The following is a 57,671-nucleotide window of genomic DNA, read 5'->3' on the forward strand; positions in this document are numbered from 1 at the left end:
TTGTTTTTATCATAATCTTTCAGAAGTTTAGAGTAACAACTCAATACCAGCCTTTGATTTTGAAATGGGGAATCATAGGCGCTTTGATCTTTAGAGCGATTATGATTTTTATAGGCGCGGAGCTAATCTCTCAGTTCCACTGGATTTTATATTTGTTCGGAATTCTTCTTTTATATACGGCCGTAAAAATGTTCGCACACCAAGAAGAGGAAGATTTCAATCCTGAGTCTTCTTTCGTAATTAAGTTCGCGAAAAAAATCCTTCCTCTCAGTCAGGTGTATCATCCCGAAAAATTTGTAGTTTTAGAACACGGAAAATATCTTTTTACTTCCACTTTTGTAACTCTGTTAGTCGTGGAGTTTAGTGATATTCTATTTGCGCTTGATTCTATTCCCGCAATTTTTTCAATCACTACGGACGCGTTTATCGTTTATACATCAAATATATTTGCAATTTTAGGACTTCGTTCTTTATTCTTCATGCTTTCGGGTGTGATGGAACTGTTTATTTTTCTTAAAAAGGGAGTTTCGATTCTTCTTGCCTTTGTAGGAATCAAATTGCTTCTTCCACTTGTTTCTCCCTATATTTTTGGATACGAAATCCACATTCCAATTTTGATTTCTTTAGGAGTCATCTTGGGAACTCTTACGCTTTCGATTCTTGCTTCGATTCCTCATTACCTCAAAATTAAAAAGGAGAATTAAAAACGGGTTTTTGACTTTACACCAAAGTATTACAAAGTTCCCTAGAAGGGAACCTCAACCAAATCCTCTCAAAAATTAGAGAACAATAAACATGGCCGATCAAAAGCTATTTACCGACTTCCCTCCCGTCGATCGGGAAGCCTGGATTGCACTCATCCAAAAAGATCTCAAAGGTGCAGACTTTGAGAAAAAGTTAGTCTGGGAAACTGCAGAAGGATTTAAAATCCAACCCGTATATACTAAAGAAGACATTGGCGACAAACAGTGGCTGACCTCTAATCTTCCAGGCACCTTTCCCTTTGCGCGCTCTACTCGCAAACTCGTTTCCGACTGGAGTATTCGTCAAGACTTGGATTCTACTTCAATTTCCAAAGCCAATCAATTGGCAAAAGAAGCGGCGTCTAACGGAGTCACTGCGATCGGATTTATCATCGAAAATAAAACCTCTTCACAGAAAGGGATTCCAGTACATTCTTCCAAGGACTTAGAAACATTGATCCAAGGGCTTCCTTTCGATCAGGTGACATTACACTTTATAGCAGAAGAACGTTCCCCGGAAATTTTTTCTTGGCTTCCCAAAGATAAGGTGCTTGTAGGCGGACTTGGATATGATCCATTTCGAATCCTACTCAGACACGGTAGATCCGGAAAACATTCGATTCCAGCTTTGAAAGAAATTTTAGAGATATTCGCATCTTCTTGGTCGCATTACAGAGGTTTGTCGGTTTATTCTTCCACGTTCCGAGATGCAGGCTCCACGATCTCCGAAGAACTTGCGTTTACGTTATCCGCAGCTACGGAATATGTACAACAACTTAAAACGGCGGGAATGGACGTAGATACGATTGCGTCTCAACTAATGTTTGAATTTTCCATCGGCCCGGATTATTTTTTAGAAATCGCGAAGTTTCGATCTGCAAGAATTCTCTGGGCAGAAATTTTGAAAGAATTTTCTCCCCAAAAAGAATCTTCTCTACACGCTTTTTTAAGCGCTCAAACTTGTAGATACAATTACAGCGCCTATGATCCAAATGTAAATATGCTTCGCGCCACCACAGAGGCAATGTCGGCTGCAATCGGAGGTTGTGAGGTAATCAACGTTTCTCCTTATGACTCTATCCTAAAAACTTCCGATTCTTTTTCTTTAAGAATTGCTAGGAACATTCAACTTCTGATGAAACACGAATCTTATATAGATAAGGTGGTTGATCCTGCTGCGGGTTCGTATTATTTAGAATCTATCACCGATTCGATTACTAAAAAAGCTTGGGAGATTTTCTGCGAGATAGAATCTGTTGGAGGATTTTTAGAAGCCGTTCAAAAAGGAATCATTCAAAAAAGGATTATAGAATCTAGAAAGAAGAAAGAAGAAAATCTAGCGAACGCCAAGGAGATTCTTCTCGGAACCAATCGGTATCCGAACGCAGAAGATCGAATTTCCGAACTCAATCAAAATAAAACGTTAGGTGAAATCGATAGCGTCTCAGGAGAAATCACTTGTGAAAGAATTTCCGACTTCAGAGCCGGAACCGACATCGAAGAGATCCGTTTAAAAACCGAAACCTTTGCGAAGAAGTCCGACAAAATTCCGACCGTTCTTCTTCTTCCGATGGGAGATCTCAAAATGAAAAAAGCGAGAGCCATTTTCTCTCAAAATTTTCTGGCCTGCGCCGGTTATAAAGTAGTAGATCCGGGAAGTTATGCGACACCTCAAGAAGTACTACAAGGCCTAAAAGAAACGACCGCGGATGTCGTAGTTTTTTGCACGAGCGACGAGGAAGTTTCCGGTTTTGTAGATTCTACTTTTGGAATATTAAAAAAACAAAATCCGAATTTGCTCGGGATCGTAGCGGGAAATCCTACGGAGCAGATCGATGACCTTAAATCCAAGGGAATCGAATTCTTTATCCATGTCAAATCCCAACATTTAGAAACTCTGAAGTCTATTCAGAAAAGGCTGGGTATCCAATGAAACGTCCTAGTTTTAATCTTAAACGTTATACGTCACAGAAAATTTCCAAATCCGATTGGGAGAAATCGGCGCTCGGTGATTTGGGCTTCGGCTCCATCGAACAAACTTTTTGGCTCACTCCTGAAAAAATTCCAGTTAAACCGGTTTATACCGCGGAAGACATCGCAAAAATGGAACACCTAGACTTTGCGGCGGGAATTCCTCCCTATTTGCGCGGACCGTATTCCACGATGTATGTCCAACAACCTTGGACCATCCGTCAATACGCCGGTTTTTCCACCGCAGAAGAATCGAACGCATTCTATCGTAGAAACTTAGCCGCGGGACAAAAAGGTCTTTCTGTCGCGTTCGATTTAGCAACTCACAGAGGGTACGACTCCGACCACGAACGCGTGTTAGGCGACGTGGGCAAAGCAGGAGTTGCAATCGATTCCATTCTAGACATGAAAATTCTTTTCGATCAGATCCCTTTGGATCAGATGTCCGTCTCGATGACGATGAACGGAGCCGTGATTCCTATATTAGCATTTTATATTGTAGCCGCGGAAGAACAAGGAGTCAGCGCCGACAAACTTTCTGGCACGATCCAAAACGATATTCTGAAAGAATTTATGGTGCGGAATACCTACATATATCCGCCCGCTCCTTCGATGAAGATCATCGCGGATATTTTCAAATATACTTCGGACTTTATGCCTAAGTTCAACTCCATCTCTATCTCAGGCTATCACATGCAGGAAGCAGGAGCGACCGCTGACATAGAACTCGCCTACACTCTCGCAGACGGTCTCGAATATCTACGAACCGGAATTAAGGCGGGAATGGACGTAGATACGTTTGCGCCTCGTTTATCTTTTTTCTGGGCGATCGGTATGAATCACTTTATGGAAATTGCAAAGATGCGCGCTGGACGTCTTCTTTGGGCCAAACTAGTAAAACAGTTCAATCCGAAAAACTTGAAGTCTCTTGCGCTCAGAACACATTGCCAAACTTCAGGTTGGAGTTTAACCGAACAAGACCCTTTCAACAACGTTGCTAGAACTTGTATCGAGGCGCTGGCCGCCGCTTTAGGACACACTCAATCCTTACATACAAACGCCCTCGACGAAGCGATCGCACTTCCTACTGATTTCTCCGCAAGAATTGCAAGAAATACTCAGATCTTTTTACAGGAAGAAACGAATATACATCGTGTTGTAGATCCTTGGGGAGGTTCGTATTACGTAGAGTCTTTGACTCATTCACTGGCTCATCGTGCTTGGGAACTAATCGAAGAGGTAGAAAAGTTAGGCGGAATCGCAAAAGCAATCGAAACCGGAATTCCTAAAATGAGAATCGAAGAAGCCGCCGCGCGCAAACAAGCCAAGATCGATTCTGGAAAAGACGTGATCGTAGGAGTCAATCGGTACAAAGCGGTCGAAGAAAAACCTTTGGATATATTAGATATTGATAATACTGCGGTTCGCGAATCCCAGATTCGTAGACTTCAGGAGTTAAAGAAAAATCGGAACAATTCAGACGTAACCTCCGCACTCGACGCGATCACAAAATGCGCCGAAGGAGGAGAAGGAAATCTACTCGCTCTTGCGGTGGACGCCGCACGCAAACGAGCCACGTTAGGTGAAATCTCATACGCAATGGAAAAAGTATTTGGAAGATACCAAGCCACAATCCGTTCTATTTCGGGAGTGTATTCCTCCGAAATAGAAGACGATCCCGATTTCAAAAGAACCAAAGAACTTTCGGACAAGTTTGCGACTCTCGAAGGACGTCGTCCTAGAATTATGATCGCCAAAATGGGACAAGATGGACACGACCGAGGTGCTAAGGTAATTTCCACAAGTTTTGCGGACATGGGATTTGATGTAGATATAGGTCCTCTCTTTCAGACTCCGGGTGAAGCGGCAAAACAAGCCGTAGAAAACGACGTACATATTTTAGGAGTTTCTAGTTTAGCCGCGGGACACAAAACGCTCGTGCCTCAAGTAATTGCGGAACTAAAAAAATTAGGAAGAGAAGACATCATGGTCATTGCCGGTGGAGTGATTCCACAACAAGATTATGATATTCTTTATAAGGCGGGAGTCACTGGAATTTTTGGACCTGGAACTAAAATTTCTAAGGCGGCCGCGGATATTATAGAACTTCTCATTCGAGATTTAGAAAACTTGAAAGTAAACTCTTAAAGGAAGGAATCGTCTTTGAATTCTGAAGAACAATCGGGCGGAGGAATCCGATCTACTGGAATTCAAAGAAAATCTCTACCTACCCCAGAAGAATTTATAAAAGGAATTCTTTCCGGGGATAGAGTAATGCTCAGCCGTGCAATTACACTCATAGAAAGTTCCCGGCCCGACCACAAAGAACTTGCAGAAAAGATTATAGATGCTTGCCTTCCTCATTCCGGTAAATCGATCCGAATCGGAATCACCGGAATTCCGGGAGTGGGTAAAAGTACATTCATTGAATCCTTCGGAACGTATTTGATCTCTCAAGGCAAAAAACTCGCCGTGTTGACGATAGATCCTTCCAGTCAGATTTCGGGAGGAAGTATTTTAGGCGATAAAACCAGAATGTCCGAACTTTCCAAAAACGAATCCGCATTTATTCGTCCTTCCCCCGCCGGTGATTCGTTAGGTGGAGTTGCTAGAAAAACAAGAGAAACTATTTATCTCTGTGAAGCAGCTGGATTTGATATGATCTTAGTAGAAACCGTCGGTGTGGGTCAATCGGAAACTGCTGTACATTCTATGGTGGATTTATTCTTGTTACTTCTCATTGCGGGTGCAGGAGATGAACTACAAGGAATCAAACGAGGAATCATGGAAATGGCGGATCTATTTGCTATTACAAAAGCGGACGGGGACAATAAGGTAAGAGCAGAACGAACTAAAATTGAAACCCAATCCGCGATTCATTTTTTCCCAAAACAGGAAAGCGGCTGGATTCCTAAAGTAGTCGCTTGTTCTTCTCTTTCGGGAGAAGGAATCGGAGAAATCTGGAATCAAATATTAGAATACAATAAAGTTTTAAAATTAAATGGCCATTTCGAAACCAGAAGGACCAATCAGTCTAAATATTGGTTAGAAGGAACCGTTTCCGAACATCTTATGGTAGATTTTTATACTAAAATGAAAGATCTTTATTTAGACATGGAATCCAAAGTAAGTAAACACAAAATCAGTTCTTTTCAAGCCGCCGAAAAACTGATCCAAGAATATAGAAAGAGAATTCGGTGACGGCTTTTCGTATCGAATGATTGAAAAATGAATTTTAGACTATTATGAAATTCTTTACCAGAATCGGAGTTTTTCTTCTACAACTTTTTATACTGTTTTTAGGAAATTGTAACACAGTTGCGGAGATTCCGATCGATCTCAATGCTCCCGATTCGGATTCGGAAGGTTATTTGTATTCGTACAACGCGGATAAGTCCCCTATCCCGATTATCGAATTCAATCTTTGGGAATACTTTCCTTTTGAAGCCAAAAAAGCAGGCATACTGAATCAAATCGTGATAGTGAAAGTTCAAATCGACGAGGAAGGAAATTTGCGAAGTGCAAAAATCGCCTCCGAAAGAATCGGTTTCGGATTCGACGAGGCAGCTTTAAAAATAGTCGAAAAGGCGCGTTGGAAGCCGGGGATCTTAAACGGAAAACCCGTTAAGACCCATCACCGAGTTCCAATCCATTTTAAGTTTGAGTAAAATAGAGTCTTTATTTGATCAAATAGAGATTGCAAAAGTTCCGTATAAATACGCCAAATCTAAATCAGTTTCCTGTTTTTTTATATTTTATTTTTCTCGATTTGGAACTTTTTTTCTATGAGATTGTCATTCCTTTCTGAAAATAGTTATCGTGAAAATTTTTCAAATTCTATTTATATTTTTTGTTTCTTTAATATCATTCCATTGTACGACATCCTCTGCCGGAATTGCAACGAGTAATATTCCCATAGCGGATCGTAAATACAAAGTGATTGGTCCCGTGGAAGGACATAAAACTTGGAACACGTTTGACATAGCTATTGTGGGACTTCCACTTTCCGAACCACCAATCGATAAATTAGTCACTTCTATGTTAACCGAAAAAGAAGCGGACGCCTTGATTAATATCCGTTATTGGACAGACAAATACATACTTTTATTCATTACAGTCAATAGACTACATATCAATGCGGAAGCAATCAAATTCGAAGATCAGCCCAATGATCAGAGCAGTAAAAAAAGAAAATAATAAAGTGACATTGCTCCTCTCTCAAAAAGTGGAACCTTTTATTATAAAATCTGCAAGTTATTTATATCGAGAAATCAGATTGTTAAAAACACTACAATTATTTGTAAAATCTGCTTTCGTCTTGACTTTAGACAGAAGGCCCGGTAAATTTTGTTTATTATAAAATTATGTTTCTTGCAAGTAATGTTTTTATGGAAACTGCCACAGAAATGTCTTCTTTTAGATCCTTTGAATTTATGGGTAAGACAATGATTAAATCCTTAATCGTGATTAAGCATCACTCCTTACATTACTATTCTATTTTGTTTTGGGTTTTAGTGATTTTATCTTTTTCTGTTTTCGGCAATTGTATGGGAGCCACCTTATTTGAGCCAGGCGGAAGGGTCCGTGCACCTGCTCTTTACGACTCTGCTACGATTATTCGAACTTCTGGATACGATATTTTAGAAGAATCAGAAGGAGAGTCTTCCACATTTTTCATTTTAGGAATCATCCCGATCACAAACCCGATTAGCATCGATTATGCACTGAGTCAAGCGGTTCAAAAAGTTCCAGGCGGAAGAAGTATAGTGAACATAAAGGTTTGGCACGAGACTCACGTTATGTTTCCTTTAGGAACCGTTTCGGTTTTGAAAGTCAAAGGAAACGTGATCGGAAATAAAGAAGAATCCGAAAAACTCAAATTAGAAGAACAACTTAAAAAAGAAACCACCTCTCAAATACAGGAAGAAAAACAAAATTCCACTCCTCCGCCTGAAGGTGGGATTTCGGTAGGCGGTGGAAAACAACGCCCTTCTGATTCAGGCGGAATTTCCGTAGGCGGAAAAAAGAAAGATTAGTATGTTAGAATATTCTTTAAAATTTATATTCGATTTCGAAAAAAAATTAGGATACCGTAATCCTATCTTTATAATAAGGAGTTTCTCATGTAAAAGGAAATGTTTTCTTTGGGAATTCGTTTTTATACTGATCTTATCCGTTTGTTCTCAAAATTGTGTAAGACCAGAAGTGGTTTCTGCAAGTGATTCCCAAAGCCAGATTTATGCCGCGGCCAATTATTTGAGCAATAAATGTGGAAACCCGATTCCTGCTCCAATGCCACTTGTTGTAGAAGACGTAGAACAGAGAAACTTGGATTTATGTACAATCGCGATCACTAGATCAGAATGTCCTTTTATTTCGTATCCTTTTGCTTGTGTACTGATTTATGTAAAAGAACCTATTGGCGAAATACCATGGTATTTAGATTTCCAAGAAGTATTCGTAAAAACTAAAATACAATAAGGCAAACGATGAAAAACATTAGAAATATATTGATTATTTTTTTCATCCAGCCGACAAAAAAGTTTATAAAAAGTAAAACGTTCAACTTTCTTCAATTGTCTCCTTCTGGCCGAAACAAACAATCTTTAACGTTGTTGAAACGAATTTCTTTTTTATTTTTTATTTTTCTTACAACTCCGATTTTCGCCGAAGTTTCTTTTCGTGCGCGCGTTTTTTCCCGTAGTAAAAGTTTAGGTGATGCAAACGTTTCGGTACGAATTTCCGAAACTAAAAAATTTTATCAGACCGATTCGGAAGGTTATTTCCAAGGTGTGGTTCCCTCTTCCGGTACATACACATTTCGTATTTTAAGAGATGTTGGATTTCAGGAAATTCGTCAAGAGATAGGAGAAAGCGAAGGACTTATAATTCTTTATACGGATGAATCCGTAAAATCCAGCGAAAGTATAGCCAAAGGTACAATTAACGTAACCGGAGAAAAAGAAAAACAACTCATGTCTCGTACAAAATTACGTTTTGAAGAAATTAAACGTATGCCCGGCACGTTTGGTGAACCACTTCGTTCGATCGAAACCATTCCGGGAGTCGTTCCGGTTGCCGCGTTCGGTGGTGGTGCAAATAATTATTCTTTCCGTGGAGCCGATCCAAATACAAATCTTTATCTCTACGACGATCTGCCAATATTATATCCGTTCCACTTTGACGGATTAACTGCTACGATCAATGGAAACCTAATCAAGTCGATGGATGTTTATACCGGAGTTCTTCCAGCGAATTTTAACAATGCACTCGGAGGTGTTATCGAAATTGAATCCCCTGATAAGGTGGAACGTTCCAGTGGAAATTTTTTGACTTCACTTTGGGCCGCGTCCGCAAATTATCAAACCACCTTTGCCAACGGAAAGGGTTACATTCTAGGTGCGGTAAAAGTCGGTTATATCGACAAGACGTTTGAAACGTTAGGAACTCTTGCGGGAGGTAGTCTTCTTCCGGAAGGAATACGCCTTCCGCGTTATACAGACTCTCAAGTAAAGATGGTTTATAACTTTAACGATGAACACCAGATTTCTTTTCACTCTTTAACTGCAAAAGACGATTTTGCTTTGGATCCTCCCGCAAAACGACAGAACGATCCAACAAAAGATGAATTGGCGGGATTTGCTGGAGGAAATTTGTCCGCAGGTCAAGGGTATCGTACCCAAGCTTTTCGTTATACTTGGAGGCCTTCCGAAAAATTCAATAATCGCATTACACTGATTAGTTATGATCCGTTTGTAGATTTTAATGTTTCTTTTGGTTCTATCAAGGCGAAACAAAGAGGTAGCGGAGCGTATAATGGAGTCCGACAAGACGCATTTTGGGAACCTAACAAACATTTTACGTTAGAATTCGGCTCCGAACTTCGTTTTTTAAATTACAAAACTACCGGGAGTACGATTCAACAAACTGATCCAAATAATCCAGATCCAAATCCTTACGATACTACGAGTCCTGATTTTAAAACCGTTCCAGATACCAACCGAGTACAAAGTAAATACTACAACGCTTATACTACGATGAAAATCAAATTCGGTGGACTGCTAATCGAACCAGGAGCCAGATATGATTATATTCCTTATATCAAAAACGGCGCCATCGGTCCAAAAGCACAAATATCTTATAAGTTCGAACAAGGTGTACTCAAAGGAACTACTGTTTTCGGAGGTGCTGGAAATCATTTTAACTTTCCGTTAGACACTCGATTTTCAGAACAAAGCGGAAACCCCCACTTAAAATTTCAAAAGGCATTTAAATACGGGGGTGGGATCGATCACCAAGTCACTTCCGAATGGCAAATTAAAGGTGAAGTTTTTAAACAGGAATTTTCCAACTTGATCGTTACCGATCCTTATATCACGGAGACGATTGGCACCAATCCGGATCAGTACGGCAGGATCACTCAACCTTATATTCTAAACAAACCTCTCAGCTATTCCAATAATGGAACCGGACATTCTAGAGGTTACGAACTGGTAATTCGCAAAACTGCCGCTCCCGGAAAAAGGGATTGGTTCGGTTGGATCTCTTATACTTGGTCTCAAACATTCAGAAATCCTAATATTTATAAACCTGACGCTATCATGACGCAAGTCGCTACTGGTCCCGAACAAAGATTAGTCGCTCAAACCTTTCCTAATTCCAAAGAAACTTTATATGATTACGATCGTACTCATATCATCAATTTGATTTTCGGTTGGAGATTCAGTCAGGATTGGCAATTTGGAGCGAGATGGTCTTATATGACTTCCACACCAATTACTCCGATTGTAGGAGACGACGGTGGAAAATTCAGCAACCCTGCAAACAATCAAACGATTTGGATACCGGTTTCGGGCAACAATCCTTATCTTTCAGAATACACCAATTCAAAACGTTTGAAAGATTACCACAGATTTGATATTCGGATCGACAAATTTTTAAATTACGAATGGGGTTATGTAAATACGTTTCTGGAAATCATCAACGTATATATGAGAGAAAACGTTTCCGGTGAAAATTTTGACGTTACACGTCCTTATTCTGCGACCAACCCAAAACCGAATCCTACATTTGGGACTCTTACCTTACCGGGAGGAGCGATTATTCCTTTCTTTAATATGGGAATCGAGGTGAAATTTTAATGAAAAAAAATCCATTCGAAACCGTAAAAAGGCGAATTCAAAATTTTGCATTTGTTTTGATTTCTTTACACCTCATTTTAAATTGTAACCTTCCCAACGAAGACGATGGTTTCAACCGGAACAACGAAAAGAGAGTGATACTTCAATATTTACTTTTACCTCCTACTGATCCAGTTCGATCCTGCATAGACGCCTTACAGTCCGCACAGATTTGTTTGAATCAAGCCACTGATCTACCCACTCCACTTTCCGAAGAAATGATCGTAAGTTTATTCAGCGGAGAAGATACTTCGTTAGAAACGTATCAAAGTTATTGTGATAGTTTAATTCATTCCCCCACGTTTGCAAAATATACGAGTAGAGCGCAAGCCTGTGTAATGGATTGTAATCGTTCTTATTGGACAAATAAAAATTCTGCGGGAACCTGTGGAGAAGATGGAGGTTCTCAAATTATGGGATTATCAACGGGAACGTTTGGGTGTACAAAAACATGTACAAGCGTTTCGGGACCTTAAATGAAATAAAATGATCGGAAAACTGAGTGACTTTGATGTCACTTTTAGAAAATAAAGAATATTAGAGGATTTTAGTTTATGACAATGTTTTTGGTTGAATACGGCGAGACTTTCATTTTTGTAATTATGCTCGTTGCAAGTATCGTTGCTCTCGCGGTAGGAACTGAAAGAATTTTAATTTTTCGCAGAAATCTGAAAAATACGGAAGCAATTCTTCCAGTTTTAACTTCTGAAATTAGAAAAGGTGATTTTTCTGCGATAAAGTCAATTGCTTCCGAAAATCGCGGAAATATATATGCAAAATTCTCCCAATTTTCAGCGGAACATTACGAGATTGGTCACGAAGCTCTTTCAGAACTACAAGAAGGAAAAATCATCGGAGAAAGAGTAGAACTAGAAAATCATCTTCCGATTTTAAATACGTTAGGAAACAACGCCCCTTTTATTGGTCTTTTAGGTACGGTTTTAGGTGTGATTAAAGCGTTTTATGGTTTAGGAACCTTAGGAAGTACTGGGGCTGAATTCGTAATGAGAAGCATTTCAACCGCCCTTTTAGCAACTGCTGCCGGTTTAGGCGTGGCCATCCCGGTTGTAATGGCAAATAATTATTTCACTCGTAAACTCAAAGTAATTCAGGCAAATTTAGAAATTCTTTCCAAAGAGTTTCTTGCTAGTCTTTCTCGTAAAAAGTAAACTAAGAAGTATTATAAAAATTTAATTTTATTACAAAGTTCAAACTTAGCCCTATGAGAGATAAAAACTGATAAGGAGAACACAAATATGGCAGGTTCTGCTCCCTCCGGCGACGGAGAAGAAATAGGCAATATCAACATAACTCCGATGGTGGACGTGATTTTAGTTCTTCTGGTAATCTTTATGGTGACAGCGAACTTCTTAAAAAAAGAATCCATCAATATCAACCTTCCTAAGGTTGCAGCTGCAGACCCTAACGTAGCTCAATCGGTTCAAGTAGCTTTGACCAAGGACGGAAAAATTCTTTTAGAAGGATCGGACATATCCATAGAAAGGCTGAAGGCACATCTCGAAAGGGATTCTAAAATCAAACCCAATATGCGTCTAACGCTTTCCGCCGATTCTTCTCTTCCCTATGGACAAATTGCAGAAACGATGGGAGTGATCCGCAAAGCTGGGGTCACTAAAATCGCCCTTTCAGTAAAACGTTAAGCGAAACAGATGAGATTACAAATGGTTGCAAACGTTCCCGAAATCAAACAGAGAATTTTAAAATTCGGACTCTTTCGTTTTTGTCTGATTGTTTCTTTTATTTTACATTCTTTGACGATTGGAACTTATTTCATTGCTACCTATCTTCCGGAAGAGGAAATTTCTTCTGAAGATTTAGATACAAACGTAGAAGTTGACCTAGAAGAAATTCCTCCCGAATTGATAGGCGGAACGTCTTCTCCGGCCCCCGTTGAAAAACAGGAATGGGTGGAAGGTTCGAATCAAAACGCAGAAGATCCGATCGATGAAGATCTCAATCCAAACGCTCTTTCCGGAAACGGTACGGATAAAGACGGATATTTATTTTCCTATAACGGAGATAAAACTCCTACTCCAATTATCGACTTTGATCTGAGAGATTTTTTTCCGGCTCAAGCAAAATCCGCAGGAATCGTTTCCAAACAAGTTGTAGTAGTAGTTCAAATCGATGAACACGGAAATTTACAAGGAGCTAAAATCGCGTCGGGTAAGGCCGGGTTCGGTTTTGATGAAGCGGCGCTTAAAATCGTAAAACTTGCTCGTTGGAGTCCAGGATACTTACAAGGAAGGCCTACAAAAATGTCTCACCGAGTTCCGATCTCTTTCAATCTAGAAGATTAATTTTAAAAAAACCTAATATAACGGAGCAGGTCGTAAGAAAACCGGGGCGAATCCGGTTTGCCATACAGACAACCGGACCGGGTTCTTTTATAAAATGAACTACTTTGGATTTTATAGAAGTCCACATTTTCTTTTACAATGATTTTTGTAGTTTCGAAAAATTTTACTCTATTCGACTTTCAAAAAGATTAAAGTAAGATACGGAATCGTTTGACTAAAGTCCTTTTCCAATACAGATTGTTTTAAAAGCGATCTACCGATGAAATTCGAAAAGAACAAAATTTATGACGGAATTTTTCTTTCGGACGTTCACTACCTTCTCAACAAAAAAATAAAATCCCACAAACACAAAGAACTTTTTCAATTTTTAGACCATTTGAATCAAAGGAACGTCCGTTTTAAGAACATCTATCTCGTGGGAGACATTATAGAAAATTGGTTCTTTAGCGCTTCTCGTAAACTCAAAAGAAGCAAAAAAAAATTCAATAAACTTTTCGACAGGTTGGACACCTTATCCACGTTTGGCGGGAATAAAATTTACGTAGTAGGAAATCATGATTCCACTTCGTATTTAATGAATCTGCCTTCTAAAATCGAAAAATATCTTAAAGAAAGAAACTGGAACATATGTGAAAAAACAGAAAATGATCTACTGATAGCCGTTCACGGACACCAGGGACAGTACAACCGTTTCACATGGATCGGTTCTATTTTTCTATTACGTTTTCTGCATACAATTGCATTACTCGTCCCAAACATTTTCCGTTTTTCGGAAGCTTTCTATCAAAAACATCTGAATAGACAGGATCCGAGCACAACGGAAGAAATTCTAGGATACTACAAACGACTTTCAAAAATCACACATCAAGGAAATCGTGTTTTAATTTCCGGACATACTCATGACTTCCTTTGTATCCCTCATTTAAGAATCATCAATACGGGCGACTGGGTAAAAAGTAATAGTTTTATCATACAGGACGGTTCACGTTTTATAGGAGCCAAAATGAATAAACGGGGAGAATTTTCTAAAGAGTTCGTCTACAAACACGAATCAGAATCTTCTCCTCAGTAAAAATATTTCTTGCGAAACACTTTCTAAAGGTGCAGAATTACCGGATGCAAAATTCTATGATCTTGCAATTTGTTTCCGAACATCCTTGGTATTCCTTGTTTTATACAATTGGAACTTATCTTTTTTTTGCGCTTCTACACGACATCTTTCAAAGAAGACATACAATCAAACATAACTTTCCTCTTGTGGGTAGAATCAGATATATATTCGAAACGATCGGCCCCGAGCTCAGACAATATTGGGTTGCAAACGATAAGGAAGAAATGCCTTTCAACCGAGCGGAACGTTCCTGGGTTTATGCGACCGCAAAAAAACAGAATAATAACTTCGGTTTCGGAACGACGGAACTTTTATACGAAGCGGGTTACCCTATTATCAAACACAGCGCGTTTCCTTTTCCAGAATCGAAAGTAAAACATCTTAAAAACGATACTTCGATGATTCCTTGTCTTAAAGTGATTGGTGAATTTCATAACCGTAAAAAACCATTTCGCCCTCCTTCCGTCGTAAACATTTCCGCTATGTCTTATGGATCTCTCGGAAAAAACGCTGTCTCTGCTCTTAACAAAGGGGCAATGATGGCTCATTGTTATCAAAACACGGGAGAAGGTGGAATCAGCCCCTATCACAAGTTAGGCGGAGACATCGTTTGGCAAATCGGAACCGGATATTTTGGAGCGAGAGACGAAAAAGGAAATTTTTCTTTAGAAATATTCGGTCAGAAAATTCAAGAAAATCCTCAAATAAGGATGATAGAAATCAAACTTTCCCAAGGCGCCAAACCGGGTAAAGGCGGAATTCTTCCTGGCAAAAAAGTCACAAAACAAATCGCGAGTATTCGAGGAGTTCCCATAGGAAAAGACTGTGTTTCGCCTAACGCACATTCTGAGTTCGGAAACGTAAACGAACTGATCGACTTTATAGAAAGACTTCATCTTGCAAGCGGCCTTCCGATCGGGATCAAAAGCGCCATCGGTGAAATTCATTTCTGGAACGAACTCGCCGAAAGGATGAAACAAACTAACAAAGGTCCCGACTTTATCACTATAGACGGGGGGGAAGGTGGAACCGGAGCGGCTCCTCTCGCTTTTGCGGATCACGTTTCCCTTCCTTTTAAGGTGGGTTTTGCAAGAGTCTATCAGATCTTTCAAAAGGAAAAACTTTCGGAAAGAATGGCATGGATCGGAAGCGGTAAATTAGGATTTCCTGATAGAGCGATCGTAGCCTTTGCAATGGGTTGTGATTTGATCAACGTCGCAAGGGAAGCGATGATGTCCATCGGTTGTATTCAAGCACAACGTTGTCATACGGATCATTGTCCGGCAGGAGTGGCGACTCAGAATCGTTGGTTACAAGCCGGTCTAGATATTGAACTCAAAGCGGAGCGAAATGCGAATTATATCAAAGGACTCAGAAAAGAGGTACTTTCAGTCACACACGCAGCAGGATACGAACATCCACTTCAATTTAGAGGGAGTGATATTGAAATTAGTGCGGGACTCAATATTTTTAAAACCTTAGAAACGATTTTAGGTTATGAAAGAGATTACGTTCATTTTACGAAAATGTTGGACTATACGGATCATACTTATTTGGAAGAATACATGCAAGGCACCTCCAAACAAGAACATCCTAAAACTGAATGAGTTTACGCATTTTAAAAATTAAATTATCAATCGAGACATACTTATTGAAAAATTCCATAGCAATAAATTGCATACAGGAAACATAATACACCAATTGTTTTTAGATTCAATTTAGAACGCGATCCAAAACGCACATTTTTCAAGTGTTCCGACAAGAATGAGGCTTTTTATTTGCAAAAAGTATGTTTTTCTGATAGAGAAAAATCTTTCAAATTTTCCCACCTGCCGCGACGACCCATAGGGAGTCGTGGCATTTAATTTCTTGATTACAAACTAAAACACAACGCTTTCCTCAAACTCAATGCATCGCTCCCTGAATGCCGATCCTTAGAGGGCATTCGCTTTAGTTTTCTGGGTCACTCTGGAAACTCAGCGTCTCACTCCCTGAACTCAGCAAAACGCTTTTTACGAAAGCGTTTTAGATCGTTCGAAGAACTCATTTCAAAAATGTTTTAAAAAAGACCTCATGATTATTTAAAACTTAAGATACAAATCTAAACTCAATTTAGGAGTTTGAATTTCTTTTCCTCTTGCCACATTAATTTATAGAAAAAAACCTGTGTGAAACGTACAGATCCATGTCCAAGTTTTCCTTTTCTTTTACAAATACAATCGAAGAAGCCATAGACGTTTTGATAAAACCTGCTTTCTATTTTAAAAATCTTTCTAAAACTCCCGAAGAATCTCTAATTTCCTTATATCTTCGTTGTTTAGTATATATGGGATTTTTGTACATAGTTGCCGTCTTGGGAATGACATTATTTGCTCCGAAAGAATTTCTAAATCCTCCTTTAACTTTGTTATTTTTAGAAATGCCCGCGGCATATTTAATCTCTAGTATTATCGTTTTTCCTACTTTAGGTTTTATTTATATGTTTTTTTCTTGGGTCTGCGGAGGAAATACCGACTGGAAAAAAAACTTTAAGGCCAGCACCGCAATCTTTAGCACATTCTGGGCTGCATTATTTTTTCAAAGTTTCGGGGGATATGTTCACTTTTATCTTGGGCTTGGAATTGGAATTGTTTTTACCGCATATATTCCTTTTTTATTTTATTTGGCGCTTACTTGTTATCTACAAGCGCCGGTCAAAAGAACCGCGGCAATCCTTTCGGGGTTTGTGCTTGTTCTATTGTATCTTCAATATTCTAAAATGGATTTATACATAAAAGATCACAAGGTTAGAGAAAGTATCAATCTACATAAACCGATTATAAAAGAAGAAGAATTTCAAATAGAACCCGCAGTGGAAGAAATCATTCGAAAAGCAACGGAAAAAGCAAAAAATGCAAAGGAATGACAGTCATGGCGAGAATTCAATTAGAACTTCCAAATCAATTCATCTGGTCCGTAGATCTAGACGTAAGAATTTACGACGTCAACTTTGCCGATCATCTTGCCCATGATAGAGTGATTTCTTTACTTCACGAAGCAAGGGCTAGATTTTTTCTAGAACATAATTACAACGAACTCAATGTAGAAGGACTAGGGATTATCATGACAGACATTGCAGTCGTTTATAAAGCCGAAGCATTCTTTCGAGATAAAGTTCGAATAGAAATTACCGCTGGAGACTTCAATCCAAAAGGTTGTGACATTTTCTATAGAATGACTCACGCGGACGGCCCTGCCAACGGCAAAGTGATCTGTGAAGCTAAGACCGGAATTGTATTTATGGATTATACAACTCGAAAGTTAGCCGCTCTTCCAAATGGATTTAGAAAAATCTTTCCCTAAGGAAATAGAACTAAAAATATTTCCACCATAACGACTCTAGTAACTTATAATTTAAACGTTAAGAAAGTATCTTGTTATTAAAACGATCGTTTGCCCCGTCTATAAGTAAGAGAGTGATCGTATTTTTACATTTTATGCCGGGAGCTTTTGGGGAATCTCCTATACATCAAAAGTCCTCGGAAAAAACTGGCTTATTAGCTATACTTGAGGGTTTTTCTATGAAACGCACCGAACTGGAAAGAAGAGAAAGAGATCTCCGCAAAGCAGAAAAAAAGGTTCAGCTTCAAGAAAAGAGGTTAGCCTCCGGCAAAGGAAATAGTGTTGGAGTTTATATCGACGAACTTTCGGCACTTTTTCGTTATGACGCTATGGAAATCTTCAATACGGGGGACGATATCGCAGTTTTAGAACTTTTAGAAGATATTCAAGCAAATCTTCCTGCAAAACAATGGGAAAACGTACTTCGAAAAGCCATCAAAAAAACCGGAGTTCAAGAAAAAGAAAAAGCGTATAATGAACTTAAAGAATTAATGAACGAAGAAACAGAGGAAGAAATCGAGGTTTAATCTCGATTTCTTCTCTTACAAATTACTTTACTCGCTTGTAATTTCATAAAATCGACATATTATATTTTTTACAGCCGTAACTTCTATTTAAAACCATCCGAATGAGTCTAAAAACAAAATAAAAAACTTTAATTTTTAAAACGACTTCATTTTTCTACTTTTCACTTCGATCATTTTCGCTTACTCTACAAACTTATTTAAAAAATCGAACCTCAAACGACAGCGATAATGAATCTACCACCTCTGCATGAAAACATGGGACTCGTCTGGTCCACTCTCGCTTTTTATTCCGGTTTCTCTTTTATAGTTTTTGGAATCAACTCACTAATAGCGTATAAAAATCGAAGGATTCAAGGAAGTAAGGAATTTCTACTCGTCGTTACCGGACTTGCCTTGTATTCATTTGGAAGCTTTTTTGAAATCATTTCGAGAAATGAAAAATGGATTCTTTTTTGGGACGATTTTCAATTTATCGGAAGAGACGTCACCATAATCGGTATCTCTTTTTTAATTCTTAGACTTACTTTTGTCTACCGGCTTTATATGGTTTTCTTTATTCTACTATTTCCGATTTCGAACGAACTAGTCATATGGTCCGGATATAAATCAGAACTAATACGTACAAACATTCAGTTTCTTGCAAATACTTCCTGGAAAGTTCTTACATACGATTTCGGTCCTTGGATGAAATTTTCAGTTTCTTATTATCTTTTAATTCAAACGATCATCATAACAATTCTAATTTGGAAATTTTTAACTTTTAACGGTTTTAAAAGAGCACAAATGTTTATGCTTTTAATCGGAATCTTATTTCCATTTTTAGGAGGACTAATGACCGTCACGGGTCTTTTTCCGTTTATCAATCCTAATTTGGACGTATTCCCAATTACCGGTTGTATAACCTCTCTCGTTTGGGCATACGGAATTTTTTATTTTAAGATGATGGATTTGATTCCTGTCGCAAGGGATAAAGTTTTTAACCTTATCCAAGACGGAATTTTAATATTAGATAAAAATAATTTGATTTTAGATTACAACGAAGCGTCCGTCGCGTTATTTTTAAACCGACTTAATTTTACAGGTGTCACTCTAAAAGAAATTTATCCTGAGTTGGATCAACTGATCGAAAAATATAAACTAAAGGAAATAAATTTCATTCCAGATCTTAGGCTTTTTATGAACGGAGAACTTAGATATTACGAGGTGATTCTTAAAAATTTCTCCAATCGGCCTAAACCGAGCGATTTTTGGATACTCACTCTAAGAAATATCACAGAACGTAAGTTAGGTGAGGTAAGAGCGATCGAAGAAAAAAACTTCTTGAATATGATTTTAGATTCCACTCGAGTCCTTTTTTTGGCGCTCGATAAAGAAGGAAGAATTCTCAGGTTCAATAAAGCGTGTGAAAACGCATTCGGCTATCATTTTAAAGAAGTTCACGGACATACTTTTTGGGAAATTTTTGTTGAACCTAGAAAGAGAGAGTTCGTTAAGAAAAAATATCTCAAAATGATTCGAGGCAATTTTATTCCTAAAGCCCAAGAGCAATGGATTGGTAAATTCAAAGAACGTAAAGTGATTTTATGGGAAAACAGGGAGATTAAAGACGATCATTTTAATACGAACTATATCATATCCGCAGGTGCAGATCTAACCGACGTCTATAACGCGGAAAATGAAATTGCAAATCTAAAATCCGCAAACGAAGAAATCACTAAAAAGAATCAGATGATTGAAGATCAAAAAAAAGAATTGGAAAAAATTATCGAAACTCTTAAAAAAACCCAAGCACAACTCGTTCAAACCGCAAAACTCGCCGATCTAGGTCAACTCGTGTCTGGAATCGCGCACGAAATCAATAATCCGTTAGGTGCAATCCAAGCCTCAAATCAAAACATTCAGTATTATACCAAATCTTTTCGAGAGAAATCCAAAGACTATTTTCAACTTTTAAGAAGACTTTCTGAAAAAATTAGAAGCCAAATCATAGATATTATAGAAATCGCGGGTCAACATTCCGATTTGATTTTAGGTATTGAAAGAAGAAAACGAATCAAGGAAATTAGAACAAATCTGGAAAATCTTGGATTCGTTTCCACCCCCAATGAACTCTGCGAAGCCGCGTTTGAATGTGGTCTCTATGGAAAAGAAAAAGAATATATAGATCTTCTAAAACATAAAGAAGCCGTTCCTATTTTAGAACTGATCACTAATCTTTTAGGACCGGAAAGAAACTCCCAAACGATTCAAACCGCAGTAGAAAGATCTTCTAAAATTTTATACGCCTTAAAAAGTTTTGCACATTTTGACAATGACAGCGTATTAGAAGATTCTAATTTACGCGAAAATATAGAAACCGTTTTAACACTCTATCAAAATTTATTCCGTCACGGTGTTGAACTTTCCGTAGAATTTGAAGACTTACCTCCAGTCCCTATTTATCGAGACGATCTTTTACATCTTTGGACAAATTTAATCATGAACGCTGTACAGGCAATGACCTATTCCGGTAAACTAAAAATCCGAGGATATAAAGAAGACAACTTTGCCGTTATATTAGTAGAAGATTCAGGCCCGGGCATCCCTGAACCGATCCGGGACAAAATTTTTAATCCTTTTTTTACCACAAAACCCCCAGGTGAAGGAAGCGGCCTCGGTTTGGATATTTGCCTCAAAGTAGTGGAGAAACACAATGGCACCATCTCATTCGATTCCATTCCTGGCAGAACCGTATTTAAAGTAGGAATTCCATTAAAACATAACAATATATAAATATTATAAAATTCCCTTACGAGGCAGCAGCCTAATTTCGTCCGGATATACCACATCTGGCAAAATAGATAGAGTTGCAAGCCACTTTCCAAAGTCGTCCACTGGAATCATATCGTCCTGGTCAAATCCTTCCCTACCCTTCCATATATCCGTATAAACCGCTCCGGGATAAACCGTAATGACTCGAATCCCCTTGGATTTTAATTCTTCTCGAAGGGCCTTTGCAAAACCTGCAATTGCGTGACGGCTGGCACAGTACGCGGTCGAGTTTGGAAAACCCTGGTAACCCGCAGTAGAAGAAAGATAACATAAAAAAGAGCCCGATCTTAAAAGTGGAAGAATTTCTTTTGTAAGTAAAAATAGCGAATTTAAGTTGAGAACAAAATGTGCATTCCACTCTTCTAATGTGATTTGTTCCACGGTTTTAAAAAGCCCATTCCCAAAAGTAAAATAAACTCCTCCTAAGTAAGATACTCGCTTTTTTAAAGTTTCTACAAATTCAAGAACCTCAGATTGTCTGGAAAGATTACATTGAAAATTCTTTCCGGATTGAAACCTTTCATTCGTTTTCCAAGCCACTCCGGTTCTAGAAACTCCAATCGCTGCCTGATTTAGTAAATTTAGATTTTCTAATACAGATCTTCCAATTCCCGAACCTGCACCAGCTACGAGAATGAGTTCATTTTCTTGTTCAGAAGACAAAAAAATCCTCCACCTAATAAAAAGTAGCTGGATACACCGGGAATTCGACGGAAGATATTTCTTGACGATCTTGTTCTATTACATCATTGCTAACAGAAAGTTTTTTCGGCTCTACCGAATACGAAAAACTTTTCCAAGAAATCATATATTTGAGAATAAAGTCTGTCGCTTCTAGATTTCGATTCGCCTGAACGGTATCTTTGCCCCAAACGGTAATCCCGTGTTTTTCGATGATACAAAACGGGACGTGTGGTTTGTATTCCTTCAGATATTTTTCCAAACAATCGGAAATATCTTGTACATTCGGAAAATTATATATTATAGGAACATAAACCTTTGGATTTTCCTCCCAAATTCCGTATGCTTTTAGAATTTCGATCGCCGGGAGTTCGAATAAAACAATCGGTTCGTTTTTCGAAGTATTTGCACAGATTAGATTTGATTCAAGAGTATGAACGTGTAAACCACAACCGATCCCGTCTAACGCTCGATATATGGCCCTATGAATCGAGGTTTCCGCACTGGGTTTTAATCCTTTGGTTGCCTTAGAATTTTTGGAATCTACCGGTTTGCCCGATTCTAAATCTACATAAAGAAAATTACGTTTGTTGAGAAGATTTTTATCCAGTCCGCTTCCGCTGACCCAGAACCCGGATTCTTCCGGAACTCGAATGGATAAATTTCCAGCGGTCCCAGGCATCCATCCGTTTTTATGGTAGTAAACTCCCAATACAGAGAGCCTTTCTAATTGTTTTTTGACGGACATATCAGTCCAAAGAATTGGTTTCTTCCACGTAGTTTGGCACCCAGCCACTCATATCTTGAAAGTAACGAACCGCCTTGATTCTCTTTTTATCGTCTAGATAAAACCAATGATTTGTATTTCTTGGAACGGAAATAAAATCGTCCTTGTATACGTGAACTAAAAACTTCTCACCCCTAAATGCAAAACCAAAAACTCCCGATCCATCCACGATGTATCTAACTTCTTCGTCAGTGTGATAGTGGACTCTATCGAACTTTGCAAGCATTTCATTCAACCCGGAAACGTTCGGATGTAATACGATCAAGTCTCTGGATTGATAACCTTCTTTCTCTTTTAGAGTTTCAAATCGATCATCCAGTTTTTTTAATAATTCTTCCTTTTCCGTATCTACTAAAACTTCCTTATCTGTCAGACTTGACGCGTTAGCCGGAACTTTCCAATGATCGTAGTCGATCCCTCTTTCTTTGAGAAAGGATTTTACTTCGTTTGTTTCCTGAATCGGCGCCAGACCATTTTGTCTTACTATCGTTGCCATAATAGATAATTCTCCGCGAACGTTTATTTGCTGACTCTTTCTACGTAGGTGAGATCCCGCAGGTCAATTTTGATAACGTCCCCTTGTTTTACGAAAATAGGAACATTGATTTCTCCACCGGTTTCTACGGTAACCCTTTTTTGAGCCGTACCGGAAGTATCTCCTTTCAGACCTTCTTCTGCATAAGTTACTTCTAAAATGGAGAAGTTTGGTGGAATCACTCCGATCGGCTTTCCTTCGTAGAATGTAACTTCCATAGGTGTTTCTTCCTTTAAGAAAGGAAGAATATCTTCTACGTATTCTTTAGACACCGGCATTTGTTCGAAGTCGTTAGAGTCCATGAAGATAATATCATTCCCTTCGGTGTAGCAGATCGTCATATTTCTTTTTTCCAACTCGACGCTTTCTAATTTTTCTGCAGCTTTAAAAGTGCGTTCGATAGAACTATTTCTGGTGAGGTTCTTGAGTTTTGTTCTGATAAAAGCAGATCCTTTTCCAGGATTTACGAACTCGGTTTTAACTACCGAATAGAGATCCCCTTCTACTTTGAGAACCATACCTTTTTTTACTTCTGTGATACCAAGAGTCATGGAGTTTCCTAAGAATAATTTACCTCCTTCTATTTCTTTAGAAACGAACCCATTGTCAAGAAAAAGAAGCCGTCGAGTGACCATAGAAATGAAACGCTTTAGTTCTTCGAACGATCCTCCATGGATGACAAAACCCTTTAAGTCTTCTGGATTTATCAAGCCCAAAGTATTATATTCCGAGCCGTCTTATGTTCAAGAATACATAACCTATCTATTTTTGAATTCACATTATTGAAGTGTAAACTATATTGGATGGGTACTTTTTTATATAGTTATCGATGATTGAATTCGTCGATTGATTGATAAAAACGGAAAGCACCATTCCATTAAAACTTACTTCTGCAAAATGTTGCCAGAATGGATCCAAAACCGAACTCATAGATTCTAATGTATGAATTTGTAATAATTCACACTCGAATTGTAATGGACTTTTTTCCTACCGAGAACAGTATCCCCGACAACTTCCCACAGGAACGTAAAGTATGAAACTAAAGTTTATAATCCTAGTCACAATCATTCTTATAGGAAATTGTAAACCTAAAGAAACAATCACCGTTACGGGTTCGGAAACGATGCACGTAATGCTTCAAATGATCGGTTTGGAATACACTCGAAAGAAATCCGGAATCCAAGTAGTAGTTCAAGGTGGTGGTTCAATCGAAGGTATCGAAAAACTATTTCAAGGTAAAACCGATATTGCCGCAGCCAGTAGACCACTTACCGAAACAGAACTCAAAGAATTTGATTCCAAAGGTAAGTTTGAATCTCTCACAATCGCCTATGATGGAATTGCCATCATCGTTCATCCATCCAATCCGATCCGTAAAATCAGTTTGGAAATCGCTTCTAAAATTTTTTCGGGAGAAATTTCAGATTGGTCCAAGGCTGGAGGTAAACCTGGAAAGATAGACGTGATCATTAGAAACGATAAATCCGGAACTGCCTCTTATTTTGAAACTCACGTTCTCAAACAAAAAGATTTAGGAAGTAAAAATTATGAGACAAGGAAGAATATAGTATATTCGAAAATGGCTAAGATCGTCGCAGATAACGATTCAATGGCGGCGGAAATTGATTCCAACCCGAACTCGATCGGTTTTATGGGAATGGGAAGTGCTCTTTTTGAAAACAAAGGAAGAGTGCGAGCCTTGGAATATTCTCTTTCGGGTAAAGATCCTTTCGTGGTTCCCAGTATAGAAAACGTATATAATCGAAAGTATGAACTTTCCAGAGGACTTTATTTATTTTATCTTTCCGACCATGGTCAAAAAATAGACGATTTCATTACGTATGTTACGGGCGAAGAAGGACAAAAGACAATTCTTAAAAGCGGATATTTAAGAGGAACACTTCCAACCGTAGAAGTAGAAGTCAAAAAGTAAAATCCAGTTCGTAGTTGACTCTCCGAACGATACTAGGATGGTTTTAGTAGAATCAAATTCGGAGTCAATTCTTCATGTCTACGTCTTCATCCAATTTAGAAACTACTTCAAAATGGTTGAATTGGAAATGGCAGATTCAAAATAGAATCAAAACACGAACCCACTTGTCCGAATTTCTCGAACTTTCGGAAAAAGAAATTCTTTCTTTCGAAACCTGCTCTCAATTTTTTGAATTCTCCGTCACACCATATTATCTCAGTCTCGCAGACACAAAAGATCCAAACTGTCCGATTCGACTTCAAATTGTTCCACACCAAGAAGAATTGATTCGCAGTGGTTTTGAAAAACAAGATCCACTTTCCGAAGAAACATTTATGCCGGTCAAAGGAGTTACACATAGATACCCGGATCGAGCACTTTGGTATCTTTCCCACGTATGTGCGGTTTATTGTAGATTCTGTACTCGCAAAAGAAAAGTAAGCAAATCTTCTCATACTCCCGGTCAAGAAGACTGGAACCGGGCTCTAGATTATTTTCGATCTCATAAAGAAATCAAAGAAGTAATTCTTTCGGGTGGAGATCCCTTGAATCTTTCTGACGATAAGTTGGATTATCTTTTAAGAGAATTAAAATCTATTTCGCATATCAATCAGGTTAGAATTCATACCAGATATCCGGTAACTCTTCCGATGAGAATCGATTCTACGTTATGCGCCGTTTTCAAGAAACACTTTCCAATTTATATAGTCACTCATTTCAATCATCCCAAAGAAATTACTCCTCTTGTTCGAGAAAGGATCTCTCTTCTTATTCGAGAAGGTAACACGATGGTTTTAAATCAAGGAGTTCTTTTAAAGGGAATTAACGATTCCGCCGAAACGTTAAAGGAACTGTTTTACGGACTTACCGCGATCGGAATCAAACCTTATTATCTACATCAGTGTGACGAGGTATGGGGAAGCGGAAGTTTTCGCGTGGAGATCGAAAAAGGTGTGGAGCTTATGAAACAGATACGTGGAAGAATTTCCGGACTGTCAGTTCCATTATACGTAGTGGATCTAACTGGTGGCGGAGGTAAGGTCCCTCTTCCCACTTCTTATTTGGCGAAAAAAACCGATCATTCTTATATATTTCGAAATTATCAGGATGAACTTTATGAAATTAGTTATTAAGCGAAATCAATTTTACGACGTGTTTCAAAATACAAAAGTATTAAATTCCTTTTTACTTTTTCTAAAAGATCAAAACTTAAAATTCTGTCTTATTTTCTTAAGACAACTCGTCTTGTCGTTTTTGTTGTTCGGATTTTTATTTGTTTGTAAAACACCGGAAAGTAAAGGAGTCTCTTCCTCTATTGAAACTCCCAGATATCTAAGACTTAACTATGACGTGGTCTATGATACTTCCGAGGGAGTCATCTTACACGAAACTGGGAAACTATTTGCAAGAGGTTTATTTTACGATTTTACGATCCGTTCTTCTGAAAACCAATTTGGAAGAATTAAAGCATCCTCTTATACGGAAGACAATCAGATCGATTTCAAACATATCTTAACCGTAGAAGAATTGAATTCACTTCAAAATAAACAATATCAATATTTCTCCATGCCAAACGACTCAAGGGCTAGCGTTTTAACTGGAATTCATAATGAAAGTTGTTATATTCGATGGGAATGGCAAAAAGAATCCTTTATTTTTGTGTTTGAAACGGACTTTAAAAACGATTCGGGAAAAAATCCTGTCTTGCTTGGAAAAGAATTTCATGAAAATATCCGTAAAGGGCTCAGAATTTTTTAGTCTTCTTGACCAATTCCGTACAGATCCGTATTCTATCCTTTGCAAGGATCTAGTATGTGGTTGAAACTGGGAGATTCAGAAATTATCAACCTGGATTATATATCCACGATCAAGAAAAACCAATCTTCCAATTCTATAGAGATCATTTACAACGATCTAAACCATATCAAATCCCTGCCGTTTCGTAGTCCTACAGAAAGAGATAAAGCTTACGAAGCGATTCTAGAAAATCTTTCGAGAATGAAATTATTTTTTGAATAAAGAGGGAAAGATGGAGTCGATCAAACGAAATCTGCAAACCGTATTTTCCCTAAAACCGTTCGAAATTCTTTTTTACGGGTCTAGACAAAGAGGCGATTTTAAGGATTCGTCTGACTTTAACTTTTTTCTTTTAGCAGATCCAAGTGATCAATTGAAGAGTACGTTTTTAAGAGAAATCAACGCGATCTTAAGTCCTTTAGAAGAAATTGCTCCAGTCCAACTAGTTACCGCGGATATAGATTCTTTTTTGGCGAGACTTCGTGTTTTCGAACCTTCCGCAGCCCATTTATGCGAATTGGGAGAACCCTTTTTTGGAAAAACTTCCTTTCCTCTTCTTACTCGAGAATGGACAAAACTTAAAACTCAGACAATAGATTCAGCTGCTGGAGTAAAACATTTAAAGAAAAGATACCGTTTTTACAAAAGTATTTCTCCCAGAAACACAAAAGAAGAAATCCTAAGGATGGAAAGGCTTATTGCCATTTATCTTCAATGTTGGGTTTTCCGAGAAATAGAAGACTTAAGTTGGATAGAAATCGTTTACACGGACGTGCCCACCCGACTCATCGCCATGATACGCGAACTTTATCACAAGGAAGCAGACGGAAATATCTTAGAAATCTTGAATCTATATGAAGAAATTTTAAAGTTAAAAACTGAAATCCGAAATCATCAAAATCCTTTTTCCGCAGAGAAATTTCAAAATCTCAAAGATATTATTCGGTTTGAAGAAAAAGAAATTAAAATTCTCAAATTGAATTACTAAAATTTATCTCAAAAATACTTTATCTTTGCTTAAAATGCCGATTATTCTAAGATATTTTTGAGATGACTTTAGGCTCAAAATCTCCATTTTTTAAAAACCTACTTTGATAGACCTTATGCGTTCTATCGTTCGTATCAATCGCAAATTTTAGATATTATATTATAAATTTATTATAAAAAGAAACCTGCGTATACAATAGAGTTGTTGAAAAATTCCATAGTGAAGATTCGTAAAATTGCTTCAATTGTCCATTCAATCCAATACAAACAGATCAAGAATTAATTTTTCAACAACTCTAATAGTTTTTTCCATTTTTGTGATAATCGCAAAACGGGAATTTTATACAAACATTTGATTAGACGACATTTTTTTGGATTTATAAAGATCCCTTTTACTATAAAATTCTAAGTAAAATCGTAATTCCAAAGTTTCGCGGTAGTTCCCATACTAAATTTGAAACAGGTTTTAAATTTAACTTTTCTATAAAAAAAATGTAGGAACTACCACAAATCAAGATTTTACGAATAGATTCTAAAAATGTAGGAACTCATACAAAATCGCAATTTTACAGACAAACTCCGAAAAATGTAGGAACTATCACAAACTATTTTTTTTTCGGATTCTATTATAAAGTTCCTTGGCGGCGTTTTGTTCGGCAGATTTTTTACTTACACCGGAACCAGTCGCTTCCCATTGATCCCGAATTCGAACTACTACCTGAAACGTTTTGGCATGATCCGGACCTGATTCCGATTTAGTTCTATATAAGGGAAGAATCTTAAAGTGTTTTTGGGAATATTCTTGAAGTTGAGTTTTATAATCTCTAACGGATTCCTCTTTTTCAGGATTTTCAACAAATTCAGATAAATGTTTAAGGATAAATTTCTCGGCGATCTCGAAACCTTGATCCAAATAAATCGCGCCTACAAGAGATTCAAAAAGATTGGCGGAAAGTTTACGTCTACCTTTCCCTAGAGAATTTTTTTCCCCCTTTCCTAAAAGAAGATATTCAGAAAGTTCCAATTTTTCAGAGATCGAATTTAAGATCGGAGTAGAAACGATTCTAGATTTGATCCGAGACAATTCCCCTTCATTCGCTTTTGGATACTTTTGAAAAAGAGAACGAGCAGCGACAAGACCCAAAACCGAATCACCTAAAAATTCAAGACGTTCGTTATCTTCTAAAATCTCCTGGTTCTCGTTTTTATAAGAACTATGAATAAACGCGGTATTATAATATTCTACTTTTGAAAACTTGATTCCGATCTTTTTAGAAAGTTTTTGAAGACTACGAACCCTTTCCGGGTTTTTAAGAAAAAAATGAAATTGTGCTTTTTTAAAGCTCAAAGGAAGGGAAAAGAATTCCGAGTTCCGTGAAGAACCCGGAAAATCTCAAACGATTAGGACTTGAGGTTGTCGATGAATTTAGTTACATCCCCGACAGTTTGAATTTTTTCAGCATCTTCGTCGGAGATTTCGATTCCGAATTCTTCTTCGAGAGCCATCACTAATTCAACCGTGTCCAAAGAGTCCGCACCGAGGTCATCGATGAAATGCGCCTCAGGTGTAACTTCAGATTCATCCACGCCAAGTTGTTCTACGATAATAGATTTAACCTTTTCAAAGTCTGCCATTGTTTCCTCCGTACCACATTTAGGTGGTATGATGATTTTTTGTTAGATTTAGACAGGCGGATATAAAATCCACCGAATTTTATAGATTTAATTCCGAAAATATTTGGCAAGCCAATATACTTTTTTTTAGAAAAAAACTCCTTTAAATTAATGATTCGTTTTTGTTTTTCAAATCGATTTTGATCGAATTGAATGTAACGTAGAAAAAGATTCATAAAATGTTTCCGTACAATTCAGACCTTAAGAAAAAACATTTCGCAAATGAAAGTTTAAATTTTTAAAATTCTTATATCAAATTGTATTTTTCCAAAATGATTCTTTATCCTACATCCCATTCCAAAAAAGAAAAAACCTAAAAAGGTTTTTCTTTAAAGAAAATAGAATCAGATCAAACTAGAATTAGATTTTTTTCGAACAAATTAAAGGAAATACAAAAGTTGAGATTCTTTCATCCTTTTAGAATGAAAGAATCTTCTAAAACTTTAAATTCTTAGGCGGTTGCCCCTGGTAAGAAACCTCCACCATTCACTTCAATCACTTGACCAGTGATAAAAGAAGAAATATCGGAAGCCAAAAATGCGATCGTGTTCGCAATATCTTCTGGTTGCCCTGCCCTTTTTAAGGGAATCGCCGCAACCATGGCAGTTTTAATTTTTTCAGGAATCGCGTCCGTCATTTCAGTGGCGATAAAGCCGGGTGCAATTGCATTACAACGAACCTTGCGAGAAGCCATTTCCAACGCTACCGCTTTTGTAAAACCAATCACCCCCGCTTTAGATGCGGAATAATTTGTTTGTCCTATGTTTCCGTTTACCCCGGCAATAGATGATAGATTGATGATAGATCCTCCATTTGGATTTTTCATCATAAACTTAATAGCAGCTTGTGTACAATTGAAAGTTCCGGTGAGATTTACAGCAATTACGGCATCCCACTGTTCTTTTTTCATTCTCATGAGAAGAGTGTCTTTTGTAATACCTGCGTTATTTACAAGAATGTCTACAGATCCAAACTCATCTACACAGGCTTGAATCGCCTTTGCAGCAGAATCTGCATCCGAGACGTTCGTTCCGACTCCGATCGCCTTTACGCCTGTCTGTTTTGAAATCTCATCCGCGGTCGCTTTGCTGGATTCTTCATTTAAGTCCGCAATTACTAAATTTGCTCCTGCTTTTGCAAGAGTTAAAGCCGTCGATTTTCCGATCCCGCGAGCGGCTCCGGTGACTACGGCGTTTTTTCCTTTTAAATCGATCATAATTCTTTCCTATTCGGGTTCTCTGCAGCTAAAGTATTTTGTTCGAATTTCGGGTCAAGGGAGTTTTCCAACTTTTAACTTATACGGGACAGAACGAACGTTCTAGTTGTATTTGATTAAAATCTTTTATTACAAGTATCTGATAGAAATCGTTTTTTAAAGTCTCTTGTAAGATCGTAAAGATAAAATACAACTTCTGTGATTTTCTTTTTTATATGAATTCGGTGATGAAGATAGAAATCAAGTTGTGGCTTTCTGTTTTGGATCATTTTACATGGATGTGTAAGATTAAAAATATTCTCGAATCAATTTTTGAGCCAAGTCTTCATCTTTCCAATTCATAAAAGGAAATCCATATAAAGTATTGCGATATTCTTTTAATACAAACGGATATCTATTTTTAAAATTTCCATTTCCTAAAAAGGTAAAATCCAAGATAACCTTCCAACGTTGTTTTGTCCAAATTTCCTCTTCGCTTAACAATCGAACCTCGTAATAAAAACGATCCAATTCTTTATTCGGAAGAGATACGTAAATTTCTTCTATATATTCTTTATAACCTTGCGGCAAAAGACGAACGTAATGTCCGGGAAAACCCTTTCCAGGCAATCTCGCTAAAAAGGGGTCGGTAATTCCCAAAAGATCGATCCAGTGAATTCCGGGACCTCCATAAAATCCAGCTAATCCTACATTTGTAGTGATCCTAACCTGTTGAATCTCTTCTGATCCTTTCCATAAAACTTGTTTTCCGTCGAATAAGTTTAAGTTTGAATTTGTAGACTTTAAACGATTTTTAGACGAAATCCGAATCGCATACATAGCCCAAGGATGAGTTGCTGGTGTAACCCCTGCAATCCAATGTTTTAAAGAAGAATTATCATGATAGGAAGCTCTTTCGTCTACGATTCCATTTTCCACTCGAACCTTAGTTTTTTGAAATATATAATGAAACGGAGAAAAAGGATGTGTAAAAAAATAAATCAAAATGATTGAAACAAATGCAAATAAAATTTTATCCCAAGACCAAGATAAACCTTTCCAACTTAATATTTTTGATTTATTAAACCCTAATTTAGAGGATTTATATAATAATCTTTGAATATTCAAATTTGAATTCTTAAAACGTAGCTCAAAAAAAACACATTGGAAAAAAACGGAAATGATCAGACAGGTTCCTAAAAATCTTCCCGCCATAAAATCTCCGCCCACCCAGAGAAGGTAAAACAACACAAAAAAGATAGAAGCAAGACTTATCCATAAAATCCCTTTTTCCTTTTCGGATAAGGTCCATTCCACTTTTGTAAATCGTTTTAGAATTGGTCCGGAAAACGTCCAAAATATATGCAATCCAAATACACATATAACGATTGGATCCCATTTTAAACTAATTTTAATATAGTTCCATCCGGCAGAAATTCTCTCGGAAAAAGAAAATAACACATTCGTCTTTGCGTAAAAAGTATTTGGCAACAAAGATCCAAAATATACGATAGAAAACGTCAGATAGATAAACCAAGGAAACATTCCTAAAATCGAATATTTTAAAAATTGAATTCTTTGTTCTTTGAAAATCTTCCAAAAGAGAACACATCCGGGCAAAAAAAGAAATAACACTAAATCTAAACGTGTTAAAAGCAACAGAGCCGTCAAAAATCCGATTTTATAAGAATCGATCTTTACGTTTTCCGGTTTTGAATTTAAATACAAAAAATAGAATTTTATTTCAAAAAGTAATAAGAGCAAAAATGAAAGCGGATTTTCCAATCCGGAAGTATTATAATCTATGAATGTTCTAGATGAAAAAAACACTCCCAAAGAAATAGTAATCAACCCGAACCCGTTTCGAAACTTTGAAAAAGTAAAACAATAAACGGATATAAAAAGAATTCCACATAAGTAAGAAAGTAAATACGCAGAAATCGAAATTTCCCGAACGACCCATTGTATAGGTATCAATAAAAAAAGCCAAAGAGGATGTGTGTAAACTTGAACCCTTTCTAAAGGATTCCAACGTAGCCCGTATCCGTTTAGAAAATTATCCACAACCCGAAACGTTATGAATGAATCGTCGCTCAACCATGAGCTATGATAGAATAATATTGAATATAGAAAAAATAATAACAGTAAGAAGATAATTTTGTCGGAAATTCTTTTGGGAAAGTAGCTTTCCGATAAATCCATTTTTTAAGAATGGCGTTTGTGAAGTTCTTCTACAATTTCTTGCAGTGAAAGTCCTTGTTCTACCAATAAAACCTGCAGATGAAAAAGTAAATCGGCTACCTCGTGCGTAAGTTCTTTTTTGTCTGAATTTTTTGCGGCAATGATTACCTCTCCAGCTTCTTCCCCTACTTTTTTGAGAATCCGGTCTATTCCTCCTCGGAACAAGTCTGCGGTATAAGATTTATCAGGAAGGTCCTGTTTTCTTTTTTTGAGTATGTTTTCCAACTGTAACAAAAATTCCATGAACCGTTTTCCTTTTTAAAATCTACTTCTAGTTTTCCAGCCTTCAATTCTCCGACAACCGTATTTTTAGAGTTCTTCTTAAAGAAAACGCTGGCTAAAACGTTGATTCAAATGTCTGTTGATAGAGAATGAAAAAACTACTCTGCACTTTAAATCTTTCCGAGCAATTTTTATGGGAGTTCCCACATTTTAAAGGCAGGTGGATTCATGATAAAAGTCAAAGTTTAAGATTTTACTGTAAAAGTGCTTTTGCGCAGGAGTTCCCACAAAAAGATCAAAAAACTTTTTACTTGCAAAAGTATGATTTTATGGATCGTCGCGGGAATTTAGCTTCACGACTCTTTGAATTCAGAAACTCATTTCTGATTATAAGTTATCGTTGGATAAAAATTTTATCTTTTTGGAGTTTTGTTCTATTCTGTATTTTCTTTTCTTTTTCAATTTCAGCGGAAATTCAATGGGAAAAATCAGTTCAGACTGCATTCGAAAAAGCAAAGAGCAGCGGTAAACCGATCTTTATAGACGTCTACGCGGACTGGTGCGGTTATTGTAAAACTCTCAAGAAAGAAATTTATCCTAAAAAAGAAGTTCAGCTCGAGCTTTCTAAATTTGTTGCTCTTTCTTTGGACGGAGACAAGTTTCCGAATTTAAAACGCAAATACGGAATCAAAGGTTATCCTTCAATTCTCTTTCTGGACCGAAACGGTAGTCTGATCGATAAGATTACCGGTATGCCTGATTCTAAGATGATTCTCAAATCTTTAAAAAATGCTTACGTCCGCAGAAATCTTGAAAATGAATATTTGGAAAATTTAACCAAAGATCCGCAAGGCATCCAAACTAACTTTCAGGCTGGAGTTTATTATTTTGAAGCCAAAGAATATTCTAAAGCGATTCAGTTTTTTCAAAAAGCAATCGATTCAAATGATTCCAAAAATGCTGAAAAAAAACACGATGCTTTATTTAATTTAGGAATTTCTTATTTAGAAATCGGAAACTTCAAATTGGCAGTCTCAACCTTTAACTCATACCTTTCTAAATATCCAAACGGAGATCTCGTTTCGGTTCTTTTCTTTCGTGCAAACGCATACGAAGAACTGAATCTAAAAGAAGAAGCAAAAGCTGATTACAAAAAAGTTCTGGAACTTACGCTTGATCCGGAAGAGAAACAAGATCTTCAAATGAGAATCGATTCTCTAAATTAGATTTTTTTCATGTGTTGTTTATAATCTTTCGTTTCCTTTGAACCAGAGTAGAAATCTTTTCACCGATTTACAGAAATTACCATCCCTATAAAAATAAGCACCTATTCTATTCTCTATATCTATATTTCAAAAATTAGAATGAGGATAGAAAATCATTTTAGAATAGGTGCACTACCCTGTTTTCACAAAATTCATTTGGTTATTACTACTCGGACGTATAAAAATAGCACTAAAAGTTGACGACCGATTTTATAAAAGATATAGAATTTTTCAGAAAATTATATTTATGACTGACTTGTTAACTTTTTGAAGTACATCCCACAAGTTTAAGTCCTGAAACGAGTCCAGTATAAGTATTATCTTTATGATGCGTTCTAGAATTCATTTTTTAAAAACTCTAATACAAATAACTCAGCAAATTGCTTTCTACGAACGCAATCCAGGGCTCGATTTTTTGGGGAGTCAGGGGAGAATCTTAAAAATTTCAGCTCCTCTACTCCTGGCGGGAAGAATTAAATTAACTCATTCATCCTTAAACAGTTCATCCGTAAATCTAGAATCAGAAATTAGTCTACTTTCCAAAAGATTAAAACCTACCCTTCTAAAATAAGGTTTTAACATTTTAAGATATTGTTTTTTAGTCCTTACGTAGGCGTAAGGGTCTTCAAAATAAATATCTTTTTTCATTCGAATATAATCGTTTTTCGTGGGAACAGAGAAATATAAAAGTATTTTACGATTTTATGAAGTTTCTCAAAAACCGGACGAAGATCTCCTTGAATGTATTGAACGACTGAATTACAAATTCCTAAATCAAAAGGAAGATGAACAAAATAAGAAAGATCTAATTCCTGAACCGTTGTATTTAAGACAGAGATATTCCAGGCCCTAATCCATTTTTGAGCAAGTAACTCATCAAGCATCTGTTCGGATGGATCAATCGCCATGATTCTTCCCGGTTTGAAAATTTTTACCATTTCTTTCAATAAAATCGCTTTCCCAAATCCGAAATCGGCGATTGAATTTACGTTGATTTCCATTAAACTCAAAATTGATTTCGCATAACGTGCATGTTCCTTTGCATTAAACGTTGCATCTACATCTGTTCCGGAACCGTATATATCTCTCCAATACGCCATTTCAAACGGAAGACCATTGGCTCCTAAGGTCAAATCATCAGAAAGTTCTTGTTTTTTGTTTGGTTTTCCGAATTTCAATTTTATTTACAACTTGCTCGACAACTAAAATTATTCATCAAAACTTTGACTTGGAAAAATTACTTTCTCAAACATAAAAACTATTTCTAGTTTTGAAATAATTACAAATCTTACTCCATTCTACAAAAATCATAAAAGTTAAAATATGAGTTTTCACTTTCTATACTCTCTTTTAGAAAAACGATTATAAAAATATAAACCATTAGAGTTGTTAAAAAATTAATTTTCTTCATTAAAACAAATGAAGAAAATCGTTTGTAGATTTGGTTTTTTCAAAATCCTATTCTTTAAATTTATCATAAAATCGTCGTTTTAGAAACATCGTTCATTACTACTACTCGGACATGAAAATAGTACGATTAGATTTCTCTAAAAACTACTCAGATCTATATGATAAGTACCTATTCTTTCGTACTGAAACAGTGCTTTGCAATAAAAATTACGGTACTCAAATTTTGTAGATATCGGTAGAATGTGGGATCTACTTCAAAAAAGCCAACAACTTTGTATTCGACACAAACTGTAGAAAGTTCCACATATCTGTAAAATAGATCCATTAATTTTTTAAACTATTTTCATATACCCGAGTTTCATTCATGAGTCCAACCTTTCTTTAAAAAAGAATTCTAAAAACAGAATATAATAAAAACATCTTGTTGTAATTTTTAATTTGCTACTCCAAATCTAAATTGTTTTCAAAGAACCTGTTCCGGACTTAAAGTAGAGGAAAACATCTCAATTAAAAAACGATTCAGACTCTGTTCACCCGTCTTTGACAAAAGCCCAGATTTTGCTTTTTCCACCCTGATTTTTATCTGAGTATTTTCCTTTTGCTCCGAAATAACCTTCATTAGAAATGCCTTAATTAGGATTTGTTCTCCAGATAAAAAGATAAAAAGAGAATTTTTCATGGTATAACGTTTAAGCATTTCTCTTTTATCCGCGAGCCAGATTTCTTCTAAAAACAAATAGTCTCGATTCCTCCATTCCTTCGGCCTGACAAACATAAGTTTTTGTTTAGAATGAAAATATACGTAAGACGAAACCGCTAAATCTGCGTAAATTTTTTCGTCATTTCGAACTACTTCTCTATTCTTTAAATTTACCAGATCTTTTATCAATGTATCTAGTTTTACCGAGTTAATTCCGGTGATAGGTTTAACAGAAAAATATGCAGATACAAGAAGAACTACAATCAAAACGGTACTCGCCGCGATTGTGTTCAGTTCTTTTTCGGACTTTAAAAGGAAATTTCCTAGATACAAAATCAAAAACAAAGGTCCAAAGTTTAAAAGATATTTCCAAAGAAGTTTGTAGAAGTTCTCGAAAGAACTTTCTCCATAAAATCCGGTTAAAATCAGAACGGTCAAAAGAGTTAAAAAAATTCCTAAATAAACGAGCAACACAAGTTGAGGAATGTTTCTTCTTTTAAAAAAAACGGATTGGTGTTTTTTTCTCTCTCGAATTCCTACCGTTCCAGCCTTGACTATGAAAATCGTAATCCCTACAAAAAAAACCGTGAAGTGGGAAAAAAAACTTCCGAGTATACAAACGATCAGTAAAAATATGTCCCCCAGCGTTTCCATTCTAAACGCTAGAAAAAGTATCAATAAAAAAAACAGACTAAAAAGTTCCAGATAAAACACCAAAGCTATAGAATACGTCAGAGGTGTAATCGCAGATAAATAACAGAAAAGATAATGATTCGGTTTCCATTTTTCCCTTTGAAGTGTAAAACCTATACAATGGATTCCGAGTGAAAAAATAAATGCGGAAAGTGAAAAGAAAGACGTGGTATAGTTCAACCCTGTGATTGATTTCCAAAGATTTAAAACTAAAAAAGGAAGCGGAGGTTGATCGGAAAAAAATTTCCCCTCTTCCGTTAAAGAACGTAAATTGGCGAGCACCTCCATCGCTTCCGGATTTAAAGGTTCTCCAAACCAGTTGTAAAGTACGGAAAGAATCACTGCAAGACCAATTGCAGATAGGAAAATGAAGATTGGGTTGGCTTTGTTACTTCTTTCTAAATCCATAGGACCCGTAGTTTTTGCGGAAATCAGAGCAAGGATAAAAATTTGGGTGAAATTCTACCAACACATTTTGAAGTAACAATGAGAACCTCGAATCGGGACAGAATTTATGGAAAATAAAAATCATATCCTATATGACAAATCCGGCAAACCATCCAAAGAACCGGCTTGGATTTTCAGAACTTACGCGGGACATACGAACGCAAGAGAATCCAACGAACTTTTTAGAAAAAACCTTTCTAAAGGTCAAACCGGTCTTTCGATCGCTTTCGACCTTGCAACTCAGTGCGGTTATAGTTCCGATCATCCAATCGCTAAACCTGAAATCGGTAAAGTAGGAGTTCCGATCAATACCTTGGAAGATTTTAGAATCCTATTCAACCAGATCCCTATCGAAGAGATGAATACTTCGATGACTATCAACGGCACTTCCATGTATCTTTTGTCCCTTTACGTGGCACTCGCCCAAGAAAGAGGTGTAGACGTTTCGCTTCTTCAAGGTACCACTCAAAACGACATCATCAAAGAATATCTTGCCAGAGGAACGTATATATTTCCTCCTGCTCAATCCATCCGAATCATAGTAGATATGTACGAATACTGTCTCAAGAACATTCCTAAATGGAATCCGTCTAACATCTGTTCGTATCACTTACAAGAAGCTGGTGCTACTCCAGTTCAAGAACTGGCGTTCGCTCTTGCGACTGCAATGGCGATCTTAGATGCAATTAAGGAAAGAAACTGTTTTACTCCTGACGAGTTTGAACAATGTGTGGGTAGAATTTCTTTCTTTGTAAACGCAGGAATTCGCTTTGTGGAAGAGATGTGCAAGATGCGCGCCTTTACGGAGATGTGGGACGAAATTACAAAAGACCGTTACGGAGTAAAACAAGATAAATACCGTCGCTTTCGTTACGGAGTTCAAGTCAACTCTCTCGGTCTTACGGAAGAGCAACCGGAAAATAACGCCTGGAGAATTCTCATTGAAGCGTTAGGCGTCACTATGAGCCGGGACGCTCGTTGTAGAGCTCTTCAACTCCCCGCTTGGAACGAAGCTCTTTCTCTTCCGAGACCTTGGGATCAACAATGGTCTTTGAGACTACAACAGGTTCTCGCTTATGAAACAGATCTTCTAGAATACCCAGATTTATTCGAAGGTTCTAAAGTTGTAGAGAGCAAGGTGAAAGAACTCAAAGAAGAAGCCTATAAGGAAATCCAAAAGATTCTAGATATGGGCGGAGCGATTCAAGCGATTGAAAACGGTTACATGAAGTCTCAACTTGTAAAATCTCAAGCTGAACGTCTTGCAAAAATCAACAATAACGAAATGGTTATAGTAGGTAAGAACAAATGGACCGAAGGTATTGCTTCTCCATTGATGACAGACCAAGACGGAGGAGTTTTTAAAGTAGATTCTAAATCTGCGGAAGAAACTTTAGAAGTTCTTGCGAAAGTAAAATCTAATCGAGACACAAATCAAGTCAAAGCCGCTCTCGCACAATTAGAAGCGGACGCAAAAGCTGGCAAGAATTTAATGCACGCTTCCATCGAATGCGCCAAAGTCGGCATCTCCACTGGAGAATGGGCGGATGTTCTTAGATCAGTGTTCGGTGAATATAGACCCGCTACCGGTGTAGAAGGTCAAAAACTCAATCTCGAATCTGAAAAGGTAACACGTGTTAGGGGAAAGGTAGATACATTTTTAAAAACTAACGGTTCCAGACCGAAAATCGTAGTCGGCAAACCAGGGTTAGACGGTCACTCCAACGGAGCAGAGATGATTGCAGTCTCTGCTAAACACGCCGGCTTTGACGTGATTTATTCCGGTATTCGTTTAACCCCGGAAGAAATCGTTCAAACCGCTGTGGAAGAAAATGCGGACGTGATCGGTGTTTCTATCCTTTCCGGTTCTCATTTGGAATTGGCAGAACAAATTTTCAACGAACTGAAGCACTACAAAGCGGACATTCCTGTAGTTTTCGGAGGAATCATTCCTCCGAGTGATTTTGAAACTCTGACAAAACTAGGGGTTAAAGCAATCTTCACTCCTAAGGATTACGATCTTATGGACGTGATGGAAAGAATCATTGACATTATTTCCAAAACTATAAAGGCCGCATAACTCGTTTTTGTTTCGAATATAGTCGTGAAACATCATAAAGAAGATCTCGCAGAACTCATCGAAGGAGCGCGGGTGGGAGAAAAATTTCCTCTCGCAAAACTCATCTCCGGTTTAGAAAGACCGGATTCTTTCGAGTTTAGAAAAAACCTTTTTGAGGCTCTTGATTCTCTCGGGTTAAATGGAATTCATTCCTTGACCATTGGTTTTACCGGAACTCCGGGTGCGGGTAAATCTTCTTTGCTCGGAGAATTAGCGACTCAATTTTTGAAATCGGATAACGGTGATACGATGGCGATCGTAGCTATCGATCCTTCCAGTCATATTTCCGGCGGTTCTTTGTTAGGCGATCGTACTCGGCTTTCCCTTCCCGCACGCGAGAAACGGATCTATTTCCGTTCGCAACCCAGCCAGTTGGAACTAGGTGGAGTCAATCCTTATACGTATCACGTGATCCGTCTTCTTCGTTGTTTTTTTCATTTCGTTTTTATCGAAACCGTTGGGATCGGTCAAAACGAAATCGAAGTTTCTAAACTTACTGATCTTTCTTTTCTCGTTTTACAACCATTAGGTGGAGATCAGATTCAATTTATGAAAAGTGGGATCATGGAAGTTCCGGATTCTTTTATTCTCAACAAATGTGACGAAGAAACTCTCGCTAACTCGAGTTATCACATGTTGATCTCTACATTAGAATTTTTAAAAGAAGTTATGCCCGGTAATCGACTCCCTCCCGTTTTTAAAACTTCTGTCAAAACAAAACAGGGAATTCAAGATCTTTTAGATTTTATTCGTTCTGCAAAACCTACCGTCGATCGTTCGCAGGAGACCGCTCTTCAACTAAAAAAATGGATCAAAAACGAATTTGGCAATTTCGGCCTGAAGACCATTGAGGATTTTCCTTTTTCCTATTCTTTAAACTTTGAAGCTTTAGAAGAAATCGCCCTGCAAAAAATTCGTAAAAGCCTACTACTTTAGTTGATCGTTTCGATTTTTTTTGAATGTATTCTAAATTTCTTTTGGAAAGTAATAGTTCCTACATCTCTTCTTTTGTTATAGAAATACTAAAAATTCTTCTATATAAAATCTGGAAAACTAAGAACCTAGTTCCTGTAAATCATATTGGATATTTGTCGGTCATTGGGTTTGGTTCGAACTTTAATTCTCTTGATATTAGATTTTGTCTTCGATTTAAGGTCCAGATCATATTGTAAGTCCAATGCAAACGAGGAACTCCTTGGTTTAAAGTTTCCACAGTAGAATCCCCTACCCCAAGGTCTTCTAACCAAAGCATATAATTAAAAAGATAGCACCGCGAAACCCCATGAGCCGCCGCCAACACACCTAAAGTCACCCAAACTCCGGTATTAACTCGAATACTAAATTTTTTCATTTTACCAACGTTTCGATTGTATTTGATTTTACCCGCTCGATCATGAAGCCGTTTCATAGAAGCGATCTGTTTCGAATATTTTCTCAGTAAAAAAGGGAGTTTTTTCGTAAGAGCTTTTCTTTCTTGAAGATTCAAACGATTCCAATAAACATCTGGAACCAAAAGAGAATCAGTTCCGATAAAACTTTCTACCAAAGCAGATTGAATTTTTTGACCGTCATCCAATAAAAGAATATCCATATTAGAAAACGGTTCTTAGAACTTTTGACACGGAATCATTTTAGAGAATTTTTTGAATCAAACATAGAGTTTAATTTTGAATATGTTTCAATTTTAAGCCCACTTTTAGCAAACGTGTGAGTTCCCACATTTTGGACTAACTTAGTATTGACTATGATTGAAACAACATTGCACTATACAAAGTCCAGAATAACATAAAAATGAAACACCATTTTGGAGATCTCTTAGATAGAACGTACGGACATTGGACAATTGTGCCTAACGTAAAGAGGCATCAATACCATCAAGATGATTGGTCTCAGGTTCAAAGTTCGGTTTCAATTGTCACCATTTACGGCAACGACCTAAACTGGCAGAAAATCGGATCCTTACCTAAATTAGAAGAACTAACACTCCATCAACCAAATAAAGAACAGCTAGATTTTGTATCCACTCTATGGAGACTAAAAAAGATTAAGAATTACTCATGCTCGTCCCAAGACCATTGACTTTCTAAGCAGACTTCAAAACGTAGAAGAGTTAGTTTTAGAATACGTTTCCGGTTTTGAAAGTGTGGAACCGATCGGGAAACTAAAAAATCTCAGGTCTCTACACATTGAAAACGTTCGAAGAGTAACTAACTTTGCCGGACTTGGTCATGCTAAAAAACTTTGTTATCTTAGTATTTATGGTACTTTAGATTGGAGACAACCAATAGAAAGTTTTGGTTTTATTTCTGAACTGAAGAAATTAGAATATTTTGATCTCGGATTTGTAAGATCACTTGCAAAAACTCCGGCTTTAGAAGCTTTAGCACGCCTAAGAAATCTTAAAGAAATTGCCATACCCGATAACATTTTTGTTTTATTAGATTACGCTTTACTGGAGATAGGTTTACCCGGAGTAAAAGGATCCTGTTTTTTACCTTTTGAAAAGTCCAAGTCGAGCCTTGATATAAATGGAGAATGGTTTAATTTATTAGGTAAAAAAGCAGGAAGAATTAAAAGTACCTCTCCAAAAGCGAAAGAAAAATGCGAAACACATTCAAAAGCCTACGAAGAAGCAAAGCAGAATGCCAGCAAACTTTTAGGCAGATCCGTCAAAAAATAAGACAGCAATAAAAATCACTTTACAAACATTCAGTTTTTTGCAATTAGAAAGACAGAAAGTTACTTTTCTCATAAACATTCAAAAAATATGATATAAAATCAACTTTTGAATTTTACTCAGAACTATAAAATAAAGTGTCCGAAATCTTTGTAATAAAAGCCAATTTGTGTACAAAATATCAGGCACTTCGTTATGTAATTGTTAGTAGTAACATGAATTCATAAAAAAATCTATGATTCATTTTTTTGAAAAAGTTGAAATCTGAACTTTGTAAATCGTGGGAACTACCACAAATCACGATTTTACGAACAAATACTAAAAATGTAGGAACTCATACTTTAGAAGATTCTTTCTTACGCCGAACCCACGTTTATTAAATCATTTTAAAAGTTTAAACGCATGCGTCCAAGATTGGGATAAAAATCCAGGAATACACCAAAGAATACAAAGCGGTTCGATCGCTCTGGCCGCTTCCACCGTTCCCATATCCTCCGTATCCCAGCCGAAAGTATCTAAAATTTCTTTCACTTGTTTTTTAGAAGAATCTTCGTTACCACAAATAAACATACTCGGCCTACCTTCTTTGAACTGAGGGTTCACCATCAAGCCGCTTCCTACGGAATTAAAACATTTTACGAAATTAGCTTTGGGAACTTGTTTTTGTAATTTTTCCATTAGAGATTCGTTATATGATGTGAAAAAATTCAGAACACCATTTTGAGGAGGCATTTCAGAAATAGGATTGGTTGTATCAATAATCGTTTTTCCGTTAAAAGAATCAATTCCGGATAACGTTATTACTTCGGAAGTTACACTTCCTTTAGAACATAATATTATAATTTCTCCAAAGTTTGCCGCTTCCGAAAACGAACCAATTGAAGCTCCTGCTCCCACCTTTGCCAACCAATCCTTAAGTTTTCCAGAGTCTCTGGTCCCAATTTTAACTTCAGCCCCATATTTTAAAAATCCATTTGCGAGGGTTTGACCAACAATCCCGGAACCTAAAATTCCAATTTTTTTGCCTTTCATAAGTTCTCCTTTTTCATTCTATTTTGATTCATTCCTTTCAATAGATTCTCATAACTAAACACCACATAACAAGTGCCCAAAATTCTTGGGCATAACGAAAAACTTATAGTATTCAATTCTCTAAGATTAGTAAAACTCAAAATTTACTTTTCTATAATAAAAATTTATTGTTATTACTCATAACTATATAATAAAGTACTCAATATTTTGCATGGAATCAGTGTTTTGTGATAAAATTAACGGTACTCAATTTTGTAGAGATTAGTAACATATATTAGAGTTGTTGAAAAATTAATTCTTGATCTGTTTGTATTGGATTGAATGGACAATTGAAGCAATTTTACGAATTTTCACTATGGAATTTTTCAACAACTCTATTATAAAACTTCAAATTCTTCTTTGTTCCAAGTTTGTAAAAATAGATTTTTAATTTTTATAAGACCCGCAAAACAAAGACTTTATGCAAAAATTTGCTTGGACAAAGATCTCTTTTAGATTTGATAAAGGTTCTCAACAGTAATACCAAAAAAATCTTCGATGATGTAGAAATTCTACTAACTTTCATTTAACGCGAGTTCAGCATAAAAAAATCGTCAATCATTAGACCAGGTGATTCTGGCAATTGTACCCGAACGAAAAACAATAAGTATAACATCCTTTTGAACGACCATTTCTAAAACGTGATGAATGATTTGATTCGAAAAATTGGGATGACCTTCTATATCTGGGAATACAAGAACCGGACCTGATTTTAATTCTCCGTTTTCCGCAAATACGCACACTAAACTTTGTTCAAAACTTTTGTTAGATACGATCGCCCAAATTCGGTTGGAATCGTCCACGTCAAATGCTCTGACAAAACGATTCTTCAACACAGAACCGGATATTTCGAACTTTTTTCCCACTTCGTTTAACAAATGAAAAGCCGAAGACACGTGATATTCAGTTTCACAGACAATCCAGGGAGCATAGGAAACAAATTTCCATTTTGAATTTTTAATCTTTTGTTTGAATATACCTCTGGGAGATTTAAAATCCGAAACGTTAAAAACGAACAGTTCTTCATCTCCGGTAAAAATTACAGAATCATTATGAACGGCCACATCCACAATCCAGGCGCTATTAAATCCATCGTTCACTACAACCTTATCTTCTTTATGCGATAGAATATCATGCAAAAGGAATTGTTTTTTGTTCTTATATTCCATATTATCATAATAGTTAGAATAATAAAATATAAGATCTTCCTTAAGAACCGCCAAAGCCCATCCTTTTCCACCTTGATAAGAGTTTTCGAGAGATAAAATCCCTTCTGCAGAAAGTTTGAATTTGAAATAACCTTCTTCATAATAAATTAGAATATCTTGATTTTCAGAAATATAGATACGGGGGTTTCGGATATTTTTTTCTGTAATTGGGATGGTAGAAACTTTTTGTACCTGATCGGAAGAAATTTTCCAAACGGACACGGCTTTGGTACTCAACGTCCCACCATGTAAAACGATAAAAAAGTCTTTTTTCTTTGAAACCTTACAAGCTTGAATATCCGGCTCGTCGATTCCGTCTTTGAGTGAATTGAGTATTTCGATAGATTGAATTTTTACTGAGTCCACAATTTTTTTCCTTATTCTTTTTGAATATTTTTCAGATTGTCATCGTTTCTTGTTCCAAATTTGAAACCAACCTAAGTTCGATGTAGTATATTCGATTTTTCCGCAAAAAGTAAAACGTGGGAACTCTTACAAACCCAAACCACGAAAAATGAATATTTTATGTGAATTCGGTATAACGCGAAAGAGATCGATGCGGGGAAATTCAACAAAACGCTCTCTATCATAACCCCAACAAGTTTTTAATCTCAATATAAATCTGTCGGAATTACGACAAATCCTCTGTAAAACTTACACCCACAACGCGATCCATAGAAAGCGTTGTGTTGAGTTCTTTAACACGATCCACAGAGAGCGTTGCATGAGTTTTCCCTAATTTTGGGTGGCAACTCAATGAATTGCTTCCCATGGGCGCAATTCAGGAGGAAAGGCTTGGGAACTTTTCTCTATCAGAAAAACATACTTTTTGCAAGTAAAAAATCTCATTCTTGTCGGAACACTTAAAAAATGTGCGTTTTAGATCGCGTTCTATATTAAAACTAAATACAATTTTTATATAATATTTCCTATATGCAATCTATTGACCAGAGCTAAAGAGCCCGGTATAGCTGCCTTTGACAAGCTGGATTCATCCCTGTTCACGTTATTTTATATGACTGAATTGTGGGAACTACCACAAATTAAAACTTTGCAGTGAAACTTTCAAAAGTTCGGAATTTTCTTGAACTGGTCTCTAAAAGTAAAAATGAATACAAAAATTCCACCATTTTTACTTTTTAGAAAATTAGACATAAATCATTTACTTTTCGAAAAAAATTTTTCTAATTTCTACCACATCGAACCCACACTAAACTAACATGAGTTCGATATGAAAGCAACCATTTCATTGAGTTTAAATCCCAAAGAAATTAGAGCATTATACTATGATCCTTAGAAAACATCATCGAGTTTTTTATTCGCCAAGATTCTCTTAAGACAAATTCGGATTAAACTAAACCAGAAATTACTAATTCAAGTTTTACACAAACAAAAGTAAAATAAATCATAATTTCAGAATATAAAAAAATATAATAAATTCATTTTTTCAAATGACATCATCGCAGAAACCTCCGCCTAATAATTATTAGGCGGCAACCGTAGAGGCAGATGTAGGTTCTACAAGAACTTCAGAACCTCGAAGTACTTTTTTTCCTTTTTCGGTCCAGACCGCTCTCTGGATTTTAATAATTTTTAAAAGATGCAGAACTTTCATTACTTGATAAGTAAAATCCAGTTCGAACCAACGAAACGCAAAGTTCGGAGAATTTGGATGAGCGTGATGATTATTCTGATACAATTCTCCTGCGATCATAAAATCCACAAATAAAGTATTCTTAGAGTTGTCCGGATTTTTTTTATGATTTCTATATCCATACATATGACCGCACCAGTTTACAATTGCTCCGTGTAAAGGTCCCATAAGCCAATGAATCGGTAGAAGTAGATACCAGGCATATTGCCCTTCAGGGACAAAGTAAAAATAAAATAAAGTATAAAGTGTTCCGCAAAAAAGTCTAAAAGTCCAAGAATTACTGAGAACATCGATTGCAGGCCATTCAGGATAGTTTCCTTTAAACTCCTTTTCAACGTTTGTTGTTTCTTCTAAAATCGCCTCATAATTGAGTGCAGTTTTCCACATCATATCCAAAAAACCTTTAGAGACTACGGGAGAATGTGGGTCCTTACCAGTATCACTGTAAGCATGATGTTGTCTGTGCATAATTGCATAAGCACGTGGATTTAAAAAAGAAGAACCTTGGGCTACACAAGTAAAAATATAAAAAAACTTCTCCCAAAATTTGTTCATTTTGAACATTGAGTGTGCCGCATATCTATGAAGAAAAAACGATTGAGCAAAAGCGGATAAAAACCAGTGCCCAATGAAAAAAGATAGAATGATTCCCATTTGGTATTAACTCCTATTGAATAAATAGAGACTATTGATGGGAAAAGGTTGCGAATTATTTTGAAAAAAGAGAGTTTTTTCCATTCGTTTTTTCAAAAAATCAAAAACTAATTCTTTTACCTGGGAAACTACAGAAACTATCTCGTTGATTCTTTAGAGTTGTTGAAAAATTAATTCTCCTTCTGTTTCATAAAAACGGTCAATTGAAACAGTTTTGTCAATCTTGAACTATGGAATTTTTTAATAACTCCTTCGTAATTTTTTCTTTAAAACATGAAAACTATCACATGATAAACTATAACTTTACTCAGAGTTCGCGTCTCCAAATTCTTCCTTGCTTTTGATTATTTTTGTCTGTTGACATTCTTTTTTCCTTATTAGTTTTTAAGAATTGCAAGACCAAATAATACATTTCAAATCATAGAACCCCTATAAAACCCAAAGATCATCCTATCAGATTTTCGCGTAAATCCTTGTTTTATGAACATTATCTAGTTAAAATTCATTTTATAAAGGTTCATTTCCTCATACCAAACTCACGTTATAATTAAAAATCTCAAAATAAACTTATAACGGTTGATACACCTTTGATTCAAATTTTTATCAAAATCGAATCAGTCTTTCTTAGGAGACGGCTTCGTTGCAGCCACAACTTCACGAACTGGAGTTCCTTCCACTTTGATACAACCTAAAAAGAAGTATTGATACGACTGTGCAATTACTTCCACATCTTTCAAACCGGTAGCACCTGGAGCCTGCGCTAAAGCGTCACGAGTCGCCTCTGCGATACTGCTCGCATACCAACGAGTAGGCCCAAAACTACAACTACGACCACTTACGGTAGAACCAATTACCTCTAAACCGACGGGAGCTTCAACAGAATATCTTTTAAACTGTCCCCAATTATAAGAACAATTGAATAAAAATAACATTAAAACTAAATATAATAATTTTATGATTCTTTTCATGTTATTTTAAATTCCTTGTTTGAGCACAATTGCTATTCTTAAATTCCACACCAACGTTCGTAAGATCTGATTTACCTTTATTCACTAAATCATGATTCATATCGTTCAATATATTCGTAACTATGAATGCACAATTTTCACCCAAAATCTCGCCCAAAAGTCCTCGTTTATCGTTTGGCGCGGGAACTATATACCCCACTTTACCAATGGTAAAGCAACCTACTGTTAAAATTAGAATTGTGGCGAAACACAAAATCTTATTCATTTTTTACCTCTTAAAAATTTATTTAAAATTATCGATTTTATATCCGAAATAAAATTTATTTTCAGTTTTTCGAAATCGAATATAAAAGGGGCTCATTCTTTTTATAATTGTTATATTCAGTATTTTACAAATGTTTGTTCAATTTTTATTCTACTCATTCACCAGTATTTTTTCATTTCCTACTAAATAACTATATAACAAAGTATTCATATTTTATAATCGAACAATTTTTGAAATAAAGACTCGCAACACTATTTCTAAGTATTACGGCTTGGTTTACAATTTTAGTCATAATGATAAAAATGTGATATTTGTAAATAATTTAAATCACTTTATTAAAAAATTTAAAATATAGAAGCCATTATTCTCCTTTTACCCTACATACATACTTCTCGACAAAATTGTGTTTTCAAGATTATATCGAATTTTTTGATTTAGGAGTTGAACAAGATAAACCTGAAGTAGTTACATAAAATGAATTTCTAATTCGATAATGTTCACTCCTCAGAAGTTGACAATAAATCTACGCAAAATAGTTGGGTTTTGTAAGTTTTACCGTAAAATCTCAACTTGTAAGAGTTCCCACAAATTAAGTCACATTACGAATTTTTAAACATTAGAGTTGTTGAAAAATTCCATAGTGAAGATTCGTAAAATTGCTTCAATTGTCCATTTCAATCCAATACAAACAGATCAAGAATTAATTTTTCAACAACTCTATTCATTTTTTTCGATTGAAGTTTGTATGAGTTCCTACAATTCCAAAGTTCATCCATAAAATTGTGATTCGTGGTAGTTCCCACGTTTTAAGAATAGATTTATAAAATTCAGATCCCAACTTTTCCAGGAAAGTAAATCATGGATTCACGTTAATTTAATGTGAGTTAACGCAAAAGGGAATCGATACGAGAGAAGCTAAAACAGAAAGCGTTTTAGGTCGTTCGACAGATCGCGTTTGAAACTCAGCAGAACGCTCTCTATGGATCGCGTTCTAAATTAAAACTAAAGACAATGATTGTATAATGTTTCCTGCATACAATTATTGACCAAAGCGAAAGAGTTCGGTCCTGCTGTCTATGGCAAGCCGAATTCGCTCTGATTTTCTTACATCGAACTCACGTTAAACTATATAATACTACGATTTCAGATTGAAGATTTAAAACTGACCCAAAACATCATAAAGAATCCACTTTCAAAACGCGTTTACGTAAAAATTACTTTACTCTAAATTTTTAAGATCTTTCAAAACTTCTGCTTCGTAGTTTACTTTCAAACGATCCAAAAAGTTGTCCCGTAAAGGGATTTTATCATTTAAAAACAAAGAGAACAATTCGTTTAACAATTTTCTTCTTTCTTCAAAACCGGTAAATAACCATTCTAAAAGTTCCAAAGCAAGATCCATTTTTCCTTCAGTTTGAATCATATTAAGAAATTCTTGTTTGATTTTTTCTTCCTGACCAGTTTTTAAAAGACTTCGAATTTTTTCAGGATAAAGATTAAGTAAGGTTTGTTTTTTCGCGTTAGGAGTAAACACGAAACATTTTTTATCGGAAGGTAGATGAGAAAGAACCGCGTCTTCGACGTCTTGGTGCAAAACCCCATCTTCTTGCAAAGTTTTAAATATAACTTCTCCCAACAAAAAATCCTGAAAAGGATAAAACGGAAATCCTCCGTCCTTCGCAGAATAACTCTCTTCGGATTTATCGCTCATTCTTTTTCGATCTCAACTTGTTTGCGAATTTTTTCAAAAAGGTTCTCAAGTTCAGAAGAAGTAAATTCCTTCGTAGGCTCAAAAGAACAAAATACAGCCCTATAGTATTTGTCTTTGTGGACAAGATAAAAACCGGATGTTTCCATCATAGTTCTAAGTTTAGTTTCTCTGGAAGAAGCGACCACAATCGTAACCGAAGATAGTTTACTTTTTCTATGATCGATATGAAAATAACAAAGCGCTTCTTCCGGATCCAGGCGATCGATCTCTTCCTTAATTTCATCAAAACTCGTTACATCCCTCGGACCTTTTGGATCTTTATAATTGATCAGAACCCTTTTGAAATAATGCATCTTATTTCCTTCGGGTGTAATTTCCACTCCGTTTAATATCCTTCTTTCGTCGGCCAGCTCTTTCATCAAAAATTCTCCCCTACCCCGGGAATTTTCTATGTCGAAATGTTCAGAAGAGACGTCCCCCTTTTTCACATTTTCATTGATTTGGGAAAGAGTGTATTTCATTCCTGGCTGCATCTCGTGTTTGAAAGACATCTTAAAAAACGGATTTATAACTTCATTATGTAATTCTAATTCGATTTCGGCGTATTTTCCATGACCGTGTTCCACGATGTTTTGAATCGCTTCGGTCGCGATAATTCTGATCGTATCTGGATCTAATCCAGCTAACAAAGAATAACGATGAACAAAATTTTTGATTTCATACAGTGTTCCCAAACTTTCGTCAATTCTTCCTAGGATTTCATTGGTTACGATTTCTTCTCGAAAGACTCTGACATAATACCGAACATTTGCCATTCCCTTTTTCAGATAAGGAGAATGTGCCGTATTTTCTATCTGCCGTTTGAGTTTTTTATTTTCTTCTTCTAATTCTCGAATTCGTTTCTCTTCTTGGGACATAAAAGTAATTTTTTTCGTCTTTATATTTCATATTTTCAATCGTAGCACAGCCGATTTCTAAACTAACTTGAGATGTTATGGATTCAAGTGATAATTCTAGTCACACTGAAAAAACAAAATGTATCTTTCATTTTCTGCATCCTTTAAAAAAATCTCGATCATTTAAAACAAATCTGTTTTCTTGTATCAGGATGTCCTTAAATAGATTAAAGACGGCCCAACGAATCCTGATTTTAGGCAAACGAACTAAGTTCGAACTGGATTTAGAAGAATGGGGATCTATTGAAAAAATCCAAAAAATTTATAAAATTCAAAATGACTCTTTTACGAGAATTCACGAATCGCATCTTAGACAAATTTCTAATCGTGAAACTCTGAAACGTCTTTTTCCAAACGGGGATTTTATCTTTAGAAAAGACCTGGAACAAAAACCTCCTTCCGATTACGATCTAGTAATCGCGTTAGGAGGAGACAATCATTTTACCTTTGTTGCTCACCACGCTATTGATACTCTCGTTTTAGGTTGTAATTCCGATCCGCCTACATCGGTGGGGGCTCTTCTTTCTTTTCATGTAGAAGATATTAAAAAGGCTCTCGAAACAAATTGGGAAAATACGATCTTAGAAGAATGGCCCTTGATCGAAGTCAAAATCCATTATCCGGATGGTAGAAAAATAAACACTCTTAGGGGAATCAGTGAAATTTCGATCCGAAACAATAGCCCCGATCTAACGAGCCGTTTTTTAATCTGTCATCAAAATCAAATGGAAGAACAAAAATGTTCCGGACTTTTAGTGTACACAGGCGCCGGTTCGACCGGTTGGGTCATGTCTTGCGAGAATACAGATACAAGTTTTGATAAACAATCTCCCTTTTTCAAAGTCTATTGTAGAGAGCTTAGAAAAAAGGAACATACTCGGTATATTCTCGATCACTTTACGGTTACCGACAGCTTTAACCTAATTTCAGAAATGAAAGGTGGAATTTCAATCGATTCTCTTGCGGAAACGATTTACGATTTTCCCCCCGGAGCAAAAGCTGAATTTAGCCTCTCTCAAAAAAAATTACATGTAGTGGTTCGTAAGTCATGAGTCAATTGAAGATTAAAAAGAAAGAAATTTCGACGGAAATTTTCGTCTATGCGTTAGATGGAAGATTGGATGAAAGTAGTTTTACCGAATTTAAAACCGAAATCATAGATCCCCCTCATCCGAACGTAGTAATACTAAATCTAAACGAATTGAAGTATGTTTCCAGTTCCGGAATACGTTCCATCTTTGAACTAAAACACAAACTTTCAAACGACGGTAAAAAACTTTTTTTGACGGAAGCCTCGGAAAAAGTGATTCAAATATTCAACCTTTTAGGACTCTGGAAACCTTTCATTCATTTTGACACGGAAACCCAGGCACTCGAAGCGGCTACAAAATAAGATCAAATTACTTTAGATAAATTGCAACTACTCCAGACCTAGGTATAGAGTCTCCTCCGTGAGGCCAGTGACTGGTTGGTTTTCCATAATCTTTTGTGGTTTCTCCCGGATGTTGTATAGAAAGAAATAATTCCTTTTGATCAGGAGTAAACCAAAGCCCAGTCAACTCAGCTCCTACCGGAGAAGAAGCAAATTGATACGCCCTATCGGTCCGGATCACAAACAATCCGTTATTTCCAAATTTCTTATATACAGATCTGTTTAAGTTTTTTGCGGAAATGTCCGTAACAACCCAAAGATTCCCTTCCTTATCAAACGCAAGATTGTCCGGAGCGGCAAATTTACTCCCACCCGCAATAAATACTTCAAAATCAAATTCTAAACCGGCGTGGTCCCCCGATTTTTCTCGGATACGTAAAATTTGACCAAATAAATTTCCATGTCTATCGTTGTTTGTCATGGCTATAAATATAGTTCCATCCAAAGGATGAATTTCTATATCCTCTGGACGATCCATCGGAGTTGCGCCACAAATCTTTGCGGCGGCTCTACAATGCACTAAAACGTCTGCTTGGGTTTCAAACTGTCTATTACCGTTTTCTGTTTTATAATTTTTTAATGTTTCATTGGTTTCCAAATCCAATGGAATCCAAGTTCCATTGTTAAAATCCGCGGCGTATAAAATTCCTTCCTCCAGTAAAGTGGAATTTTTTGCACCTAAAGAAGGATCATAGGATTTTTTGGACACAAATTTATATACAAATTCATCCCTAGCGTCATCTCCCATATATACCACTAATTTTCCGGAAGGAGATAATACAAGCGCCGCGTTTTCATGTGCAAACCTTCCCAGTGCGGTATGTTTTACAGGAACAGATTTAGGATCAAAAGGATCCACTTCGATCACCCAGCCATAATGGGTTTCGTGGGGAAGTTTACAAGGTTCGATAATCCATTCCACATTTTCTTCGCAAGAAAGCACCGTATTCCAAAACGTTAGTCCTCCCGCACAATTTGCAAACGTTCCAAAAACCCGATTCGTATTTCCTACTGCAGTACTTCCAGCCGCCGGACCCGTTAGACGAAATTCAGTAAGACCGTGAATTCTTCTTCCGTATTTGGAATCGGAGTTAAGATTCCATTTTCCTTTCTTTTTATAGATATGAATTACGGAACCGCCTAACGCATATAGATATTGTTCGATCTGTTTGTCCGTTCTAACATTCGGCATTTGTTTTTGGCTGTCGTATCCGTTTACATAATATTCTAATGTTCCTAAAGTCTCATGATTGTTCCAAAGAAGACCCGTATCCTTCTTTCCTTCTAAAGGAAAAAAACAATTAAAATCCGAATTAAAACCGAACGTGTCTCCTTGGACATTGATCCTATCTCCATAAAGAGCGATCGTATTGTATCGATAACCGGAAGGTAAGATCAAAGAGTCTTGTTCACTCGGAGAAATCGGTTGAAATTTTGGAAACTTGTTCCGTTTAGACTTCAAAGGTTTTGGAGAAGAAGAAAGAATTCCGGATCTTGCAAGAGCCAAAGCAGCAGCACCCTTCCCTAAATATCTTAAGAATTGAGATCTGGACAAATTCATACGTCTAAATTTTCAAAACTCTCAAAAGTAGCATCCTGAATTTCCGAAATTAAATGAACGCGAAAGGGATCGATGCGAGAGGAACTAAAGCAGAATGGCTCTTTCAAACTAAAGCCGTCTCGCTTCTACGAGCGCTCGAAGCAACTAAAGAAGATTGTTATCCTGTATACAATTTATTGACCAGAGCTAAAAAGTCCGGTCAGGTTTTGCCATAGGCAAGCCGGATTCGCATAGCTAGATTTTTTTACGTCGAACTCACGTTAAATATGATTAAAATCTTTCAAAGGATTTCGTAGATCCAAAAATTAAATTCTTCATCGTTTTCTTTAAAAATAAAGATACCCTTTTGTTTATCAATACAAAGCAAAAACAGATTCATTTTATTTGATTGTAATAATCCGAAGGAATTGAAAACTAACAGTTTAGAACTCTTTCATGAAGTATTCCACTCCATTTTATAAAATACTATTTACGATTGGTTTTGGTTCTATTTTATTTTTCCTTCCTTTTTTTCTATTCATTCACTCTGAAAACAAACAATTGGATCAGATCTATCAAAAATTAAAAGAACCAGGTTCTACCGTTTTCGGTACTCTTACGGAATCGATTCGTATAGAAAAATCCGGAGGAAGGGCTTATCTAGTTTCTTATAGGGTCCCGGATGAATTTGGAAAGTTATACGAAATTACGGAACAAGTGGATGAAAATTTACACCAAAGACTTCGAGTAGGAGACAGCATAGAGGTAAGAATACAAACCTTAGAAACTTTCGGAAAAATTCGTATGTTGGCCAGAATCAAAAAGAATTCTTTATCTATAAACGATTTTGATTTTTTAGAAATGTTTTCTAAAATCGGACTTTGTTTTTCCGTAATTTTACTCTCTATCGGATTTTATTATAGAATTTTCAAGGATCGGGCAGTTTGATAAAAAAAGGATTTTCTTTTTGAAAGATCAACTGTACTTGATACGGCTCCATCACGTAACGGGAAGGATTGATCTCGTAGGAAATGTATAAAAAATACTTATCGTATATCACGATATACATATATTCTTGAAATCGAATATGTTGCATTTGATTTCGAATACCGCGCATCCAAATGGAATCCGGATTTACTCTTTCATAACGGATACTGGCAGCTTTGATCTGTTTCAGATAATCCTGAGTTATAGAAGGTTCCCTTTTTCTAAGTTCTAATTTAAAAGAACGGATCAGATTGTATTCCAACTTCGCTTTTTCAAGCGCGCCTACGTCTGGAATGGTTCGGAAATAGTATTCATAGTATTCCTTATCCAGAGTGCTTGCATCTTTTTTATGAATATCTGCGTTTTCCTCCGGTACGGGCCCGGCAGAACTTTGTGTTCCTTGAGAGAGTAAGGGCCCCCAGTAGAAAAAAAAGAAAATGATAAGAATTTGTATTTGAAGCCGATCCATAAAACGCACAGTATATGTATCGGATCGACTTCAAAATTCCAAGTCTTTTTTCCGGCTTTTTAAGTGCCGCTCAACTCTTCTAAAGTTTCCGTAGTCCTCTTTAGATATTCGGAAAATTCAGATTCATCAAATATTTTAGAGGAAAGAAGTGCCATATCGTACACGGTTCTAGCCAACTTATCCGCCTTAGTCGAACTAAGTCCTTTAGATAAACCTAAAATATTCTTCACGAGAGAGGAACGAGTATTGACTACAAGAGTATGATTTTTTAAAAGATCGAGCGGTTTCTGACCACCTAACATATTCATTTCGTTCAACCTGCGCAGATGTTCCGGAAGTAAAACCACCGCGGGTACAGTCTCCGCTTTGAGAGGTTCCGCCTTAATTTCCAGTCCGTCCCGTTTTAGTATCTTTTCGAAAAATTCTCGAATCCGGTCCGCCTCTGTTTTGTTATCCGAATCTACGATCGGAGAAGAATGTTCCTTATCCACAACTCCTTCGGCAAGTTCAGAATCGGCTCTCTGGAACTTCATATCCGGATTTTTAGATTCTAAAAATTGAATAAAGTGAGAATCGATTCTAGAATCTACTAAAATCGCCTCGAGTCCCTGAGACTTAAGCAAGTCCATATATACGGAAGAAGTCTCAGAAGTATAAAATACTTTGTTGTTATTCTTTTCCTTGTTTTTGTTCCAATAGTCTTCTAGACGGACAATTTCACCATTAGAAGTTTTGAAAAAGATCAGATCCTTTGCGGCTTCGTAGAATTTGTCGTCGGTCAACATTCCGTATTTTACAAAAATAGAAACCTCATCCCAGTTTTTTCTAAACTCTTCCTCATTCTTTTTGAACTCCTCGTTCAAACGATCCGCTATCTTTTTTACGATATGAGCAGAAATCTTTTTTACCAAAGGATCACTTTGCAGATAGGAGCGGGAAACGTTCAAAGGAAGATCCGGAATATCAATAGTTCCTTTGAGTACAGTTAAAAACTTAGGAACCAAGTCATTCGCGTCGTCGCTTACAAATACGTGATTACAATAGAGTTTGATTCCAGATTGATTTACGTCTAACTCGTGTTTTAGTTTAGGAAAATATAATATTCCCTGAAGACGGAACGGATAATCCACGTTTAGATGAACGTGAAAAAGTGGTTCTCCCGAAAAAGGGAAAAGATAGTTATAAAATTCCTCATACTTTTCCTTGGTAACGGAAGAAGGTGTTTCGGACCAAAGAGGAGTTTGTTTATTTGCCTGTTCGTTTTTGACGTAGATTGGAACCGGAAGAAAATCGCAGTATTTACGGATCAGTTCTTTGAGTTTCCACTGATCTAGATATTCACCGGAATCTGCGTCTAAGTGAAGAGTAATTTTAGTCCCTCTGGTGGTTTTATCCGAAGAACGTAAATAAAATTCGGTTCCGGACTCACTTTCCCAGACCACTCCGGTGGAACCTTTTTGATATGATTTAGTTTCTAAAATCACCTTTGTAGAAACCATAAAACAGGAATAAAAACCCAATCCGAAATGTCCTATGATTTCAGGTTTGGCGCCTTCCCCTTGAAATTTTTTTACAAACTCTTCCGCACTCGAAAACGCGATTTGATTGATGTATTTTTGAACCTCTTCGGAACTCATTCCGATTCCGTTGTCTTCTATTGTCAGAGTTCTTTTTTCCTGATCAAATTCTAAATCGATTCTATAATCGGTACCCCCTTCGAACTCTTCGGAGAATGCAATTTTCTTTAACTTAGTGATCGCATCACTCGCGTTAGATACAAGTTCTCTGATAAAAATGTCCTTTTCGGAATAGAGCCATTTTTTGATGATCGGAAATATGTTTTCCGTTTCTACGGAAATTCTTCCTTTGATTTCTTCGCTCATAAGTTTTTCTCCACTTTATTTTTCAAAATAAAATTTGCGATACGTAACAGAGTCATTTTATCCTTTCGATTCAATTGAAGCGCAAGTTCTGCAAAACCAGCTTTGGCTTCTGAAATTTCCAATAAAAAGAAAACGTCCTCTTCAGAAATCCCTTTGGAAAGCAAGTACTGCTTCAATACCAAGCCTCTTTTAGTCCCCGTTTGTAAGTCAAGTTCTTTTAAAATGGGAACCCCTAAGATCGGAAAAAGAATTGGAAGAGATATTAGAAAAGTAGAATCTGATTTTTGAAAATAAAACCAAATCGTAAAAGATAAAAGTACAAAAACGAAAGATAAAAATCGAAAAGAAAAAAATAAATCCGAAATCCGGTTTCCTTCGGAAGGTTCTCGGCTTTTAGAATTTTTGTCCGTTCGAACGGAAACGTTT

The 57,671-nt window shown here is 36.6% G+C and carries 54 protein-coding genes and 4 pseudogenes (2 of these 58 running past the window's edge); 33 read left to right on the forward strand and 25 right to left on the reverse strand.

The genetic code is table 11. The features are described from left to right. The 13 genes from LEP1GSC049_RS216615 to LEP1GSC049_RS216555 form a co-directional block, all read left to right on the forward strand. Positions 1–704: the 3' portion of a TerC family protein gene (locus tag LEP1GSC049_RS216615; RefSeq protein ID WP_004756328.1), read on the forward strand. The gene continues 277 nt to the left of window position 1, outside the view; the window shows 704 of its 981 coding nt (coding positions 278–981); its start codon lies off the left edge, out of view; it ends in the stop codon at positions 702–704. A 91-nt stretch (positions 705–795) separates the two neighbouring features. Beyond that, positions 796–2,676: a methylmalonyl-CoA mutase family protein gene (locus LEP1GSC049_RS216610; protein ID WP_016560707.1), complete on the forward strand. Its 1,881-nt coding sequence runs from the start codon at positions 796–798 to the stop codon at positions 2,674–2,676. Then, a complete protein-coding gene (scpA, locus tag LEP1GSC049_RS216605; RefSeq protein ID WP_004757455.1) occupies positions 2,673–4,862 on the forward strand; it encodes a methylmalonyl-CoA mutase in 2,190 nt (729 codons plus the stop codon). Before LEP1GSC049_RS216610 ends, scpA begins: the two co-directional genes overlap by 4 nt. A gap of 15 nt (positions 4,863–4,877) precedes the next feature. After that, positions 4,878–5,915, forward strand: a complete 1,038-nt coding sequence (gene meaB, locus LEP1GSC049_RS216600) for a methylmalonyl Co-A mutase-associated GTPase MeaB (protein WP_004759886.1) — start codon at positions 4,878–4,880, stop codon at positions 5,913–5,915. Between the two features lie 44 nt (positions 5,916–5,959). Next, positions 5,960–6,382: an energy transducer TonB gene (locus tag LEP1GSC049_RS216595; protein WP_004756303.1), complete on the forward strand. Its 423-nt coding sequence runs from the start codon at positions 5,960–5,962 to the stop codon at positions 6,380–6,382. Between the two features lie 151 nt (positions 6,383–6,533). Beyond that, on the forward strand, positions 6,534–6,911 hold the full coding sequence (locus tag LEP1GSC049_RS216590; protein WP_016560713.1) for an LIC20211 family lipoprotein: 378 nt from the start codon (positions 6,534–6,536) through the stop codon (positions 6,909–6,911). A 167-nt stretch (positions 6,912–7,078) separates the two neighbouring features. Next, positions 7,079–7,750, forward strand: coding sequence for a hypothetical protein (locus LEP1GSC049_RS216585; RefSeq protein ID WP_016747896.1), 672 nt, complete (start codon positions 7,079–7,081; stop codon positions 7,748–7,750). A 1-nt stretch (position 7,751) separates the two neighbouring features. Beyond that, positions 7,752–8,195 carry a hypothetical protein gene (locus LEP1GSC049_RS216580; RefSeq protein WP_004759903.1) on the forward strand — a complete coding sequence of 148 codons (444 nt, stop codon included), beginning with the start codon at positions 7,752–7,754 and terminating at the stop codon, positions 8,193–8,195. Between the two features lie 8 nt (positions 8,196–8,203). Further along, positions 8,204–10,855, forward strand: coding sequence for a TonB-dependent receptor plug domain-containing protein (locus LEP1GSC049_RS216575; protein ID WP_016560722.1), 2,652 nt, complete (start codon positions 8,204–8,206; stop codon positions 10,853–10,855). Next, positions 10,855–11,370 carry a hypothetical protein gene (locus LEP1GSC049_RS216570; RefSeq protein WP_004756271.1) on the forward strand — a complete coding sequence of 172 codons (516 nt, stop codon included), beginning with the start codon at positions 10,855–10,857 and terminating at the stop codon, positions 11,368–11,370. Before LEP1GSC049_RS216575 ends, LEP1GSC049_RS216570 begins: the two co-directional genes overlap by 1 nt. 78 nt (positions 11,371–11,448) lie before the next feature. Next, positions 11,449–12,063 carry a MotA/TolQ/ExbB proton channel family protein gene (locus LEP1GSC049_RS216565; protein WP_004757567.1) on the forward strand — a complete coding sequence of 205 codons (615 nt, stop codon included), beginning with the start codon at positions 11,449–11,451 and terminating at the stop codon, positions 12,061–12,063. Between the two features lie 87 nt (positions 12,064–12,150). Beyond that, positions 12,151–12,555, forward strand: a complete 405-nt coding sequence (locus LEP1GSC049_RS216560; protein ID WP_004756324.1) for an ExbD/TolR family protein — start codon at positions 12,151–12,153, stop codon at positions 12,553–12,555. A 9-nt stretch (positions 12,556–12,564) separates the two neighbouring features. Then, positions 12,565–13,215, forward strand: coding sequence for an energy transducer TonB (locus LEP1GSC049_RS216555; protein ID WP_004775300.1), 651 nt, complete (start codon positions 12,565–12,567; stop codon positions 13,213–13,215). On the opposite strand, the gene LEP1GSC049_RS2000000228280 is transcribed toward LEP1GSC049_RS216555, so the two are convergent. Continuing rightward, positions 13,199–13,342, reverse strand: coding sequence for a hypothetical protein (locus tag LEP1GSC049_RS2000000228280; RefSeq protein ID WP_016747899.1), 144 nt, complete (start codon positions 13,340–13,342; stop codon positions 13,199–13,201). The genes LEP1GSC049_RS216555 and LEP1GSC049_RS2000000228280 overlap by 17 nt on opposite strands. Positions 13,343–13,474: 132 nt before the next feature. Here LEP1GSC049_RS2000000228280 and LEP1GSC049_RS216550 point away from each other — a divergent pair, with 132 nt between their 5' ends. From LEP1GSC049_RS216550 to LEP1GSC049_RS216525, 6 genes are all read left to right on the forward strand, one after another. Beyond that, a complete protein-coding gene (locus tag LEP1GSC049_RS216550) occupies positions 13,475–14,287 on the forward strand; it encodes a UDP-2,3-diacylglucosamine diphosphatase (protein ID WP_004757675.1) in 813 nt (270 codons plus the stop codon). A gap of 44 nt (positions 14,288–14,331) precedes the next feature. Further along, on the forward strand, positions 14,332–15,933 hold the full coding sequence (locus tag LEP1GSC049_RS216545; RefSeq protein WP_004756445.1) for an FMN-binding glutamate synthase family protein: 1,602 nt from the start codon (positions 14,332–14,334) through the stop codon (positions 15,931–15,933). 578 nt (positions 15,934–16,511) lie between these two features. After that, on the forward strand, positions 16,512–17,231 hold the full coding sequence (locus LEP1GSC049_RS216540) for a Yip1 family protein (protein WP_004762734.1): 720 nt from the start codon (positions 16,512–16,514) through the stop codon (positions 17,229–17,231). Positions 17,232–17,236: 5 nt separating this feature from the next. Further along, positions 17,237–17,668, forward strand: coding sequence for an acyl-CoA thioesterase (locus tag LEP1GSC049_RS216535; protein WP_004756181.1), 432 nt, complete (start codon positions 17,237–17,239; stop codon positions 17,666–17,668). Between the two features lie 218 nt (positions 17,669–17,886). Further along, a complete protein-coding gene (locus tag LEP1GSC049_RS216530) occupies positions 17,887–18,234 on the forward strand; it encodes an LB_289 family protein (protein ID WP_004756361.1) in 348 nt (115 codons plus the stop codon). 255 nt (positions 18,235–18,489) lie between these two features. Further along, positions 18,490–21,006 carry a histidine kinase N-terminal 7TM domain-containing protein gene (locus LEP1GSC049_RS216525; protein WP_016560697.1) on the forward strand — a complete coding sequence of 839 codons (2,517 nt, stop codon included), beginning with the start codon at positions 18,490–18,492 and terminating at the stop codon, positions 21,004–21,006. A 3-nt stretch (positions 21,007–21,009) separates the two neighbouring features. On the opposite strand, the gene LEP1GSC049_RS216520 is transcribed toward LEP1GSC049_RS216525, so the two are convergent. Genes LEP1GSC049_RS216520 through efp form a run of 4 tightly spaced genes read right to left on the reverse strand, consistent with a single transcriptional unit; the run spans position 21,010 to position 23,599 of the window. Continuing rightward, on the reverse strand, positions 21,010–21,708 hold the full coding sequence (locus LEP1GSC049_RS216520; protein WP_004756370.1) for an SDR family NAD(P)-dependent oxidoreductase: 699 nt from the start codon (positions 21,706–21,708) through the stop codon (positions 21,010–21,012). A 13-nt stretch (positions 21,709–21,721) separates the two neighbouring features. Continuing rightward, entirely contained in the window at positions 21,722–22,474 is a 753-nt protein-coding gene (gene mtnB / locus LEP1GSC049_RS216515) for a methylthioribulose 1-phosphate dehydratase (protein ID WP_004756187.1), read from the reverse strand. A gap of 1 nt (position 22,475) precedes the next feature. Further along, a complete protein-coding gene (locus tag LEP1GSC049_RS216510) occupies positions 22,476–23,009 on the reverse strand; it encodes a 1,2-dihydroxy-3-keto-5-methylthiopentene dioxygenase (RefSeq protein ID WP_004756382.1) in 534 nt (177 codons plus the stop codon). 23 nt (positions 23,010–23,032) lie between these two features. Continuing rightward, complete coding sequence (gene efp, locus LEP1GSC049_RS0205830) at positions 23,033–23,599, reverse strand: elongation factor P (protein WP_020762617.1); 567 nt, start codon at positions 23,597–23,599, stop codon at positions 23,033–23,035. Between the two features lie 482 nt (positions 23,600–24,081). On the opposite strand from efp, the gene LEP1GSC049_RS216505 reads away from it, so the two are divergent. The 5 genes from LEP1GSC049_RS216505 to LEP1GSC049_RS216485 all read left to right on the forward strand — a co-directional run bounded on the left by LEP1GSC049_RS216505 (position 24,082) and on the right by LEP1GSC049_RS216485 (position 27,805). Next, positions 24,082–24,981 carry a phosphate ABC transporter substrate-binding protein gene (locus LEP1GSC049_RS216505; protein WP_004757558.1) on the forward strand — a complete coding sequence of 300 codons (900 nt, stop codon included), beginning with the start codon at positions 24,082–24,084 and terminating at the stop codon, positions 24,979–24,981. 74 nt (positions 24,982–25,055) lie between these two features. Continuing rightward, on the forward strand, positions 25,056–26,153 hold the full coding sequence (locus tag LEP1GSC049_RS216500) for a KamA family radical SAM protein (RefSeq protein WP_000108047.1): 1,098 nt from the start codon (positions 25,056–25,058) through the stop codon (positions 26,151–26,153). Then, the gene (locus tag LEP1GSC049_RS216495) at positions 26,137–26,778 is read left to right on the forward strand and encodes a hypothetical protein (RefSeq protein ID WP_004756390.1); all 642 of its coding nucleotides are present in this window, start codon (positions 26,137–26,139) and stop codon (positions 26,776–26,778) included. The genes LEP1GSC049_RS216500 and LEP1GSC049_RS216495 overlap by 17 nt, the downstream gene beginning before the upstream one ends. Positions 26,779–26,832: 54 nt before the next feature. Then, complete coding sequence (locus LEP1GSC049_RS216490) at positions 26,833–27,039, forward strand: hypothetical protein (RefSeq protein ID WP_000266284.1); 207 nt, start codon at positions 26,833–26,835, stop codon at positions 27,037–27,039. After that, entirely contained in the window at positions 27,032–27,805 is a 774-nt protein-coding gene (locus tag LEP1GSC049_RS216485) for a hypothetical protein (protein WP_004756194.1), read from the forward strand. The genes LEP1GSC049_RS216490 and LEP1GSC049_RS216485 overlap by 8 nt, the downstream gene beginning before the upstream one ends. 597 nt (positions 27,806–28,402) lie before the next feature. Here the strand turns inward: LEP1GSC049_RS216485 and rnc are convergent. From rnc to hisE, 5 genes are all read right to left on the reverse strand, one after another. Further along, on the reverse strand, positions 28,403–29,152 hold the full coding sequence (rnc, locus tag LEP1GSC049_RS216480; RefSeq protein WP_004756486.1) for a ribonuclease III: 750 nt from the start codon (positions 29,150–29,152) through the stop codon (positions 28,403–28,405). A 53-nt stretch (positions 29,153–29,205) separates the two neighbouring features. After that, positions 29,206–29,439, reverse strand: coding sequence for an acyl carrier protein (acpP, locus tag LEP1GSC049_RS216475; protein WP_000753030.1), 234 nt, complete (start codon positions 29,437–29,439; stop codon positions 29,206–29,208). 490 nt (positions 29,440–29,929) lie between these two features. Beyond that, positions 29,930–30,694: a 3-oxoacyl-[acyl-carrier-protein] reductase gene (gene fabG / locus LEP1GSC049_RS216470; protein ID WP_004756466.1), complete on the reverse strand. Its 765-nt coding sequence runs from the start codon at positions 30,692–30,694 to the stop codon at positions 29,930–29,932. A 288-nt stretch (positions 30,695–30,982) separates the two neighbouring features. Beyond that, positions 30,983–32,875, reverse strand: coding sequence for a hypothetical protein (locus LEP1GSC049_RS216465; protein WP_016749975.1), 1,893 nt, complete (start codon positions 32,873–32,875; stop codon positions 30,983–30,985). Between the two features lie 3 nt (positions 32,876–32,878). Then, positions 32,879–33,157, reverse strand: a complete 279-nt coding sequence (hisE, locus tag LEP1GSC049_RS216460) for a phosphoribosyl-ATP diphosphatase (RefSeq protein WP_004756188.1) — start codon at positions 33,155–33,157, stop codon at positions 32,879–32,881. Positions 33,158–33,285: 128 nt separating this feature from the next. Here hisE and LEP1GSC049_RS216455 point away from each other — a divergent pair, with 128 nt between their 5' ends. Continuing rightward, a complete protein-coding gene (locus tag LEP1GSC049_RS216455; protein WP_004756491.1) occupies positions 33,286–34,362 on the forward strand; it encodes a thioredoxin family protein in 1,077 nt (358 codons plus the stop codon). 522 nt (positions 34,363–34,884) lie between these two features. Here LEP1GSC049_RS216455 and LEP1GSC049_RS02000000224645 read toward each other — a convergent pair. The 3 genes and pseudogenes from LEP1GSC049_RS02000000224645 to LEP1GSC049_RS216450 form a co-directional block, all read right to left on the reverse strand. Next, positions 34,885–35,579: pseudogene (locus LEP1GSC049_RS02000000224645) on the reverse strand (class I SAM-dependent methyltransferase). Positions 35,580–35,689: 110 nt separating this feature from the next. Continuing rightward, a pseudogene (locus LEP1GSC049_RS2000000228285) lies at positions 35,690–35,901 on the reverse strand (hypothetical protein). 373 nt (positions 35,902–36,274) lie between these two features. Then, positions 36,275–37,612, reverse strand: a complete 1,338-nt coding sequence (locus LEP1GSC049_RS216450; protein ID WP_016560703.1) for a hypothetical protein — start codon at positions 37,610–37,612, stop codon at positions 36,275–36,277. Between the two features lie 106 nt (positions 37,613–37,718). Here LEP1GSC049_RS216450 and LEP1GSC049_RS216445 point away from each other — a divergent pair, with 106 nt between their 5' ends. Then, entirely contained in the window at positions 37,719–39,731 is a 2,013-nt protein-coding gene (locus tag LEP1GSC049_RS216445) for a methylmalonyl-CoA mutase family protein (RefSeq protein WP_004762744.1), read from the forward strand. 24 nt (positions 39,732–39,755) lie between these two features. After that, positions 39,756–40,706 (forward strand): P-loop NTPase family protein, encoded by a 951-nt coding sequence (locus tag LEP1GSC049_RS216440; protein WP_004756243.1) that lies wholly within the window; start codon positions 39,756–39,758, stop codon positions 40,704–40,706. Positions 40,707–40,845: 139 nt separating this feature from the next. On the opposite strand, the gene LEP1GSC049_RS216435 is transcribed toward LEP1GSC049_RS216440, so the two are convergent. Next, entirely contained in the window at positions 40,846–41,361 is a 516-nt protein-coding gene (locus LEP1GSC049_RS216435; RefSeq protein WP_016560751.1) for a DUF1564 domain-containing protein, read from the reverse strand. A gap of 200 nt (positions 41,362–41,561) precedes the next feature. Between LEP1GSC049_RS216435 and LEP1GSC049_RS2000000228750 the strand changes: the two are divergent. Beyond that, positions 41,562–42,450 (forward strand): annotated as a pseudogene (locus LEP1GSC049_RS2000000228750) (leucine-rich repeat domain-containing protein). Positions 42,451–42,828: 378 nt separating this feature from the next. On the opposite strand, the gene LEP1GSC049_RS216425 reads toward LEP1GSC049_RS2000000228750, so the two are convergent. The 3 genes from LEP1GSC049_RS216425 to LEP1GSC049_RS216415 form a co-directional block, all read right to left on the reverse strand. Beyond that, a complete protein-coding gene (locus LEP1GSC049_RS216425; protein WP_004756407.1) occupies positions 42,829–43,479 on the reverse strand; it encodes an NADPH-dependent F420 reductase in 651 nt (216 codons plus the stop codon). 593 nt (positions 43,480–44,072) lie between these two features. Further along, positions 44,073–45,092, reverse strand: coding sequence for a hypothetical protein (locus LEP1GSC049_RS216420; RefSeq protein ID WP_016560691.1), 1,020 nt, complete (start codon positions 45,090–45,092; stop codon positions 44,073–44,075). 1,120 nt (positions 45,093–46,212) lie between these two features. Next, positions 46,213–47,034, reverse strand: coding sequence for an acyl-CoA desaturase (locus LEP1GSC049_RS216415; protein WP_004757471.1), 822 nt, complete (start codon positions 47,032–47,034; stop codon positions 46,213–46,215). 158 nt (positions 47,035–47,192) lie between these two features. On the opposite strand from LEP1GSC049_RS216415, the pseudogene LEP1GSC049_RS2000000229050 reads away from it, so the two are divergent. After that, a pseudogene (locus LEP1GSC049_RS2000000229050) lies at positions 47,193–47,261 on the forward strand (5'-nucleotidase); the annotation flags it as partial. A 387-nt stretch (positions 47,262–47,648) separates the two neighbouring features. On the opposite strand, the gene LEP1GSC049_RS216410 reads toward LEP1GSC049_RS2000000229050, so the two are convergent. The 4 genes from LEP1GSC049_RS216410 to LEP1GSC049_RS216400 form a co-directional block, all read right to left on the reverse strand. Continuing rightward, entirely contained in the window at positions 47,649–48,002 is a 354-nt protein-coding gene (locus LEP1GSC049_RS216410; RefSeq protein ID WP_004780668.1) for a hypothetical protein, read from the reverse strand. Between the two features lies 1 nt (position 48,003). Continuing rightward, complete coding sequence (locus LEP1GSC049_RS2000000229055) at positions 48,004–48,267, reverse strand: hypothetical protein (RefSeq protein WP_016747906.1); 264 nt, start codon at positions 48,265–48,267, stop codon at positions 48,004–48,006. Positions 48,268–49,486: 1,219 nt separating this feature from the next. Beyond that, positions 49,487–49,978, reverse strand: coding sequence for a hypothetical protein (locus tag LEP1GSC049_RS216405; protein ID WP_016560753.1), 492 nt, complete (start codon positions 49,976–49,978; stop codon positions 49,487–49,489). After that, entirely contained in the window at positions 49,975–50,895 is a 921-nt protein-coding gene (locus LEP1GSC049_RS216400; protein ID WP_004767873.1) for an ATP-binding protein, read from the reverse strand. The genes LEP1GSC049_RS216405 and LEP1GSC049_RS216400 overlap by 4 nt, the downstream gene beginning before the upstream one ends. A gap of 191 nt (positions 50,896–51,086) precedes the next feature. Between LEP1GSC049_RS216400 and LEP1GSC049_RS216395 the strand changes: the two genes are divergently transcribed. Beyond that, entirely contained in the window at positions 51,087–51,986 is a 900-nt protein-coding gene (locus tag LEP1GSC049_RS216395) for an NAD(+)/NADH kinase (protein WP_004756338.1), read from the forward strand. Beyond that, positions 51,983–52,327, forward strand: coding sequence for an STAS domain-containing protein (locus LEP1GSC049_RS216390; protein ID WP_002179716.1), 345 nt, complete (start codon positions 51,983–51,985; stop codon positions 52,325–52,327). The genes LEP1GSC049_RS216395 and LEP1GSC049_RS216390 overlap by 4 nt, the downstream gene beginning before the upstream one ends. 7 nt (positions 52,328–52,334) lie before the next feature. Here the strand turns inward: LEP1GSC049_RS216390 and LEP1GSC049_RS216385 are convergent, their stop codons facing one another. After that, positions 52,335–53,927, reverse strand: coding sequence for a PhoX family protein (locus LEP1GSC049_RS216385; protein WP_004759826.1), 1,593 nt, complete (start codon positions 53,925–53,927; stop codon positions 52,335–52,337). Between the two features lie 53 nt (positions 53,928–53,980). On the opposite strand from LEP1GSC049_RS216385, the gene LEP1GSC049_RS2000000228295 reads away from it, so the two are divergent. Together LEP1GSC049_RS2000000228295 and LEP1GSC049_RS216380 are read left to right on the forward strand one after the other, a co-directional pair. Continuing rightward, complete coding sequence (locus LEP1GSC049_RS2000000228295; protein WP_004756479.1) at positions 53,981–54,142, forward strand: hypothetical protein; 162 nt, start codon at positions 53,981–53,983, stop codon at positions 54,140–54,142. A gap of 220 nt (positions 54,143–54,362) precedes the next feature. Further along, the gene (locus LEP1GSC049_RS216380) at positions 54,363–54,854 is read left to right on the forward strand and encodes a hypothetical protein (protein ID WP_004756460.1); all 492 of its coding nucleotides are present in this window, start codon (positions 54,363–54,365) and stop codon (positions 54,852–54,854) included. On the opposite strand, the gene LEP1GSC049_RS216375 is transcribed toward LEP1GSC049_RS216380, so the two are convergent. The 3 genes in view from LEP1GSC049_RS216375 to LEP1GSC049_RS216365 are tightly spaced (at most 59 nt apart) and all read right to left on the reverse strand, a layout consistent with a single transcriptional unit that may run on beyond the window. Then, positions 54,835–55,362: a hypothetical protein gene (locus LEP1GSC049_RS216375; protein ID WP_016747909.1), complete on the reverse strand. Its 528-nt coding sequence runs from the start codon at positions 55,360–55,362 to the stop codon at positions 54,835–54,837. The two genes, LEP1GSC049_RS216380 and LEP1GSC049_RS216375, sit on opposite strands and share 20 nt — an antisense overlap. A gap of 59 nt (positions 55,363–55,421) precedes the next feature. Then, positions 55,422–57,245: a molecular chaperone HtpG gene (gene htpG, locus LEP1GSC049_RS216370; protein ID WP_004756278.1), complete on the reverse strand. Its 1,824-nt coding sequence runs from the start codon at positions 57,243–57,245 to the stop codon at positions 55,422–55,424. Continuing rightward, positions 57,242–57,671, reverse strand: partial view of a BatD family protein gene (locus tag LEP1GSC049_RS216365; protein ID WP_004756509.1) — the 3' end only. 1,214 nt of this gene lie beyond the right edge of the window; the window shows 430 of its 1,644 coding nt (coding positions 1,215–1,644); its start codon lies off the right edge, out of view; the stop codon is at positions 57,242–57,244. The genes htpG and LEP1GSC049_RS216365 overlap by 4 nt, the downstream gene beginning before the upstream one ends.

Source organism: Leptospira kirschneri serovar Cynopteri str. 3522 CT (assembly GCF_000243695.2).
Classification (GTDB): domain Bacteria; phylum Spirochaetota; class Leptospiria; order Leptospirales; family Leptospiraceae; genus Leptospira; species Leptospira kirschneri.

Bases quoted from the DNA above. Each gene is read 5' to 3' on its own strand.
- LEP1GSC049_RS216610 (WP_016560707.1), top strand. From the start codon at position 796: ATGGCCGATCAAAAGCTATTTACCGACTTCCCTCCCGTCGATCGGGAA.
- scpA (WP_004757455.1), top strand. From the start codon at position 2,673: ATGAAACGTCCTAGTTTTAATCTTAAACGTTATACGTCACAGAAAATT.
- LEP1GSC049_RS216595 (WP_004756303.1), top strand. From the start codon at position 5,960: ATGAAATTCTTTACCAGAATCGGAGTTTTTCTTCTACAACTTTTTATA.
- LEP1GSC049_RS216585 (WP_016747896.1), top strand. From the start codon at position 7,079: ATGTTTCTTGCAAGTAATGTTTTTATGGAAACTGCCACAGAAATGTCT.
- LEP1GSC049_RS216580 (WP_004759903.1), top strand. From the start codon at position 7,752: ATGTTAGAATATTCTTTAAAATTTATATTCGATTTCGAAAAAAAATTA.
- LEP1GSC049_RS216575 (WP_016560722.1), top strand. From the start codon at position 8,204: ATGAAAAACATTAGAAATATATTGATTATTTTTTTCATCCAGCCGACA.
- LEP1GSC049_RS216570 (WP_004756271.1), top strand. From the start codon at position 10,855: ATGAAAAAAAATCCATTCGAAACCGTAAAAAGGCGAATTCAAAATTTT.
- LEP1GSC049_RS216565 (WP_004757567.1), top strand. From the start codon at position 11,449: ATGACAATGTTTTTGGTTGAATACGGCGAGACTTTCATTTTTGTAATT.
- LEP1GSC049_RS216560 (WP_004756324.1), top strand. From the start codon at position 12,151: ATGGCAGGTTCTGCTCCCTCCGGCGACGGAGAAGAAATAGGCAATATC.
- LEP1GSC049_RS216555 (WP_004775300.1), top strand. From the start codon at position 12,565: ATGAGATTACAAATGGTTGCAAACGTTCCCGAAATCAAACAGAGAATT.
- LEP1GSC049_RS2000000228280 (WP_016747899.1), bottom strand. From the start codon at position 13,342: ATGTGGACTTCTATAAAATCCAAAGTAGTTCATTTTATAAAAGAACCC.
- LEP1GSC049_RS216550 (WP_004757675.1), top strand. From the start codon at position 13,475: ATGAAATTCGAAAAGAACAAAATTTATGACGGAATTTTTCTTTCGGAC.
- LEP1GSC049_RS216545 (WP_004756445.1), top strand. From the start codon at position 14,332: ATGCAAAATTCTATGATCTTGCAATTTGTTTCCGAACATCCTTGGTAT.
- LEP1GSC049_RS216540 (WP_004762734.1), top strand. From the start codon at position 16,512: ATGTCCAAGTTTTCCTTTTCTTTTACAAATACAATCGAAGAAGCCATA.
- LEP1GSC049_RS216535 (WP_004756181.1), top strand. From the start codon at position 17,237: ATGGCGAGAATTCAATTAGAACTTCCAAATCAATTCATCTGGTCCGTA.
- LEP1GSC049_RS216530 (WP_004756361.1), top strand. From the start codon at position 17,887: ATGAAACGCACCGAACTGGAAAGAAGAGAAAGAGATCTCCGCAAAGCA.
- LEP1GSC049_RS216525 (WP_016560697.1), top strand. From the start codon at position 18,490: ATGGGACTCGTCTGGTCCACTCTCGCTTTTTATTCCGGTTTCTCTTTT.
- mtnB (WP_004756187.1), bottom strand. From the start codon at position 22,474: ATGTCCGTCAAAAAACAATTAGAAAGGCTCTCTGTATTGGGAGTTTAC.
- LEP1GSC049_RS216510 (WP_004756382.1), bottom strand. From the start codon at position 23,009: ATGGCAACGATAGTAAGACAAAATGGTCTGGCGCCGATTCAGGAAACA.
- efp (WP_020762617.1), bottom strand. From the start codon at position 23,599: ATGACTCTTGGTATCACAGAAGTAAAAAAAGGTATGGTTCTCAAAGTA.
- LEP1GSC049_RS216505 (WP_004757558.1), top strand. From the start codon at position 24,082: ATGAAACTAAAGTTTATAATCCTAGTCACAATCATTCTTATAGGAAAT.
- LEP1GSC049_RS216500 (WP_000108047.1), top strand. From the start codon at position 25,056: ATGTCTACGTCTTCATCCAATTTAGAAACTACTTCAAAATGGTTGAAT.
- LEP1GSC049_RS216495 (WP_004756390.1), top strand. From the start codon at position 26,137: ATGAAATTAGTTATTAAGCGAAATCAATTTTACGACGTGTTTCAAAAT.
- LEP1GSC049_RS216490 (WP_000266284.1), top strand. From the start codon at position 26,833: ATGTGGTTGAAACTGGGAGATTCAGAAATTATCAACCTGGATTATATA.
- acpP (WP_000753030.1), bottom strand. From the start codon at position 29,439: ATGGCAGACTTTGAAAAGGTTAAATCTATTATCGTAGAACAACTTGGC.
- fabG (WP_004756466.1), bottom strand. From the start codon at position 30,694: ATGATCGATTTAAAAGGAAAAAACGCCGTAGTCACCGGAGCCGCTCGC.
- LEP1GSC049_RS216465 (WP_016749975.1), bottom strand. From the start codon at position 32,875: ATGGATTTATCGGAAAGCTACTTTCCCAAAAGAATTTCCGACAAAATT.
- hisE (WP_004756188.1), bottom strand. From the start codon at position 33,157: ATGGAATTTTTGTTACAGTTGGAAAACATACTCAAAAAAAGAAAACAG.
- LEP1GSC049_RS216455 (WP_004756491.1), top strand. From the start codon at position 33,286: ATGAAAAAACTACTCTGCACTTTAAATCTTTCCGAGCAATTTTTATGG.
- LEP1GSC049_RS216450 (WP_016560703.1), bottom strand. From the start codon at position 37,612: ATGGATTTAGAAAGAAGTAACAAAGCCAACCCAATCTTCATTTTCCTA.
- LEP1GSC049_RS216445 (WP_004762744.1), top strand. From the start codon at position 37,719: ATGGAAAATAAAAATCATATCCTATATGACAAATCCGGCAAACCATCC.
- LEP1GSC049_RS216435 (WP_016560751.1), bottom strand. From the start codon at position 41,361: ATGGATATTCTTTTATTGGATGACGGTCAAAAAATTCAATCTGCTTTG.
- LEP1GSC049_RS216425 (WP_004756407.1), bottom strand. From the start codon at position 43,479: ATGAAAGGCAAAAAAATTGGAATTTTAGGTTCCGGGATTGTTGGTCAA.
- LEP1GSC049_RS216415 (WP_004757471.1), bottom strand. From the start codon at position 47,034: ATGGGAATCATTCTATCTTTTTTCATTGGGCACTGGTTTTTATCCGCT.
- LEP1GSC049_RS216410 (WP_004780668.1), bottom strand. From the start codon at position 48,002: ATGAAAAGAATCATAAAATTATTATATTTAGTTTTAATGTTATTTTTA.
- LEP1GSC049_RS2000000229055 (WP_016747906.1), bottom strand. From the start codon at position 48,267: ATGAATAAGATTTTGTGTTTCGCCACAATTCTAATTTTAACAGTAGGT.
- LEP1GSC049_RS216405 (WP_016560753.1), bottom strand. From the start codon at position 49,978: ATGAGCGATAAATCCGAAGAGAGTTATTCTGCGAAGGACGGAGGATTT.
- LEP1GSC049_RS216400 (WP_004767873.1), bottom strand. From the start codon at position 50,895: ATGTCCCAAGAAGAGAAACGAATTCGAGAATTAGAAGAAGAAAATAAA.
- LEP1GSC049_RS216395 (WP_004756338.1), top strand. From the start codon at position 51,087: ATGTCCTTAAATAGATTAAAGACGGCCCAACGAATCCTGATTTTAGGC.
- LEP1GSC049_RS216390 (WP_002179716.1), top strand. From the start codon at position 51,983: ATGAGTCAATTGAAGATTAAAAAGAAAGAAATTTCGACGGAAATTTTC.
- LEP1GSC049_RS216385 (WP_004759826.1), bottom strand. From the start codon at position 53,927: ATGAATTTGTCCAGATCTCAATTCTTAAGATATTTAGGGAAGGGTGCT.
- LEP1GSC049_RS2000000228295 (WP_004756479.1), top strand. From the start codon at position 53,981: ATGAACGCGAAAGGGATCGATGCGAGAGGAACTAAAGCAGAATGGCTC.
- LEP1GSC049_RS216380 (WP_004756460.1), top strand. From the start codon at position 54,363: ATGAAGTATTCCACTCCATTTTATAAAATACTATTTACGATTGGTTTT.
- LEP1GSC049_RS216375 (WP_016747909.1), bottom strand. From the start codon at position 55,362: ATGGATCGGCTTCAAATACAAATTCTTATCATTTTCTTTTTTTTCTAC.
- htpG (WP_004756278.1), bottom strand. From the start codon at position 57,245: ATGAGCGAAGAAATCAAAGGAAGAATTTCCGTAGAAACGGAAAACATA.